We start from the raw sequence: 55833 nt of genomic DNA on the forward strand, positions 1-55833 counted from the left end.
ATAACTTTGGCGGAACTTTTATAACTAAATGAACATGGTCTACCTGAACATTTAACTCTACTACTTTGCACCCAAGTTGCTCACTGTAAACGTGAATACAGCGGTAAACGTCCTTACCTACTTTGTTTTTGAGAATCCTAAAACGGTACTTTGGAGTCCAAACTATATGATATTGACATCGCCAATACACATGCGATGCTTGCTCGTATCTACTCATGCTTTTTGTCCTTTGACTTCGCTAAAAATCAAAAGAGCAATTAGCATGGGTAGCCTTTACAGGCCAAGCCTAAATTGATGATAACCACCTACTGAAGTAGGTGGTTTAGGGGCTGAAAACAAAAAGACCGGCATCTGCCGGTCTTCTTCTAAGAGCTTATTTGGATGGCAGCTCTTTGACATGCAGATCCATCTGAGGATATGGAATACCAATACCGTTTTCGTCCAGAGACTGTTTAATCTGCTCCATCAGTTCGAAGTAGACACCCCAGTAATCAGCAGACTTCACCCAAGGGCGAACCACGTAATTAACCGAAGAGTCAGCTAGTGTGTGCAGACCCACTGTATAGCCAGGCTCTTTCAGCACTTTCTCGTGATTATCGAGAATGCTTGTCAGTATTTGCTTGGTATGACGGATATCAGCATCGTAAGAAACCCCGATCACCAGATCGATACGGCGCTTGTCCATGGCAGAGTAGTTGGTAATGCTACCGTTCATGATAGTGGAGTTAGGCACTATGATGACCTTGTTATCCGGCGTTTTCAGACGGGTAGAGAAGATGGTGATTTCATCTACAGTACCGGCAACACCTGCGGCTTCAACATAGTCACCCACACGGCAAGGGCGGAACAGTACCATCAAGACACCGGCGGCGAAGTTGGACAGTGAGCCCTGCAGTGCCAAGCCCACGGCCAAACCGGCAGCACCGAGAACCGCAACCAGAGAGGCTGTCTGAATACCTAGCTGCCCCAAGGTAGCGATAACGGTAAATACAAACACCACAGCCCAAGCCATATTGGCAACAAAGGAAACCACTGTCTGATCTATCTTGCGCTTGCCCAACATTTTGGCCGTGACTTTCTTGGCCACATTGGACAAATACTTACCGACAAAGAAAATGACAATGGCAAGCAGTATCTTGATGCCATAGGCCGCGATTAACTCGGGCGCTTGTTTGAACAGCCCTTCGAGATTTTCCATTAAAATACTCCCTTAAAAACCTTATTTAACTTACTTTTTTAAATCGACCACAAACTCAACCCTGCGGTTAAGGCTGCGACCCGAGACACTGGTATTATCGGCGGCAGGCTGCTTGCTACCATATCCGTGAGTACTGAATTGCGCCCCCGGAAAACCATAATCCTCAATCAGCACCATTTTGGCACTTTCGGCCCTGGCTTCGGACAAAGGTTGATTTATGGCATCTGAACCGCTGATGTCGGCATGTCCTTCAATATGCAAGTTTACCTTATATTGATGAAGAAATGCTTTCATTCTGGCAAGTTGCGGCCACTGAGCCAGGGGGATCTGCGCCGAACCCAAGTCGAAATACAGCCTTACTGGATTGGCTGTACCGCAATTTTGGGGATAGACGTCACCTGATGTTGTAGGTAAACAGATATCTGTCAGGGAGGGGGCTTTGTCCAAGACACAACCATTGGCGCTCACGGGTGCCTGTGCCGGGGTATCGGGACAGGCATCTTTTGCATCAGGGACACCGTCACCGTCAGAATCTTCCCAGGCAAACACAACGCTGCTCAGCAACAGCAGAGGGATCCCCCCTGCCAAGCCCAAATAACGATTCACCCAGGCCTCCCTAACTATCAATCCTTCAACTGTATAGATGAGTTTCAGGCAGAACACAATTCACCGCCGGTTCACTTTGCTTTAGTGCGCCAAGTCACAAGTCACCGGCTAACACATTGTATAATCGTCTTTAATTTTAGCCAAGATAAACCAGTATCTGCGGTAGTAAGTTGCTACAGCAGCTGAAATCTTTTGCATATAGTTACCTTTTTATAAAACACCTTGATGGGCCGATAGACTTGAGCCACAAGCAGTAATAGAGCCCGTTAAACAAAAGGTTGTAGCAAAAGAAGCTCCCAGAATACCGGCTTCGATAAAAAAAGCGTTGAACAAACTGGTTTCCAGCGCCAAGGCAATAGCGGGAACCGTCACCCAAATGAGTCGGCCTTCCCCCAAGGGTATGCAATAACCTGAGTCCAATACCACGCGCATCACGGTTATTGCCGTAAAACCGCTTAACCCCCGGGTTGTACAAGTAGTTCCACTCAATGGCATAAGACTTAAGAAAACACTCACGCCTGTCACTGTGTCCACAGAACTGCCCTTGGTCCAAGAGGCAATGTGTAAGGGGGAAATTGCTGGCCGTAAAACTGGATTTTGAACTAGACGGCTGGCAGGCCAATGTGTATGTACTCCAGTCATCGGTCAGCCAGATATCCAGAGTCAATGTCAGAATGCGGCAACTGCTGCGCGAACGGCTTAAAAAACAATAAAGCGGCTTTGCGCCGCTTTATTCCGATACTGGATTTCCTAAATGGACCTAGTGGAACTCAGAGGTTATTTTTCCACCTTGGGCGGGAAGTTGCTCATTACACTGGCTACCGCCTCGTTAACCTTGGCAATTCGCTTTTGCGGAGTATCGCTGTCGCGAATGGTGTCAGCCACCGAGCCACGCCAGATGAGCTTGCCGGACTTGGCGTCGACCAGATCCACAATCAAGGTACCAACTTCATATTCGCGTACTGTGGTTTGGGTCTGCATATTGCCACCCCAGCCCCAACCTGGCCCCCAATATGGATTGTAGCCATAGTTGGTGTTGAAAGTGTCGACATTGATTTTCTTGTCTACCTTGGTCAGATAGTTAACCAGAATATCGGCGTTTTCCTTGGTAGCAATCTGCAAGCCCTTTTGTGCCAACTGCCGATCCAAGGCATCACGTACTCGCTGATCCATCAAACCATCCAGATGATAGCTGGTGTCTTCGGATTGCTTTTCCACCCAGGCATAACTCTTGTACTGGCTGAAGTTCACACCCGGGTCATAATCCCAGCCAGTATTCAGTGTACTGCAAGCACTTAACATCAGTGCCATTGCGGCTGTTATCAGATACTTCATCGAAATTTCCTCGTTTACCCAGGCCTGGAAATGGCCACAAAAACCCATGAAATCAGCTTACATTTCAATCTTCTGCTCTACAACTGAATTTAACAAAATTTAGTTTACCGATTCAGCTTGACTTCAGCATGACACTTAATGATAATGATTATCATGTAGATTAATCCTTGGGTGACTCATGCTTTGGTATCTCGCATTCTTTATTATTGCCAGTGGCGTTTTGCTGACTCGAAACTCTCTGCTGCAACAAACCCAGCAACTAGCCGGAATAGGCAGCATCAATCAAGCCAGGCGTTTGCTTATCCTGCCGCTGCTCATTCTCGGTTGGCTCGGTGCCAGATTGGTCGAGCAACAGATTTCACCTTTTGATCTGGCCGCTTTCGGCTTCGTGCTGACGACACTGACACTACTACTGCCCAAACTTAGAATGCTGATGCTGCCCTGCGCCTTTTTATCTGTGATGGCAGTGCTTGGCGGAATACTACTTTCCTGACACCTTCTTGTGATTGCCGGCGTCCAAGCCGGTTGCTGATCTTGTTCCCTGCGCAATTTCAGTTTTTTACCAGCCACCTTAACGGTGGCTTTTTTTTGATTTCAGCGGCTTGGAGCAAGCCATTGGGCGCTTAGACTAAATCTGCTAGACTGCGCCCATAAACCATAGATCAGCATCAACAATGAAAACAGATCCTAATGTCAGTTTGGTATACAGTACCGACAAAGGCCGTATCAGCCAGCCCAAGGAAGAAACCGCCATCCCAGCATCCGATGGTATAGTGCGGATCCATAAAGACAGCAAGGGCCGCAAAGGCAAAGGTGTTTCAGTGATCAAAGGGCTGGGACTGGATGCCAAGGCGCTGAAAGAACTGGCGCAAAAACTCAAGAAGCAATGCGGTTGCGGTGGCACGGTAAAAGCGTTCGACATCGAGATTCAAACCGACAATCGAGAGCAACTCCAGGGCCTGCTGGAGAAGCTGGGCTACAAGGTGAAGCTGGCCGGCGGCTGACAGGCAACAAGTACCAGGAGCAGTATGATGGACAGTTTGCAAAATCATTTTCTTATCGCCATGCCTTCGCTCGATGATACCTTCTTCGAGCGTTCACTCATCTATGTGTGCGAGCATGACAACAAGGGTGCCATGGGCCTCATGGTCAACCGCCCCATAGGTATTGAAGTTGACGAGTTGCTGCTGCAGATGGAGTTGGCAGAAGAGGTATCCCTCAAGCCATCAGTAGACAACAGTGTACTGGTGGGCGGCCCGGTCAACCCGGAGCGGGGCTTTGTACTGCACAGCAGTCAACCCTATTGGGCCAACAGCAATGCCATCAATGACGAGATAATGCTGACCAATTCACGGGATATTCTGACCTCCCTTGGCACCTCAAAGGCGCCGGAGCATTTTCTGGTGGCACTGGGATACGCGGGTTGGAGCCGCCACCAGCTGGAACAGGAGCTGGCAGAAAACAGCTGGCTGACCATTCCCGCCACACCCGAGATACTGTTCAATACTCCCCATGAGCATCGCTGGCTCAAGGCCACCCAATCACTGGGATTCGATATCTGGCAAATGTCCAGCCAGATGGGACACGCTTGATTACAGAGGCAAAATGACTGCAAAAACCGTACTGGGCTTCGATTTCGGCACCAAGAGCATAGGCATAGCCATAGGTCAGCAGTTGACCGGCAGTGCCAGCCCACTGACATCCATCAAGGCAGTGGATGGTATTCCCGATTGGCAGCAGATAGCGGCTTTAATCGAAGAATGGCAGCCGGATCTGGTGGTGGTGGGGCTGCCACTCAATATGGATGGCACGGAGCAGGAGATGACCCAGAGAGCCCGTAAGTTTGCCAACCGTATTGCCGGGCGTTTCGGTGTCAAGGTGGCCACTCAGGATGAGCGCCTGACCACGGCCGATGCCAAGGCCAGATTATTTGAACTCGGTGGCTTCAAGGCGCTGACCAAGGGCCAGATCGATGCCGTCTCTGCTGTGCTGATCATCGAAAGCTATTTCGAGAACCAGTACTGAAATCTCAGGCGGCTTAAAGACTCCCGGAGAATTTAAGCCGCAGCTGGCCCAATCTTATTTCTGCTTCCCCAGGAATGAGTCTCATCTGTTCGGCCCCAGACCCTGCCCCCAAGCTATCAGGACCTTTTGCCGGCCAACTGTCTGAGCCCCTGCAACAAAGCCTCCATATCCTCACCATCGGTATAGATATGCGGCGAAAAGCGAAAACCGAACCTTGGGCGCAAGTCCGTCTTGATCCCCACTCGATTGAACACTTGCTGCGCCGCCTGCCTATCGGCGAAATCGACTACCACAGTGCCACTGCGCTCACCGCTGATATTGGGCGTCACCACCTTGAGTTCATGACTCAAGGCACAATCCAGGATCCCCTGCCCCAGGCGCTGATTGTGTTGATAGATTTGACTATCGCCGAAAGCGCGCAGCTGCTGCAGTGACGCCGCTGCCAACATGTAAGGCAATACGGAAGGCGTGCCCCCCCAAAACCTTTTTGCTCCCTTGGCGTAGCGAAAATCATGGATATCGAACTCAAACGGCGCCTCATGGGAGAACCATCCCAGATCCACAGGCTCCAGCGTCTGGGCCAACCTATCGCTGAGCCATAAAAAGGCCGCCCCCGGGCCAGCGCAACACCATTTAACGCAGGACCCCAAGACAGCATCAGCCTGCCACTGCCCCAAATCTATCGGTATGACTCCAAGAGACTGGGCAATATCCACCACAGTCATTACTCCTAAGCTTCGGGCCAGAGCGCAAATTTCACTCACTGACTGTAACTGACCGGTTTCGGAAATGGCATGGGTAATAAAGGCCAGCGCCACATCCTCTCCCAAAGCCTGTTGCCACTGACTCAAAGACACCAGCCCTGCTTGCGGCTCAAGCAACTGCAGGCGGTAGCCCTTCTTCTCGGCCTGTTGCAGTACAAACCCCATGGAGGGGAAATCCAGTTCAGTGGCCAAGATCCGCTGACCGGGCTTGGCATTCGGCAGGGCGCCGACCAGCTTGGATAAAGCCGAAGAGAGATTCAGCTGCGGGCAAAAGCCACTGGCGGGAACTCGGGTCAAAGCCGCAAGTTGCTGCAAAAACTGCTCAACCCCCTCGAGCCACACAGGCCAGGCGTCACCGCCTTGATGCTTCCAGGCGCCGAGAAACTCGCCGGCCGCAGCTTCGCAATCTTTTGGCATGGCGCCCACAGAATGGGACAAAAAATAGTGCCCTTCGGGCAGATGAAAACGCGATTTCAACGACATTCCATGCTCCTCAGTCGGCAATCGAGTCGCGTTTGACACCGTAAACACCGCCCCAGATATCTGTCATCTGACCACGAATTTGCCATAGTTTAGGGAAAAACTGCATCTTCATACCTGAGTTGAGGATTTCGGTGCTGCGCCCCTTCAGCGACATGCTGTCTATGCCTATGCTTCTGTGAATGAGTTTGATGTGGTGGTAACGGAAGTGCTGAAACAGCTGGTCGTACTCTATCATGGCCTCGGCCACCATATAGCTTTCATCATGACGGTATTCACTGTTGTATATCTGCTCGACCGTCAGCCCCTTTTGCTCAAGATAGACTCGCTCAAAGGTGAGCCACAGCGGCTTATAAAGCTGCAACAAGGTTCTGAATCCCGGTGATTCCTGACCGCTGCCGTTGCCCAGCTGCAGCCGAATTGCCTGATAATCCTTGATGGACATGGTATCAAGAATACTCAGTTGCTCGATAAGAAACCCCATCGCCTTATGTACCCGGGCAAACAGGGTCAACACCTTAAAGGTCTCCCCTGCGGCCATACGCTCATCAATCTCCAGCAGGGTGTAACAGATGAGCTTCATCCACAACTCCTCCGACTGATGCACTATTTGAAACTGCAGCTCATCGGCGTTACACAGCTGCTCATAGGGCTTCTGACAGCTGAGCAATTTGGGAGTATTGAGGTACTTTTCATAATCCAGTCGACCCTCTCCGGCCATGCTGGCATATATCTGCTCGCGATCCATGATGCCTTATCCTCATTCTTCTATTGTTAACCATAAATTAACATTCAACTTGCCAAGCTAAGGCATAGCGTGGCAGGCAACAAGGGCAGCGAAGCGATCCGCAAAGAAAGGTAGTGTCAAATATTGTTGGCAGGGCTGCCGGATTGCAGCCCTGAATAGGGGGGGAAGAGCGCTTACAGATAGGGACGAACCAGCTCCGCCATCATCTCTATATGGCTCGGTCTGTCGTTGAGCGCCGCTATATAGCGGAATGACTTACCACCGGCCTGCTCGAAGAACTCACGGTTCTGCCCGGCAATCTCCTCCAGAGTTTCCAGGCAGTCGGCGCTGAATGCCGGACAGGCAACGGCCACATCTGTGATCCCCTGCTTTGGCAGAGCCATCATGGTTTCATCCGTGTAAGGGCCCAGCCATTTGGCCTTGCCGAAACGGGACTGGAAGCTGCTGATCACATCATCCTCTGCCAGCCCAAGACGCTCGGCCAACAATCTTGAGGTCTTGATACAAAAGCAGTAGTAAGGGTCGCCCAGCTTGAGATTCCGCTCCGGCATACCATGATACGACAGCACCAATTTCTGCGGTTTGCCGTGTTGGGCAAAGTCTGCTTCGATGGACTCGGCCAGCGCCCCGATAAACAGCGGATTATCGTGGTAGGTATGGATAAAATGCAGCGACGGCAGGTAACGCCATTGAGTCAACTCTTTGGCTATGGCATCAAACGCAGAGCCCGTGGTAGGGCCGGCATATTGAGGATAGAGCGGCAGTACAACCAGTTTATCAACCCCTTGGTTGTGCAGGCGTTTGAGCACATCGCCCACCGCCGGGTTGCCATAACGCATCGCCAAGGCAACTTCGGCTTCAACACCTTCGGCCTTGAGCTTTTCTGCCAAGGCCCGGGTCTGGCGCTCACTGATATCCATCAGTGGTGAGCCCTTATCAGTCCACACCTCACGGTAAAGGGCCGCCGATTTGGCCGGCCTGACCCTGAGAATAATGCCGTGGAGAATAAGCTTCCACAGCGCCTTGGGGATCTCCACCACCCTGGGATCGGAGAGAAATTCGGCCAGATAACGCCGCACCGCCGCGGGTGTCGGTGCGTCCGGCGTCCCCAGATTCAACAGCAATATCCCGGTTTTACCACGCCCGGCGTGGCCCTTGTCTTTATCAAGACCGATAAACTTAGCCAAAATCACCTCAGATAGAAAACGAATAAGTCAGATATTAAAGCACAGATTCAATCGCTTTGATCAATTCATCGCTATCGGGTTTGACTCTGGAGTTAAAGCTCTGCACCTGTTTACCGTCGCCACTGACCAGGTACTTGTAGAAGTTCCACTTGGGCGCCCCGGCCTGTTGCCCCAGATAAGCAAATACCGGATTCACATCGCTGCCGCGAACCGCAGAGGTGGCCACCATGGTGAAGGTCACGCCATAGTTGATGTAACACACCTTGGCGGTATCTTTCTCTTGGTTTTCTTCCTGGAAGAAGTCATCGGATGGGAAACCTATCACCACCAGCCCACGCTCGCGGTAGTCCTTATGCAGGGCTTCAAGCGCCTTGAATTGAGGCGTAAAACCACAATTGCTGGCGGTATTGACCAGAAGCACAGGTTTACCTTGGGTGAGTTCACACAGGTCGACAGACTCCTGGGAATGGAGCTTTCTCAACTTGATATTGAGGTAATCGGGGCACTGACCGGCAACAGCCACCGTGGGTGCCAAAACCCATGCTGTAAAAGCCAAACCAGTCAAAGCCAGTCCCTTCAATGTCGGCAAGATTAAATTCAATCTTACCAGGGGCTTGAATGTCTTCAGCATAACACCTCCATTTGTTTGATCTCTTGTTTGCACTCTACAGCAGTTTAGCTTCAGCTGTTAAAAATAGAAGCCGACATTGATATTCAGCCTCGAATGCCAGCTGCTGTCACCTTCGGCAATACCTATGCCCGGGCCGTTGACAAACCACATGTTTTTACCGGCAATCCAGTCGACATAAGAGTAAAACTTACCGGCACTGATGGCGCACCCAGTGACATTTTGCACCGAGTCATCCAACCCGGTACCAGAGGCAAATACCTGGCTGTAGTCGTTGTAACAGTTGAGCTGAGTAATAGGGCCCCAATCAACATCTATACTGCGCGACAAATTAAATGTAACCACATCGGCCTCGGCCGCTATCTCAAACGGATAGGCAAAAGCCGACAGCGCCAGACGCTCGCCGGGCATGTCATAGTCATAATGCAGATACTGCACCTGAGTCTGCCAGGCATGCCAATCCATTTGCCAATGGGCGGCTACCGCCAGACCATCAGTGTCTTCACCGGCAACAGCGCCAGCCATGGGCTTGTAGTCCAAACGGCTGTATTGCACAGAGGCACCCAGTTTATGGGCAAACTCGCCATACTTCAGGCTGCGCTCTAGCCTGGCGTTAAACTGCCCGGCTTCTTCATAGGGAGCATTTTCTGTGGTAGCAACATCGAAGGAATAACGCTTGAAGCGACTGCCGTCGCCATATTCATCATTGGCAAACCAGGCGAGATCGTAACGCCAACCGTCCTTGCTGTAGTGCCAGTGAATACCGGCATCATAGTCATCCTCAAAGCCGAGATAATAAGTCGCACCAAACCAGAAGGAATGAGCTGCATAGGGCAGCAAACCGAAAGGCACCTGGGTGACCCCGAGGCGAATGTCCGAATTTTCTGAAAAACGATAGCCAAAGAAGGCATGCTGGATCACATCCTGATCCTGATACCAACGATACTGAGCCGATGCAAACAGTTCTCCATTGTCGTATTTGACATCGGCACGAAACAGCTCGAACTCTAACTTGGCATCGTCATCATAGTCTTTCCAGCCATAGTTGACTCGTACCGCCCCGCCGATATCCAGCTCGTCGGAAACCGGCACGGCCGCGGCCGGCAGAGTGAAACAACCGGCCAGCGCCAGACCCAAAGCTGAAAATAAAGTGGTTTGCCGCAATTGCATTCCCCTTCCATCCTTTTCACAAAACAGGCGCAACACAATAACAAAAACACAGTTGTTTTTCGAACAATCCACTCAATATCAACACAAAAGGCGTCAGAGTGACGCCTTTTCATCCAAGTAGAGTAGTTAAAATCCTACTGAAAACGGTATCAACCTATTAATCCATATCCAGGGTGACCCCCTCCATGAAACCTGAATTACCTGTGTCGTTGCTGTGGAGTTTAATCATAAGTCGCAGGTCGTTCGGCGAATCAGCATGATGCAGTGCATCGGCGTAGCTGATCTCCCCTTCACAGTAGAGCTTGAACAGCGCCTGATCGAAGGTTTGCATCCCCTGCTCGTTGGACTTGGCCATGGTCTCCTTAAGCACGTGCAGCTCGTTCTTTTGAATAAGACTGGCCACCCTGGGAGTATTAATCAGCACTTCGATGGCGGCGCGCCGACCGCTGCCGTCCACCTTGGGCACCAGCTGCTGGGCCACAATACCACGCAAGTTAAGCGACAGGTCAAACAAGAGCTGTTGGTGCTTACTCTCAGGCACCAGGTGCATGATGCGATCCAGCGCCTGGTTGGCGTTATTGGCGTGCAGGGTTGCCATACACAAGTGGCCGGTTTCGGCGAACGACAGGGCAAACTCCATGGTTTCCTGGGTACGGATCTCACCGATAAGGATAACGTCCGGCGCCTGGCGCAATGAGCTCTTGAGCGCCGCATCAAACGACTCGGTATCTATACCCACTTCCCGCTGGGTGATAATGCTCTTGCCGTGTTGGTGAACAAATTCCACCGGATCTTCGATAGTAAGTATGTGTCCCCTGGCATTGGCATTACGGTAACCGATAAGTGCCGCCAGTGAGGTGGACTTACCCGTACCTGTTCCCCCTACCATAATCACCAACCCACGCTTGCTCATCACCAAGTCTTTGAGGATGGGCGGCAGATACAGCTGCTCCACAGTAGGGATCTTGGTTTCGATGCGCCGCATCACGCAGCCCGCCGACTCCCGTTGCCAGAAGGCACTGACCCGGAAACGCCCCAGCTCCTTGGCGCCCACGGCAAAGTTACATTCACGGGTCTCGTGAAACTCTTTTTTCTGCTCCGGCGTCATCAAAGATTCGACAAACTCCAGCGACTGCGCCGGGGTAAAGGCGTTTTCCGCCAAGGGTCTGAGTTCACCGTCCACCTTGGCACTGGGAGGAAAGGCGGCGGTAACAAAGAGATCCGAGGCCTTGCGCTCCACCATAGCCTTGAGAAAAGGTCTGACGTCCATGGGGACTCCTTAGAAATTCGCTTGTTTGTTGGAGCTCTTGGCCATGGCATCCTCCCGACTGATCAAGCCGCGATTCACCAGGTTCTGCAGGCTCTGCTCCAAGGTTTGCATGCCATGAGCCATACCGGTTTGGATAGCAGAATACATCTGTGCCACCTTGTCCTCACGGATAAGGTTTCGGATAGCCGGGGTACCCATCATGATCTCATGGGCCGCCACCCGGCCGCCGCCAACCTTCTTGATTAGGGTCTGGGAGATAACCGCCTGCAACGACTCAGACAACATGGTACGCACCATGTCCTTCTCGCCTGCGGGGAATACGTCAACCACACGGTCAATGGTCTTGGCCGCCGAGGTGGTGTGCAAAGTACCGAACACCAAGTGGCCGGTTTCTGCTGCTGTCATCGCCAGGCGTATGGTTTCCAAATCCCGCATCTCACCGACCAGAATGACATCCGGGTCTTCACGCAGAGCGCTTCTGAGGGCGGCGTTAAAACTGTGGGTATGGCGGTGCACTTCCCGCTGGTTGATAAGGCATTGCTTGTTTTGGTGCACAAATTCGATAGGGTCTTCAATGGTGAGAATATGATCGTGGCGGTTCTCATTGACGTAATCTATCATCGCCGCCAGGGTAGTACTCTTACCCGAACCTGTGGGGCCGGTTACCAGCACCAGGCCGCGAGGATATGAAGCGATTTTCTTGAAGATTTCCGGCGCGCCCAGTTGTTCCAAAGTCAAAATATCGCTGGGAATAGTACGAAAAACCGCGGCGGCGCCGCGGGACTGATTGAAGGCATTGACACGAAAACGCGCAAGATTGGGAACTTCAAAGGAAAAGTCGATTTCCAGAAACTCTTCATAATCCTTACGCTGCTTGTCATTCATTATGTCGTAGACAAGTCTGTGAACCCCTTGGTGATCAAGCGCAGGGACATTAATCTTTCTGACCTCACCGTCGACGCGTATCATGGGAGGCACACCGGCCGATAAGTGCAGATCCGAAGCGTTATGCTTTACACTAAAGGCCAATAATTCAGTGATTTCCATAGTTTGGGATATCCGTTCAACCAAAAAGTTTACATCATGACAACAATAGCAGACAGACTGGCACTAGCCCAGCGCAGGATAGCTCAAGCGGCGCAAATTTCGTCCCGAAATGCAAGCGAGATCAAGCTGCTGGCTGTCAGCAAGACCAAACCGGTCGCCGACATTGAACAAGCTTATGCCGCCGGGCAACGTTGCTTTGGCGAAAACTATGTCCAGGAGGGGCAACAGAAAGCCATGGAATTGGCACAGCGCTGTCCCGATATAGAATGGCACTTTATCGGCCCGCTGCAATCCAATAAATCAAGAATTGTCGCCGAGCACTTCCATTGGATGCACACCCTGGAGCGGGAAAAGATCGCCCGCCGCCTGTCGGAGCAGCGCCCTGAAGGCATGCCTCCACTGGAAATCTGCATTCAAATCAATGTTTCGGGTGAGAGTTCCAAAGCAGGAATAGCAACACAGAGCGAAATGTTTGAGCTGGCGAGCCTGGTGGACTCATTGCCCAACCTCAAACTCAGGGGACTGATGACAATTCCCAGTGCCGGTGAAGGACCAAGGCTTGAGGCGGAGCTGTCGCACATGCAGCAACTGTTTGCCGAACTGAAGCTCAAGTTTCCACAGGTGGATACCCTGTCCATGGGTATGAGTCAGGATCTTGAACTCGCCATCGCCAAGGGCTCTACTATGGTCAGAGTCGGCAGCGCTATTTTCGGCGAGCGTAACTACGGCTGATAAACCAGCCAATAAGATCTGAGATTGGCCGCTGAGACCTTGTTTTTGATAGTATTGGCCCAAATACTAATATCTCCCGCACGGTCAAAGCCGATGCGGGATACACTCCAATCACAAGTGACAGGGGACAGCATGGCTCAAAAGAAAATCTGTTTTATCGGCGCCGGCAATATGAGCCGCAGTATCATCAGCGGGCTGGTGGGCAGCGGTTATCCGGCTGAATTGATCCAAGCCAGCAACCCAAGCACAGCTAAACTCGATGCCCTCAAGCGCGATTTCGGCATCCTCACCACCACAGACAACCAAACCGCCTGTGACTGGGCCGATATCATAGTGCTGTCGGTCAAACCGCAACTGATGCAGCAGGTGTGTGAGCAACTGGCAACACTGCCGCTGGCCGACAAGCTGTTTATTACCATAGCGGCAGGGATCCCGGCCGCCAGATACAATGACTACTTCGGCCAACAGATTAAGCTTATCCGCACTATGCCCAACACCCCAACCCAACTTGGCTGTGGCATGACAGGCCTTTATGCCGCAAGTGGGGTTGAGCAGGCGGATAAAGATCTTTGTCAGCAGATTATGGCCAGTGGCGGCGAGACCCTGTGGGTAGACAAAGAAGCGGATCTCAATTTGGTGATCGCCTTGGCGGGCAGCTCTCCGGCCTATTTTTTCCTGTTTATGGAAGGCATGATGGATGCGGCCAAAGAGTTGGGGCTGGATGAATCCAAGGCCAGGTTACTGGTGCAGCAGGCGGCGCTGGGTGCCTCACAGATGGTGATTCAAAATCCTCAGCTGAGCGCCGGGCAACTGCGGCAGAATGTCACCTCCAAGGGCGGTACCACCCATGAAGCGGTGGAAACCTTCCAACGGGGTGATCTCAAGGGACTGATCAAGCAAGCAATGAACAACTGTATTGCCAGGGCTGAAGCCATGGCCAAAGAATTCTAAACGACCCAAGGGCGAAACTTTTCATGAATGACGCATTGATTTACCTGATTACAGTCGTATTCGACCTCTATTTTATGGTAGTCATACTGAGGATCTGGCTGCAGCTGGTGCGGGCAGATTTTTATAACCCCTTCAGCCAGTTTATCGTCAAGGCCACCCACCCCATTGTAGCGCCCATGCGGCGGATACTGCCCTCCATAGGCAGTCTGGATACGGCCTCTGTGGTGCTGGCACTGCTGGTGGTGGTGGTCAAAATACTCTTGCTGACCCTGATGGCGGGCCAGGAGTTCAACCTGGTTGCCACCTTGATGTTTGCGCTGGTGTCCTTGTTTAAAAAGGCTGGGGTATTGCTGTTCTGGATCCTGATCATCCGCGCCATCCTCAGTTGGGTCAGCCAGGGCCGCAATCCGATTGAGTATGTGATGATGCAGTTGACCGAGCCACTGCTGGCGCCCATTCGCCGCTTCCTGCCCCCCATGGGCGGGCTGGACTTGTCGCTGCTGGTGCTGATGGTGTTGATGAATTTCATTAACATACTGCTGGCCAAGACGATTCCTTTCTGGGCCATTGCCTGATGAAAGCTGTTAGCTGGGAGCAGCAGGACCTGTTGCTCAATCTCTATATCCAGCCCAAGGCCAGCCGGGATCAACTGGTTGGCCTGCATGGTGAAGAGTTCAAGGTGGCCATTACCGCGCCACCTGTGGACGGCAAGGCCAACGCCCACCTGACCAAGTATCTGTCCAAGGCCTTCAAGGTGCCCAAGGGGCAGATAGCCATAGTCAAGGGAGAACTGGGCCGCCACAAGCAGGTGCGTATTGAAGCGCCCAAGATATTACCCGCAGAAATCGAGGCCTTACTCTGATGCCATGGCAGCAGACAAGGGACTATAATCAACTCAACACACTTAACCTCAGGTAAAGCATTATGTTGCGCAAATTTTTGACCCTGCTTTTGTGTCTCGGCTCTCTGACCGGTGTCGCTCAGGCCGAACAGAAACAGACCGTCGGCCATTTCGATATCCACTATATGGCGCTGGGCAGCACCTTTTTGACGCCATCCATCGCCAAGAACTATGGCATAGAACGCAGCCGTTACACGGGCATAATCAATATCGCCGTACTGGATACCAGTGAAGAGGGCAATCCGGCAGTACCGGTCGAGATATCCGGCCTGGCCAACAATCTTATCGATGCCAGAATGCAGTTGAAGTTCCGTGAAATTCGCGAGGGTGATGCCATCTACTATATTGCCGAGGTGCCCTATCGTGACGATCAGGAGATTAACTTTCAAATCCTGATCAAACACGGCAACGAGCTCAACACCACTCTGGCCTTTAAACAGAAATTCTACGTCGATTGAGCAGTACATTCCGTCAATAGAGCGCCGCCGAATAAGCGGCGTTTTTTTATGGCCGCCCCGAGTGGCTATTGACCGCCGACTTAGAGAAACGACAGCAGCCATTAGGGCTCAAACCTTCCACGGCTCTACTTGTTTTCGCGCCTTTTCATTGTCGCTGAGTGAGTAAACTCTTTTGCAAAATGGTACTATTGCCGGCATTGCGAAATAAGGAAAATCCAAGATGAAACAGATAGTGCTTGCCAGTGGCAACAAGGGAAAACTCAAAGAATTCGCCGAGATGTTCAGCGCCTTCAATATTGAGGTGTTGCCACAAAACCAATTCGACGTGCCTGAAGTGGCAGAAACCGGCACCACTTTTGTTGAAAATGCCATTATCAAGGCGCGCCATGCCGCCGAAATCACCGGTTTGCCCGCTATCGCCGATGACTCAGGCCTCGAAGTTGATGCTCTGGACGGCGCTCCCGGCATCTATTCTGCCCGTTACAGTGGCGCCAACGCCACGGCCGAAGGCAACTACAACAAGCTGCTTGGCGCCATAGAGGCAACGTCTGCCCCCCGTACCGCCCGTTTCCAGTGTGTACTTGTGTATATGCGTCATGCCAAGGATCCGACTCCCATTATCTGCCAGGCCGCTTGGGAAGGTGAAATAGGTTTTGAACCCAAGGGCAACAACGGCCATGGTTATGATCCCGTATTCATTCCCTGTGGCTACCAGCAAACTGCCGCCGAGCTCAGCAGTGATGAAAAGAACCATCTCAGTCACAGAGGCAAGGCGCTGAAATTGCTGCTTGAAGCCTTCAAACAACAGGGGATCCTCGGCTAATGCTGACGCTGCCACCGCTGAGTCTCTATATTCATATTCCCTGGTGTGTGCAGAAATGCCCTTACTGTGATTTCAACTCTCACGGAAAACAGGGTGAGCTGCCGCAGCAGGAATATGTCGATGCCCTGCTTGGCGATCTCGACGCCGACCTGCACTATGTTCAAGGCCGGCAACTGCACAGCATTTTTATCGGTGGCGGCACCCCCTCCCTGTTCGATGCTGCCCAGATAGGCAGGCTGCTGCAAGGCGTGAATCGGCGCATTCCCTTTACCGATGACATAGAGATCACCATGGAGGCCAACCCAGGCACTCTGGAACATGATGACTTCAGCGCTTACCGCGCAGCAGGTGTCACTCGCCTCTCCATAGGTGTGCAAAGCTTTGCCAAAGACAAGCTCAACCTGCTGGGGCGAATTCATGGCAAGGATGAAGCAGTCAACGCCGCCAAAGGCGTTGCTGCAGCCGGATACCAGAGCTTTAACCTGGATCTGATGCACGGTCTACCGAACCAGAGCTTTGAAGAGGCCATGGCCGATATCGACACGGCGGCGGCGCTCAATCCTCCGCACCTGTCCTGGTATCAGCTCACCATAGAGCCAAACACCCTGTTTCATTCACGCCCGCCGCAGCTGCCGGACGATGAAGCGCTTTGGCACATCTATGAACAGGGCCAGCAAAGACTCGCAGCCCTTGGCTATCAGCAGTATGAAATATCCGCCTACGCCAAACCCGGTTTTCAGTGCCGCCATAACCTCAACTATTGGGAATTCGGTGATTATCTGGGAATTGGTTGCGGCGCCCACGGCAAGCTGACGCTACCGGAGCAGGACCGCATAGTACGCACGGTAAAGATAAAACATCCAAAGGGCTATTTGGCCACAAAGGATTATCTATTTGAGGTAAGTGATGTACTGCCCAAAGACAGGGCGCTGGAGTACCTGATGAACAGGCTGCGACTGATGAGCCCCATCCCCTGGAGCGAATTTGAAGCGCGCACCGGCGTTGCGGCCAACACCCTGGATAAAGGCATGCAGCAGGCCGCCGAGCGCGGGCTGGTAGAAATCACTCCCGGCTACTGGACGCTCACCAACAAGGGACATATGTTCGTCAACGATCTGCTGTCGCAGTTTTGTTAGCTCCATCTCTTCTTAGCCTCCTCTTGCTGCTGCCAAAGCGAAAGCAGCAAGAGGAAATATTTTCTAACATTTACGCCAATACTTAATTACTCAACTTCATTAGGATTAACTTCTTTAGACGCAAATGAGCCATAGCAGTCGCGGTTTCTGTGCGTCTTTCCTGACTCGGGCCATCGTCATCCGGCCTGCCATTGCCAAGCAAAAAGGAAGTTGTCCATGCCTATAACCATAAGAAAAAGTCTGTTGACGCTGGCCCTTGGCGCCGTTTTAAGCAGCAGTTATCCCCTTCTCGCCCAAGCCTCCGTCTCAGGGCAGAGTAACCAAGCATCAAACCTGGCTCCTGAGGTCATCAAAGCCGAATCCGCCAAAGCCAACGCCCTGTTTGAAGCCATCTTCAACGAGGATGTCGCCGCCAGCCCGGTGCGGCAGACCTTTCTTGGTATCAAAACAGATTACGGCAAGTGGGACTCGCTGGGAGATGCGGCCGATGATGCCGCGCTTGCTCGCGCCAAGCAGCAGCTTGAGCGTCTGTCACTACTGGATCCGACAAAGTTGGACCCACAGAGCAAGTTGAGCCTGGAGCTGTTGACCGCCAAACTGCAACGCCAGATCCGCGATGATAAGTTCCGCCACTACAACTACCCGGTCAACCAGATGTACGGCATTCACTCGTTGGTGCCTTCATTGTTGATAAACCAACACTCGATAGCCAACGAAGCCGATGCCCACGCCTATATCAGCCGTATAGCCGGGGTTCCTGAGCTGTTCGAGCAGCTGATCACCGCCCTCGAGGTTCGCGCCGAGGAAGGCATAATCGCCCCCAAGTTCGTATTCCCCCACGTACTTTCAGACAGTCGCAATATTATTCATGGCGCGCCGTTTGATGGTGAGCCGGACAGCGCTATCTGGGCCGACTTCAAGGGCAAGTTGGCAAAACTCAAGCTGAATGAAGACACCCAAGATAAACTGCTGGATCAAGCCGCCATCGCCCTCAAAGAACAATTGAGGCCAGCTTACCAAAAGCTGATTGCCTATCTCGAAACCCTGGAAAAACGGGCCGACAGCAGAGATGGAGTCTGGAAATTCCCGAGCGGCAGCGCCTTCTACAACAATGCCCTGGCCAATACCACCACCACAGAGATGAGCGCCGATAGCATTCATCAATTAGGACTGGACGAGGTCGCCAGGATCCACGGCGAAATGCGCGCCATCATGGACAACGTTGGCTTCAAGGGCGATCTCAAAGCCTTCTTCGAGTTTATGCGCCAGAATGAGGGCTTCTACTTCCCGGACAATGACGCCGGCCGCCGGGCCTACCTGAGAGAGGCCACCGCCCTTATCGATAACATGAACTCTCGCCTGGATGAAGTATTCAAGGTAAAGCCCAAAGCGCCTTTGATAGTCAAACAGGTGGAAGCCTTCAGGGAGAAGTCTGCCGGCAAGGCTTTCTACAACCAGCCCTCGGCCGATGGCAGTCGCCCGGGAACTTACTATGCCAACCTCTATGACATAATGGCTATGCCCAAATACCAAATGGAGGCACTGGCCTACCATGAAGGGATCCCCGGGCATCACATGCAGATAGCCATAGCCCAGGAACTGGAAGGACTTCCCAGCTTTCGTCGCTTCGGCTCTTACACGGCTTATATCGAGGGCTGGGGCCTTTACAGTGAGTACTTCCCCAAGGAGATGGGGCTTTACAGCGATCCCTACTCAGACTTTGGCAGATTAGCGATGGAGCTATGGCGCTCCTGCCGTTTGGTGGTAGATACCGGGATCCATGCCAAGAAATGGACTCGAGATCAAGCCATAGCCTATTACATGGATAACACTCCCAATGCCGAATCTGACGCAGTAAAAATGGTTGAGCGGCACATAGTTATGCCCTCGCAGGCAACCGCTTACAAGGTGGGGATGAACAAGATACTTGCGCTTAGAGCCTACGCCAAGGAGGCGCTGGGTGAGCGTTTCGACATTCGCGCCTTCCACACTCTGGTCTTGAAAAACGGCCCCTTGCCGCTGAATGTACTGGAGCAGGAGGTAAAAGACTGGGTAGCCGCGCAAAGCCAGGCTTGAAACTGAATCAACTGCCGCTCCCATGAGCGGCTTTTTATGCGCTTGATTCCGTCCTGAAAACAGACATAAAAATACCCCGGCCACCTGGGCCGGGGTAAACCAAAATCAGGATGATGGTTTTAAGGCCGACATTGTTTTAGTTCGAAAACCTGGGTCGGCATTGATAAGGGCTTAACACTCTGTGTTGAACCAAGCAGTCTACAGCAGGAGGGGTCAGTCCCGCGGCACACCCGTATGTTGGTTCCACCCGAATCAACTGCAACCATTGTATTGATTTCAGAACAGACTGCAACTGGGTTATTAAAAATCTTTAAAGCCCATCAAATAATAAAGCGGTTGAATAAACCAATAAAATCCTAACATCCATATGATATATAAACAAAAAACACCCAAGCGGAACTTGAGTGTTTTTCATTGTTCTATTATAAGAACGATATTTCTTTATTTTTCCTGGCGTTGGGCAAACAGATCTGCATATTTTTTGTCCCAATAAGGTGGCGTACCTATATGATCCTTGATGAACTCGATAAAGGCACTCACCTTGGGGGCCAAGTGTTTACGTCTGGGATAAACCGCCTGCAGCGGCAGATGATGGGTCAGTTGCCAATCGGGAAGCAGGGGAACCAGAGTACCTTTTTCTATTTCATCTTCCAGCAGATAGCTGGCGAGATAAACCACCCCAAGCCCACTGACAGCGGCAGACTTGAGCGCCGGCGCATTGTCGACTCTGAAATTACCCGAAACCCCTATCTCACAGTAGTCATCGCCCTTCTTGAATTGCCAAACGCTGTGCTCATGCCATTCACCGTGGTAAACCAAACAGTTGTGCTCCACCAGCTGCTCCGGACGGGCCGGCATACCGTGAGCTGCAACATACCCGGGGGATGCCACCAGCAGGAACTGACACTTCATCAGCGGGCGAGCCACCATTCCCAGAGGCAGTTGCTCTGACATGGTCAGCAGCAGATCCAGGCCTTCACTGACCACATCAACCTTATGGTCCAACAGGCTCACCTGCAGCTCGAGATCCGGATGACGGGTCATAAACTCGGGCAGTGCCGGAATAATATGCATGGTGCCGAATGACTGGGAGATACCTACCTTGAGCACGCCTCGGGTGGCATCATTGAGGTTGTGCACACTGGCCACCGCCTGATCCGCATCCCGGAGCAGTTCTTCCCCCTGCACATACAGCAGATTACCGGCTTCGGTGAGGCTTAAGCTACGGGTCGTTCGCTGGATCAACTGGATCCCGAGTTTATGTTCAAGATCGGCAACCTGGGTACTGACCTTGGATTTGGATATTCCAAGCCTACGCGCCGCCGCACTGAAGCTGCCGGCACGGGCGACATGAGTGAAAATAGCGATAGGTTCTAACAGTTCTAACATGAAAGTCGCCTTAAGCCGTTTACAACACTGGTAAAAGCTTTCCTGGAAAAGCGACGGGCCTCACCGTCAAGACCCCAAAATGGGGTGTGGGCTGCCGGGTTTTGGAAAGCGCACTGGGTAGAGTCACTGAGTCCTGACTTGGGTGTCAGTTTTATTATTTTTGCGAAGTATACCAATTCTTTGTTATTGACTCTAACCCAAGGATAGCCTTGAGCCAAAAAAACCGCCGCAGTGATGACATAATCGACAGACAATCAATAAAAAACCCCTGTATCAAGGGAGGGGAAGATACAGGGGGAATCACCAGCTTAAATCTTATTGCTGCAGTTCAACCTTGCCGGACAGTACCTGGAATTCGCCCAGCTCAGGGATCTGCTTGCGTAACTTGTCTTCCAGCACCAGCAAACGTTGGAAGTTGTCGCAAAGCGCGTCGGCTCTCTGCTCCATCTCCTGGGCACGAGACTCCATTTGCACTTCAATATCCTTGCCCATCTTTTCCATCTTCTGGCTGAAGGCATTGATCTTCTCATCAAAGGTTTCGCCCTCACCTGACATCATGGCGCTGCCCATGGCCATCATCAAACTGCCTAGCGACTGCTGCACCAGTTGCTCTATCTCTTTGGAAAACTCATCACCAAAGGCGTTTTCCAACGACTCTTCAGTGGCCCCGAGGAAGTACTGGTCACCATTGCGATGAGCCACTTCATAGACTCTCTGTTGCAGACTGCCCATAGTTTCATCCAACTTGGCAGCGGCGGCATCCCCCAAGAGTGGTGTCAGGGCCATGCTCACGGCCTCGCTCGCCATGGTGACGGCATCTTCCACCAAAGAGATGACTTCGGGTAACTGCTGAGCCATGGCATCCGAGTACTCGTTGACAAGCTTGCTCTGCTCGGCATTCAAGACCACTTCTTCACCTTCCACATAGAGGCGGCCCGGCTCAATTCGATAGTGTTCTTTCCCTTGATTACTGACACTCAGCTTCTTGGGTTCCAGTGAGATGTCGTAGTTGAGCGACATCTCGCATTGCTCATCTCTTGGCTCAAAGTTGATCGCCATAGCAGGCGCCGCCGCAAACAGTGCACACACCAAAGATATTCCACCAATCGCTTGTTTCATTCTGTCTTCCCTCTCGTTTTAATCTGCCGAGTAAACTTGATTACCGCTTATGGCTCAGAATAAAGCAGACTTTGTGCCAAAGTTATAATTAACTGATATTAAAAGAATTAATATCAAGAAAGGCAGCAAAATATGAAAATCCACCATCTACGAGTGGCAAATTTTGCCAACTTGTAGCCGTTATGATGAATAAGACACAAGAAACCAAAGAAAGGTTTAACAGGGAATACTCAGGATGGCCTAGACTATTCCCTTTCTTCACTGCATTCGGGATTAAAAGCCATAATAGCCGCTGCGCCAGCAGCTTAAATTCGTGGAGCAAGTGCATCCATGCACAAGGGCCAGGTCGCCCCTTCGAACCAATTGGCAACAATGCCAGCGACGGCTCCAAAGGGGAGTCGGTGCAATTCTGTGAGAGCTAACTTGTTTGAAGCGACCTATATGCCCGCAGACATACACCTCATTTTCAGGCACAAGCGGAACTGTGACCTTCCGAGCCAGGGATGGCGAGGCAGAGCTTACAGGGATGTACTTGCAGCGAGTCACAGGATCGCCTGTGCGAAAGCGCACCGCAGGTGATGGGCTGCAACTTAGATTACAGCTAACACCAAGTTTATTGGTGAGATTTGGTTCAAAGCCATGATAGCCCCTGTGCCAGCGGCCTAAAGTCGTGGAGCTTCGAGCGGGGTCGGTGTAATTCTGTGAGAATGGAGTAGCTTGAAACATCTGAAGTGTCCGCAGACATACACCTCATTTTCAGGCACAGGCGGAACTGTGACCTTCCGAGCCAGGGATGGCGAGGCAGAGCTTACAGGGATGTACTCGCAGCGAGTCACAGGATCGCCTGTGCGAAAGCGCACCGCAGGTGATGGGCTGCAACTTAGATTACAGCTAACACCAAGTTTATTGGTGAGATTTGGTTCAAAGCCATGATAGCCCCTGTGCCAGCGGCCTAAAGTCGTGGAGCAAATGCATCCATGTACAACGGCCAGTTCGCCATCCCTGGCTCTCGCTCGTAGCCAGTCGCTACGCTACACTCGCCAAACCACACCGGGCAAGGGGCTTTGCTTGTCCAAAGCCCCTTGCATCCCCAAGGACACCCCGACGTAGCCGAAATTCCCGCTGGCTTATGAAACAAATTGGCTACACTCAGGACTCGCCAAATGCATCCATACATAACGGCCAGCTCGCCTTCCTTGGCTCGCGCTCATGAACTTGTCGCTTCGCAACATTCGCCTTGCTCGACCTTCGAGCCTCGACATCCCTGTCTCGGCGCAACAACACCCGCGGCGGCTCCGAAGGGGAGTCGGTGCAATTCTGTAAGAGCTAACTTGTTTGAAGCGACCTATATGCCCGCAGACATACACCTCATTTTCAGGCACAGGCGGAACTGTGACCTTCCGAGCCAGGGATGGCGAGGCAGAGCTTACAGGGACGTACTTGCAGCGAGTCACAGGATCGCCTGTGCGAAAGCGCACCGCAGGTGATGGGCTACAACTTAGATTACAGCTAACACCAGGTTTATTGGTGAGATTTAGTTCAAAGCCATGATAGCCGCTGTACCAGCGGCCTAAAGTCGTGGAGCAAGTGCATCCATGCACAACTGCCAGTTCGCCATCCCTGGCTCTCGCTCGTAAGCATGTCGCTATGCGACACTCACCGCCCCACACCCGACCAAGAAGGGATCAACAGCAATCCCCTCTTGGATCTCCCTTGCCGCCCCACACGGTGTCGAAAGCCCCTCGGCCTAATGGCGCAAATAACTACCGCTTCAGACGCTCCGAGTCACATCCATGTGACTCTGACCCAGCTCAACATCCTGTCTCGCGCTCGTTAGCTCGTCGCTAGGCGACACTCGCCCCTGATTCGACTGTCGCTGCTTCGGCATCCAAATCCTTCCATGGATAAAGGCCAGCTCGCCTTCCTTGGCTCGCGCTCATAAGCACACTCGCCACCGGCGAGCATTCGCCCTCAGCCACGTTATTTGCGCCAACGGCTTTCGGCGACACCGAGGGGAATTTGGTGCAATTCTGCAATCATAGCGTTGCTTGAAATTGCTTATATACCCACAGATATACGCCTATTTCCCAGGCACAGGTGGAACTGTCACCTTCCGAGCCAGGGATGGCGAGGCCGTTCTCGGACGTCCTGTCCTTCACTGCATTCAGGCTTCCTGCCTATCCGTACCGCAGGTGATGGGCTACATAGTGGCCGGAAAACCGGCAAGCGCCTAATGTGCAACTTTAGGCTGAAAACTATGGTATGGCGTAAAAACAAAGGCAGCGGAATGCTGCCTTTGGGATCAGAAGATTGAGCGGCCAACGGCCAGCCTGAGTTGCTCCAGCGCTGCCGTTCCGGCGAGTGAGTTGCCGCTGCGGTCAAGCTCAGGCGACCAGACACAGATGGACATGTCACCGGGGATCACCGCGATTATGCCACCACCGACTCCACTCTTGCCCGGCATGCCGACCCGGTAGGCAAACTCACCGGCGCCATCATAAAGCCCGGATGTAGCCAAAAGTGCATTGAGTCTGCGGCTCTGCAGCGGTGATATCAGCGCTTTGCCATCCAATGCCTTACCGCCTTGGACCAGATACATCATAGCCCGGGAAAGATCGGCGCAGCTCATTTTCAAGGCGCAGTAATGGAAATAGCTTCGCAGCACAGTATCCACATCATTGTTGAAGTTACCGAAGGACTTCATCAGATAGGCAATGGCAGCATTGCGGGCACTGTGCTGATACTCGGAATCGGCCACCACCTTGTCGTAGCAGATATGCGGATTACCCGCCAAACGGCGAACCACTTCCAGCATTCTGTGCTTGGGCGCTCCGAGGCGACTCTGCAGCAAGTCGGCGATGACCAGTGCCCCGGCATTGATAAAGGGATTACGGGGAATGCCGCGCTCCAACTCCACCTGCACTAAAGAATTAAATGAGTGACCCGACGGCTCTTTGCCTACCCGGCTCCAGATTTCGCTTTCTTCATAGAGTGTCAGCGCCAATGTCAGGCTGAACACTTTGGAAATACTTTGAATGGAAAAAGGCTCTAAATAATCCCCTGCCCCCACTGTGGTGCCGTCGGCCATGGTAACGGCAATCCCCAGCTTGTTGGCATTGACCCGGGCAAGGGCCGGAATATAATCCGCCACCTTACCCTGGCCAATCAGAGGGCGAACCCTGTCGAGCACCTGCTCAAGCAAGGCCTCGTCCGGGATTAGCTCCACCAAATGTCGTACAGCTCAGTGACTTCCAACTCGCTGATTGGCTGAGCTTCCCAGAATGCCTTGACTGCGCTTCTGTCATCTTCGGTGCACTTGCCAATTCTTTGGGTGGCAATAATGCCTTCCCACTCTCTGTGGCCACCACCGTGGAAGCCCAAGCCTCTAGGTTCTATAACTTCATCAATAAAACGGTCGACCAGGGCATCTATCTGTTCCTCCGACACAGAGTCGGCAAAGCGCCAACTAACGTCAAATCCCAACTCCTGGAATTCATCAACACGCAACTTCTTGCGCAAACGACGACTGCGAATAGCCATACTGCTTCTCCCTCAGGTGTAATTACTCTGTACGTTCGAACATCAGATCCCAAACACCGTGACCCAGGCGCTGGCCGCGGGCCTCGAACTTGGTCAACGGACGATAATCCGGCCGTGGCACTACAGTGCCATCGCTGGAAAGGTTGCGATAGCCGGGGGCGGCATTCATCACTTCCAGCATGTGTTCGCTGTAGTTTTCCCAATCGGTAGCCATGTGGAACACACCACCAATTTTCAGTTTACGGCGCACCAACTCGGCAAAGGCCGGCTGCACTATGCGGCGCTTGTGGTGGCGTTTCTTGTGCCATGGGTCGGGAAAAAACAGCTGCAGCCGCGCCAGAGAATTATCGGCAATGGCATGCTCCAGCACTTCCATGGCATCGTGATGGAATACTCTCAGGTTAGTGACTCCGGCTTCGCCGGCATCGGCAAGACAGGCGCCCACACCAGGCTTATGCACTTCGATACCGATAAAGTTAAGCTCGGGGGCTTCCTTGGCCATGGTCACCAGAGAGGCGCCCATACCAAAACCTATCTCCAGCACTGTATCTGCCTCACGGGCAAAGACGGCGTTCAAATCCAGAGGCTCGGGGGAATAATCCAGCCCCATGCTGCCCCAATGCGCTTCCAAGGCCTGGGCCTGGCCCTTGGTGAGGCGCCCCTCACGCAGCACAAAGCTTCTTACTTTGCGCAGATACTTGCCTTCTTCGTTAAACTCGGCCGTTGTGACTTCGCTCATTTTTGCCCCTAGAGAGGTGTGAAAAAGAAGGGCATTATCCAAAGTTCACCATACAGTGCAAGCCCTGATGCTGAAAAAGTATACCAACAATCCACAAGAACGAAATAAGTCAATCATTTGGGGGGATCAATCTCCTTGTTTCGCCCCTTGGCTACGGCTACACTGCGCCGATGAACAAAACAGCCTCTTTCGCAGAACGTATCGTAAAATGGTACGACTTGAATGGTCGCAAGACTCTGCCATGGCAACAGCAAAAGACCCCATACAAAGTATGGATTTCTGAAATCATGTTGCAGCAGACCCAGGTCGCGACCGTTATCCCCTACTTCCAAAAATTCATTACCCGTTTCCCCGATGTTGTCAGCCTGGCCAATGCCGACATAGACGAAGTGCTGCATCTGTGGACAGGTCTGGGCTATTACGCCCGCGCCCGTAACCTGCACAAGGCCGCCATCAAGGTGCGTGATGAGTTCCAAGGCGAGTTTCCAACCGACTTTGACTCGGTACTGGCACTGCCGGGCATTGGACGCTCAACCGCAGGTGCTGTGCTGTCGCTGTCTTTGGGGCAACATCACCCCATATTGGATGGCAATGTCAAACGGGTACTCGCCCGCCACGGCGCCATAGAAGGTTGGCCCGGGCAAAAGGATGTGGAAAACCAACTCTGGCAGCTGACCGAAGCGCTCACGCCCAAGGCCGAGATCCAAAAATACAACCAGGCGATGATGGATATAGGTGCCACCATATGCACCCGCTCCCGCCCCGCCTGTGACCAGTGCCCGGTCGCCCGCGACTGCAAGGCGCAGCTAATGGGTCGCCAGGGCGACTTCCCCGGCAAAAAGCCGAAGAAGGCGATTCCGGCCAAAGAAGCCTGGCTACTGGTGCTGGAACACGATGGCGAGATCTTGCTGCAGCAAAGGCCCCCCGCCGGGATCTGGGGCGGCCTCTGGTGTTTCCCCGAGTTTGGCAACAGACAAAACCTGCAGCAAGCCGCCAAAGCCTTGGGGCTTGCAGAGCACAGCATCACTGAGCTACCCGGTTTTCGTCACACCTTCAGCCACTTTCACCTGGACGCTCAGCCTATGTTGCTGCGGCTAAAGAGCAAAGTAGCCACAGACATGCTGCTGGACCAAGGTCACAGCGCCCAGAGTAAAGACAGGGTAATGGAACCCAAACCCTGTCTCTGGTATAACTTAAACCAACCTTCCCGGGTGGGACTGGCCGCTGCAACAGAGCGGGTATTGGCCAGCCTGGAACCGAGTCTGACCAAGGAGTAAACATGGCACGCACAGTTAACTGCGTCTATCTCAAGAAAGAAGCCGATGGCCTGGATTTCCAACTGTATCCCGGCGAACTCGGCAAGCGCATTTTCGACAACATCAGCAAAGAGGCCTGGGGCCTGTGGCAGAAAAAACAGACCATGCTGATCAACGAAAAGAAACTGAACATGATGAATGTCGATGATCGCAAACTGCTGGAAGAGCAGATGGTCGCCTTCCTGTTCGAAGGTCAGGAAGTACAGATTGAAGGTTATGTGCCACCGGCAGAAGATGAATAAGCCGCTGTAATTTAGCGCGCCACCCAAAGTAAGAAATGGTTGCGCCGATATGAAAAAAAGCAAAGGCCCTCATTAAGAGGGCCTTTCGTTTAGTCATCCTTAGACAAAGTGTAGTGGCAGTTTGTACATCGGTAGTCTCCCCGAAAAATAACCGCAACCAAAAGTAGAATTTTCTCGTACATTAGACGCAAGAGATTCGACATGAAAAATCGCGATACACGGATAGTCAAATTATCGCCATTCTCAAGCAAGCTGATGCAGCAACAGCCCGAAGATTTTAAACCGGGGGATGAAGCCTTATGTCACTCACTACAGCGATAGACCACACCTGAACAAGCTCAAGTGTGGCCGGCAAGCTTATAAGAAGCTATTTACTCTGCCGCCTGCCCAGCAGGATAAAGCCCGCAGCCAACAGGGAAGAGATAAGGATATACACGGCTATGGTGGCCGAGGTCCCGGGCGGGATCAGCTTTATCAGCACACTGACCATAAGGCTTAAGTACAGGCTTTCCAGCGCATAATAAAGCGCCGTTGCCAAACCCGCCGAAGCGGAGAAGGCGTGCAGAGCGCCGTTGGCCGAGACGGCACAAGTCAAGGCAATATTGACTCCAATCAGGTACATGGGAAGCATAAAGCCCAGCAGGGTAACGCCAAAGAGCCACTCGCACAGATAGAGGATAAGCCCGCTGACAAATAGCCCCGCCAGCCCTCGAAACACTGTGCCGCTGATTCCCCAACGCCCAACCAAAGGCTTGACGAACCTGGTGGTCAGTATCATCACAACCGCCACCGAGCCGAACCAGAGGCTGAACTCGACTTTACTCAGGCGCAAGGTATCCATCAGCACCGAGGGCGAGGTGGAAAAGTAGGCGAAGAAGGTCCCCATAGCCGTTGCATAAGCCAAGGTATAACCAATAAAAGTCTTGGACCCCAGGATGATGAATAAGCTATTGAAACGAAACGGCTGGGTTTTGGCCGGCCGGGTTTCTGGCCATTTAAACACTGTGTGCACGGCAACCACGGCAGCGAATATTCCCAGGAAGTAAAATATGCCCTGCCAATGCCACTGCTTTTCTATCAAGGCGCCCAGAAACGGTGCCACTGCCGGTACACAAGCCAACACTGAACCCATGATGGCGTAAACGACTACGCCTTCTTCCCTTTCGGCAAATACATCTCTGACCGTGGCAAACGCCGCAACCAATAGTGCAGACGCGCTCAGCGATTGTAACAATCTCAGTCCCAGGAAGTAATCAAAGTTCGGACTTAAGGGAATAGCCAGGCTGGACAATGAGTACAAGACAGCGCCAATAACGACTATCGGCCTTCTGCCAAGCTTGTCCGAGAGGGGGCCAAACAGCAATTGCCCAAGGCCTAGGAGTGCCATATACATGGTCAGCGTCAGCTGAACCTGCTCCCTTCCTACCTTGAAACTTGTGCCGATTTCATTCACTGCCGGAAGGTATAAGTCCATCCCCAGTGAAGCAAGCAGATCAAAAGGTACCAGAAGTACCAAAGAGTATAAGAATGAGTAATTCCAGATATTGTTTCTATTCATTTTTGCGTCCAATTATTGCTAAGAATCTATTCAAGCGATAATTGGACTGCCTTCACTGCTCTCTTCATAATCTAACCTCTATTTTGCGGCGCCTTCGCGCCCGCATGACTATAGCGCCATGTTTGAACTCTGCCAAAGAGCAGCAAACCGGCCGGCGCATATTGGCACAAATAATCTTGGTCTGCCACAGCCAAATAGCGAACGCCATGTCAGCTGTTTTCAGGCCGGGCGCACCTCTATCGATAGCGCTTCCTCGGCCGTTGGCGCCTCAAAATAGGCACTCACCTGCCGAAAGACGGTTTCATTGTCGAAGGCTGCCCGCTCCGGGCATTGAACTCTTCTGAGTGCCAGACGCTCGAGACACAACTCATCATCTGCCTCTAAATAGACCAGCAGATGCTGCGCTCCGGCCGCCTCGGCCAGGGCCTTGAATCCATGACGCTGCACTGCGGTATTAGCCGGGAAGTCCAGCACCACATCGACACCGCAACCGAGTAAGGCCTGAATATGTGCGCTCATAACAGGTTTGAGCCGGGCCGAAAACTTGAGATAGTCGCCAAAGTTTTGGATCTCTTGCGAGAAAAGAGCGGCAAGCCACTGATCTTCACTGATACAGACGGCGTGCCGCTCAGAAGCCAACTCTTGCGACAGAGTCGACTTGCCCGCGCCCATCTTGCCGCAGAAAAAGATCAAGGTACCCACTTGATTCATGCCTGTGTCTCCCTTTGAAACTGATAACGATTCTTTACCAATTGCCCCAACAGCAACTGTGATGACACCAGCTTCAAGTTCACAGAACCAGGCAAGGTATCAAATAGCCGGATCCCGCCCCCCAGCAACACAGGCACTGTGGTAATGGTCAGCTCATCGACCAGAGCGGCGGCAATAAAGGAGCGAATAAGAGCGCCGCCATCGAGATAGATGTTGTGGTACCCCTTTGCATGCAAGGTGCCGAGCATTTCAGTTGCCGAGCCGCAAATTAACTCGGCTTTGCCGGCAAAACCCTCCGGTAATTGCTTGAGACTATTGCTGGCAACAAATACAGGTTTATCGTAGGGCCAGGCATCGAAGGCGGCCACCACCTCAAAAGTGTTGCGCCCCATGAGCAGAGCATCGACCGAAGCCATAAACTCGGCAAATCCCAGATCGCTGCCCTCCGGGTTATCTATTGCCGCCAACCAATCAAGCTCACCATTGGGTCCGGCAATAAAACCATCCAGACTCTGGGCCATATACACCCTATTTTTCATCTAACTACTCCTTTAGCTCCGAACTCAATAACAGAAAGCCCTGTCGATTATTTTCCCTAAGACTCAAAACTGAGCCGATATGGCCTGTCGATTGCCTCCCGCAGATCCGCCAGAGAAAATACCCGCTGCAACTCGGCAAACTTTTCGCCGCCAAAATAGACCTGCACCACGGGCAGACTGAAGATACTCATCTGGGCAGATAGCTGCTGGCCAGGACCCTGACAATCGATATAGGCCGCCTGCAATAGTGGATACTCGTCGGCCAACATGGCGCTTATTCTGGGCTTCAATGCCTGACACACGCCGCAATGCTCGCCGCCGAACAGCAACAATACCGCGGGTTGGCTTTCGAGCAGTTGTTTAAGCTGCTCAAGGGTTTCGATATTCAACATGGTTTCAACTCACAACTCACCGGCGGCTCAGGTATCCGGGCCTGATTGTTTTTATTGGCGCTCATTGTGCCATATCGGCGCTGACTTTCGGTGACTTTCGGTGACTTTCGCTGCCAGTTTACAAGCCAAAGAAAAAGGCGCCGACGGCGCCTTCTGTAAAAACTATTGTGGGTTACTGTTTAACCCCTTCAACCACCAGGTCGAGTTTGACGTGAGTGGAAGCCGGGCCCAGATCGGTAGTAATCTTGTAATCCTTGAGGGCAAACTCGGTAGAGCCGACAAACCCGGCGCGGTAACCACCCCAAGGGTCCTGCCCTTCACCGATAGCCTTGGCATCTATGGTCAGCGGCTTGGTCACCCCATTGAGGGTAAAGTCACCGGTAATCGCCAATTCGCCATTGCCTTTGTCCTCCACCTTGGTGGACTTGAAGCTGGCCTTGGGATACTTGCCGGCATTGATGAAGTCGGCCGAACGCAGGTGCTTGTCCCGCTCGGCATGGTTTGAATCCAGGCTTTGGGTGTTGATGGTCACATTCACCTTGGCATCTGCCGGGTTGGCCTTGTCAAAGCTGAAGCTGCCTTCAAATTCGTTAAAACGCCCGACCACAAAGCTGTAGCCAAGATGGTTGACTCTAAAGTTGATAGAGGCATGGGCGCCCTGGGTATCAATCACATAGTCGGCGGCATTCACGGCGCAAGGCAATAACAGGGCGCTGCCTAGCAAACCGGCAAACAGGGTCTTTTTCATTTTGCTATCCTCTCTTGAGTTTAATCATCCTGACGAGTGTCTGATCTTTGTCGATAAAATGGTGTTTCAGCGCCGCCAAGGCATGCAGCACCACCAGAGCTATCAAGCTATAGGCGGCGTATTTATGTATCGCCCCGGCGATATCGGCCTGATTGTTAAACAGCTCACCGACACCCGGCAGCTCAAACCAGTCAAATACCGCGATACCCCGGCCATCGGCGGTGGAGATCAATATGCCGCTCAACATAATCAGCAGCAGCAACAGGTAGAGTCCCCAATGCGCCAAACGGGCCGCCTTCTGCAGTAAAGGCTTGTCCGGTATCGCCTGTGGCGACGGGCTCAGTAGTTTCCACAACAATCTGACCAAGGTAAGCGCCAACAGCAAAATGCCGATACTCTTGTGCAGATGTGGCCCCTTCTGATACCAGGCACTGTAATAGGTCAAATCAACCATCCAGTAGCCGAGCCCAAACAGGCCTATCACGGCAATAGCCGATAACCAGTGGTTCAAAATGCTGACAAGGCCGTAGCCCTGACGAGTGTTGGCAAGCATTTTCTATCCTTAAGCTATGTCTTAAGCACATCATATGGAAACTAAATGAAAACTAAAATCATTAAATATTGGCTATTTATTTCGAAATTTTAGAAAGAAGGACAAAAGGTGGGCTTAAAGAGCCACAGTGCTGCGGGTAACACGGCAGATTGAGGCAAAGATAGTTTGATGCAATGGGCGGCCTGCTGGCTTTTCAAGCGATATCAGTTTGATTTCAGCTCAAAAAGCCCAATTCTGAGCATTAACTGAGCGAACACAGGATTTATGCCGAAAAAGCACTTGCAGGAAAAAATTCAGAACTATATTATACGCGCACTCCGAACGACACGGGCCTCAACCCCCGGTTCGAAGTAGATGACTGACACTCAGTTCAGTTGCCCGAATAGCTCAGTTGGTAGAGCAGCGGATTGAAAATCCGCGTGTCCCTGGTTCGATTCCGGGTTCGGGCACCACAATTTAGCCGGCATAGCTCAGTTGGTAGAGCAACTGACTTGTAATCAGTAGGTCCCGAGTTCGACTCTTGGTGCCGGCACCATGAAACAGCAAAAACGCCACTCACCGAGTGGCGTTTTTGTTTCTGTAACTGTCTACCGGCCCAACTCCTTGTCTCTAATCATTAATCTTCCCCATGTCGTAGTCATATATAGCTTAGAGCCATAGCAGAACCTGGTATTAAAGGCCTGTTCAAACAAACATCATTCGGAGTGCTTGTTTGAACAGGCCTGACGGTGAAGATTGACTCTGGATGCAGAGGCTATCCGCCCCATTGAAAGTCCATTTTCAGGTTCATCGCCAGTTTAAAACCAGGTCAGATTGCCGGTACCCTAAACCTCTGCCCTTGAATTTCCAGCACCACGTCTCTTGGACGGATCTCAACAACCTTTAATATTCCTTTGATACTATCGCCCTCCTGCAATTCGGCACCGTCTACATTCAACCAACGCTTGGAAGGCTCAGAAGCGTATACATGGGCACTGATATCAAATTCAGGCACTTGCAGTTGCAGTCCGGCAGGCAAGCCACCATAGGGAGGCACCTCTTCCTCAGTTTTGGGAATGGGGTCCAATTCAGGAGGCGATACAGGTTTTTCCGCCGAGTGTCGGTGCTCAACATCGGCTAATGCAGCCTGAAACTGAGCCACCAATTCATCCTGGCGGCGACTCTCGGCACTGGATAGTCCCACATCCTCAGCCGCATCATTGACCTGGCGCTTGAGTGACTCGAGCACTTCAAGTCCGCGGCGGTTGGGATTGGCTCCCAGGATAATCGGCTCCTCATCCGCTGCCTGTATCGCTTGCCGCTGATTTGCAAAAGATGAACTGCCAGACTGAACTTGCTCAAACTGCAGCTCTTTGGCCGCTTCAGCCACACTGGCAGCCAGCGTATCATTATGATTAAGCTCAGTACTCGCTAAAGCCTGACTCTGATTGGCTTCGCCCCTTTGGTTTAGATTTGTGCTACTCACAGCTTGGGCATTTTGAGGCTGTGTGGTCTGCGGTTGTATAGTTTGCGATTGGGTTAGTCGAGATTGAACCACTTGAGCCTGAGGTATAGGTTGAGCCAGAGGCAAAGCAACTTTTCCGGCTAAACGCACCTCAGCAGCACTCTCGGCCGCTTGGTTTGGTTGCTTGTCTCTTTGAGGATTATCTTGTTTCCTGGCTTGCTGCTGGGCGCCCTGTGGCGAGGCTTGCGCCTCAACTGAAGATGTCTCGGGAGCCTGAATCTTTTTGCTGTTATCCAACATGTGCCAACCCCAAGCCAGCCCCCCTCCTGCCAGCACAGCGACTACCAATACTGCCAGCGGCTTGAAATAGGCTCTGCCAGATGAAGGCTGACGATATTGCGCTCTGGGGGTCAACACAGGATCCAACTGCTCTCCCATTTCCTGCTGTTTGGCCCGGGTCACCGCATCAAGAAGAATAGACATCAGCTCTCTCCCCCCGCATACAATCTGGGCCCTTGATGGCTCAGATACAGGTTGAGCTGAACCAAAGTCTGGCTACCGGCAATACCGTCCGGCTTCAAACCATGACGACGTTGAAACTGTTGCAACGACTGCTCCAGCTCGCTGTCAAAATAGCTCATTAATCTGGCTTGGCGCCCATCTACCTGCGCCAGAGTATTTTCCAGCCACTGCACTTGAGCCAAGCCGGCACTGGGGCCTATCGCCTTGAGCGGATCTTTGGGGGCATCCCAGATAATTTCAAAAGTGCCGCTGAAATGACGGTTGAACCAATCAACACTGACCCAAAGTTGCTGTTCATTGAGTTGTAGCAGTAACTGTTCACCATCTTTAGTAACCAAAGTGCCGTAGAAAGGCTGCTGTTGTTCATCTTCCAGATAGACCACAGCCGGATAATTGAGCCGTAGCAAGGAGTTGAGATTACCCTGCTGCTGATAACAGGCAAGCCCCTGCTGCTCAGCGGCCTGACAAGCGCTGATGCCTGAATATGGCACCTTGTCCCAAAGCGCAAACAGCGCCGCGAAGGCAGTATCTATATTGCGGCTCTGATCTATGGCCTGCGTCAGGATCCGTTGTGCCCGGTTGACAGCGGGCTTATCTGCGCCAGCTGGATTGACAGAAGGATGGTTAACAGCAGCTGGATTACCGGAAACCTGAGTCTGCTTGGCATCTGTCCCTGAATGAAGTTGGCGTCCGGACTGATCTTGGGCCACAGCCTTCTCCGGCTGCGCCAGGAAATAGTAACCACCGGCAAATGCCAAAAGCAGCATAGCGGCAGCAGAAGCCGGTAACCAATAATTACGCTGTTTGATTTTCTCTCCCAGCACCTCTTCGGCGGCAGAGGCCACCATCTTGGCATCAATAGGCGTTCGCGACTGACCATAACCCGCCATCAGTGCTCGCTCACACAAGAGGTTGATAAGCCTTGGAATACCACCACTGAATTTATGCAGCGCCCGAATCGCGCCGCGATTGAACAGGGGTTCGCTACGTCCGGCAACCTGCAACCTGTGCTGCACATAGAAACCCACTTCCTCTTCAGTGAGCGGCAACAGATGGTACCGGGCGGTTATACGTTGCGCCAGTTGCCGCAACTCCTGACGCTTGAGCAGTTGCTGCAACTCGGGCTGACCTATGAGGATCACCTGCAACAATTTACGGGTATCAGTTTCCAGATTGGTAAGCAAGCGCAGTTGCTCAAGCACTTCGGCCCGCAGATGTTGGGCCTCATCAATGATCAATACTGTGTTACGTCCGGCCTGATGGTTAGCCAGCAGAAAACCACTGATATGATCGGTCAACTGCTTAAGGGTAGGTGCCTCACCATAAGGAATTTTCAACTCATCACAAAGTGTGGCCAGCAGCTCAAGCTCGGTTAGAGATGGATTGAGGATAAAGGCAGTATCCGTGTTATCCGGTAGTTGCCGCAACAAACAACGGGAAACCGTGGTTTTCCCTGTGCCCACTTCGCCCGTCAGCAGCACAAAGCCCCCCGTCTCTCCCAGGCCATAGGTCAAATGCGCCAAGGCTTCCCTGTGTCTGTCACTGAGAAACAGGTAACTGGGATTGGGTGCAATTGAAAACGGGTTATCGTTCAGTCCATAAAAGGCCTTGTACATAGGCACTACCATCCTTCTTTGTTAGAGACAGCTCAGTTTAAGGCAAGGTCATAAATTGTAAAACCCCGGCCGCCATTTATGTGATGCACGGGAAAGTCCCCAGCGGCCCGCTCTCATGGTATCCTGAGGCCATTACCAAAGCAGTCGATTATAAGGAATTCACAAGCGTGCAGATTTATCTGGTTGGCGGAGCGGTACGCGATAAGCTATTGGGCTTGCCTGTCAAAGACAGGGATCATCTGGTCGTCGGAGCGACTCCGGAGCAGATGGTCTCACTGGGATACCGGCAGGTGGGCAAGGACTTCCCTGTGTTTCTGCACCCCAAAACCCAAGAGGAATATGCCCTGGCAAGAACCGAGCGCAAGACAGGCTTGGGATACGGCGGTTTTTCCTGTTATGCGGCGCCCGACGTCACTCTGGAAGAAGATCTATTGCGGCGGGACTTGACTATTAATGCCATAGCCCAAAGTGAGGATGGCGAACTGCACGACCCCTACAACGGCCGAAAGGATATCGAAACCAGGGTGCTAAGGCATGTCTCCCCCGCTTTCGTTGAAGACCCGCTACGGGTACTCAGAGTGGCCAGATTTGCCGCCCGCTTTGCGCCTCAAGGTTTCAGTATCGCCCCAGAAACCCTGGCTCTGATGCAGGAAATTGCCGCTGGCCCCGAGCTTGGCGCACTAACGCCGGAGCGGGTATGGCAGGAACTGGATAAGGTGCTCGGCTGCGAGCAGCCCCAGGTGTTCTTTGAAGTTCTACGTCAGGCCAAGGCTTTACAAGCACTGATGCCGGAAATCGACGCCCTGTTCGGCGTACCGCAACCGGCCAAATGGCATCCTGAAATCGATAGCGGCATTCACACACTTATGGTTTTGGAGCAAGCCGCTAGACTGACCCAGGACAAAGCGGTGCGTTTTGCCGCGCTGGTACACGATCTTGGTAAGGCTTTGACCCCGGCCGACATGCTGCCCAAACATCACGGTCACGGCCAGAAAGGTCTGGCACCTATCCGCAATCTGTGTGAGCGGCTCAGAGTGCCTTCTGAGTATCGAGATCTGGCGTTGCTGGTCAGCGATCAGCATCAAAATATTCATAATTTGATGGAGCTCAGACCGGAAACCATAGTGAAAATCTTCGATAAAGCCGATTTCTGGCGCAAGCCAGAGCGCCTGGAGCAACTGGCGCTGGCCTGTGAGGCCGATGCCAAAGGCCGCACCGGGCTTGAACAAGCCCCCTACCCTCAGGCGCAGGCGTTGAGGCAGCTTTTTGCGGTGGCAGCAGCGATAGATGTCAAACCCATAGTAGCAGCAGGGCACAAGGGCCCGGCCATCAGGGTAGAACTTGCTCAGCAGCGGATTGCTGCAGTACGTCAAGAAAAGCAACTGTTACTGAATTCCGCCGTTTCCTGAGAGAAAGGCAAGATATTGACAGTGATAATTTCAGTTATGTTAAAAAAATAGCGAAAAAACTGGCTATTTTCCCAAAGACTTGGCAATTCAATGAGTATTCGATAAGGTAAAGTGGCCTGTGCGTGAATATTCGTAGCAAAATAAATTGACTATGACATAATTAGGCGGTGTCGGCTGTTTTGCAGTCGAGCCATTAAAAATCCAACCTATCTAAAGGGATTTCTTCATGAACAAAAAAGTACTGATGATTGCTGGCGTAGCAATGACTGCTCTGCTGGGTGGCTGTGCCAACACCACTGCTCTGGAAGAAAGCGTTGCTAACCTGGGCAACAAAGTTGATCAATTATCAGCCGAAGTTAGCTCTCTGAAAGCAGAGCAAGGCAAACTGTCTGCTGACGTTAAAGATGCCAAAGCTGCTGCTATGGACGCTCAGTCTGAAGCTAAGCGTGCTAACGACCGCTTGGACAACGTTGCTTCTCGTTACAAGAAGTAATTCAGTCCCGGATCGGCAACACCAAGGTGTTGCCGATTTGCTTTTCGCTGAAGCCTACAATGGCTTCCAGTCAGTCCTGATCAAGATTCCAGCTAACCTTCACTTTTCAGCCTAAATCCAAGGCTCAAACTCAGTTTCGTTTAATCACCAACAAACGGTAATCCAGCTCCAATCCCTTGATGGCCCGTCCGGCAATCGAGCGCTTCTGCTTTTCACCGGCACGCCAAGCATAAGGGGTGGTTTCCAGAAGCGTCAACGCCTGTTCGCCACTGACATCCAGCGAAAAACTCAAGCTCTCGGTTTCCAGCACTGTCAACTCTGCCGGCAGGCTGATACTGAACTCCCGCAGCTTAAGGTCAGCATTCAATTGTTCACGCAACTGCCATAAGTGCCTGGGCCCGGGTGCCAACATCATAAGATGTGCCCCCGGCTTCATCACCCTGGGGATCTCCTTGCCCTTGAGCTGACCATCGAGCAGAGTCACCAGTGAAAACTGCGCATCTGCGAAGGGCAAACGTTTGGCAACACTGAGAAAAACCTGCGCCTCAGGCAATGCCTTGGCTGCAGCGAAGGCAGCATTTTGCGCATCACAGATTAATAGGCGTTGCAGCTCTTCCGGCAGTTGCAGCATCTGCTGCAAAGCGCCGTCTCCGGCGTTGGGGTCAAGTACAGCTTCACAGTTTTCAGCAAGTCTGGTCAGCTTGAGATTGAGCGCCTGATGCAAAGGCGCCATCAACTCAGACTGCAACAAAAAACGCCGGGCCCGCAACGCCTGGCGCGACAAGGCATGTACCGCCGCGCTCTTGGGCTTGGCCAGCAGCCAATAGCCGTCTTCCTGGCGATCGAAGTGATGTTTGTTGGCGCAGTAAAAACCTCTGGATGCCAGATGTTGCCTGAGTTCACTCTGGCAAACAGGGCACTGAAATTGCACTGAATTCATCTTAAGGCCTCACAGAAAAATAAAGCCGCACAGAAGTGCGCCGAGCGCCAAACGATAGATCACGAAAGGCAGCATGCCCATCTTGCTGATGATCTTCAAAAACAGGTGAATACAGGTGAAGGCCGCGACAAAAGAAAGCACCACACCCAAAATCAAGGCTTGCCAGTCAATCACATGCCCGCCTTCGAGCAGATCTTTGCCCATCAGCAGCGCCGCGCCCAGGATCACTGGAATCGACATCAAAAAAGAAAAACGCGCCGCCGCCTCGCGATTAAGCCCCAGCATCAGGGCCGCAGTCATGGTGATCCCCGAGCGACTGGTGCCGGGAATAAGTGCCAATGCCTGGGCAAAACCTATCATCAATGCCTTGCGCCAACCGGTTTGATACTCAGTAAGTTCAAGCCGAGCCATCTTATCTGACCACCAGAGCAGCAAACCGAATATCACAGTAGTAATGGCGATAACACCCGGCCCCCGCAGATAAGTTTCAACCAAATCTTTGGCCATAAAACCAAAGATGACTGCAGGTATGGTAGCCAGAATAATCCACCAGGCGAGTTTACTCTCGGCGCTGTGATTGCCCTTGAATATGCTGCCAAACCAAGCATTCAGCATAGCTATGATTTCAGCACGGAAGTAGAGTACCACAGCGAGTAGTGAGCCTATGTGCACTGCCACATCGAATGCCAGCCCCTGATCTTCCCAGCCGAGTAACTGAGAGGGTAAAATAAGGTGCGCCGAGCTGGAAATAGGCAAAAATTCAGTCAGGCCCTGGATCAGGGCAAGGATAATGACCTGTAATGTGTCCATAATTGTCCTTAAAAAATCAGGCCGACAGGCCCCAATCGAAAGCGATAGGCCAGAGCTTCTGACTGGCCTTATCATATTCCTGCCACAACTGCTGGTAGCTGAGTTGTGCCAGAGGATGCTTGGTTTGCGGTGCCAGTTCAGCCAGTGGCCAAAGCACAAAAGCGTTGGTCAGGATCTCGGCTCTGGGTAAAACAATGGGCTGCTGACAGACCTTGTCATCGTAGAGCAGTAGATCCAAGTCAAGAGTCCGCGGAGCAAACTTTTTGGCACCCGGGAGCCGACCATGGCGCAGCTCTATCTGCTTGAAACAGGCCACCACTTCGGCAATACCGAGTGACGTATGAGCGCCCACCACCATATTGAGAAAGTTGCTGCCCTTGAATCCCACTGATTCACTCTCGTAAACCGATGACAACAGCAGCTCGCCAAAAGCAGCGTGCAGCTCGTGGATAGCTGCACGCAGATAACGTTCCGGGTCGATATTGCTGCCCAGACTGATGTAGATATGTGCCATATTGCCGTTAGATACCACGCTCGATTTCAACACCGACCGCTTTGGCCGAAGGAATAGCGCCGGGCTTCATCACCCGCACCTTGACCCAAGGCACTGCAAATTCACTCATCAGGCAATGGGCTATCATTTCGGCGACGGTTTCAATCAGCTCAATAGGCTTTGCGGTAATCAAGTCGGTAAGACGCTTGCTGACGGTTTCATAGCAGAGCGCCTGGCTGTAATCATCGCTGTCTGCAGCGGCTCTGTTATCCCAAGCCATATCCAGATCAATAAGCAGTGTCTGATGTATCTGTTTTTCCCACTCGTAGATCCCAATAACCGTCTCTATCTGTAATTCCCGTATCAGCACTCTGTCCATAAAATCCCCCCTTAGCAACTGCCGGGCCTGAGGTCAGATAAGCTAACGTCAATAAAACCGCTATAATCCGACGCGTTCCGGAGATATTCACGGCAGCCCCTTTCTACCTGGCCCAATCTTAAGTAGGATAAGGCATTGAAGGACAAGATGAACCCGAAATTTCCAACCACCATTAAGTGGTCAAGATTTTCACCTTGGGTTATCCGGGCAAGGGCTGCATTTTTCAATGTGCGCGATAATACCTTAAGACGAGTAAGGAAACCAATTTGAGTACCATGGTACTGACCCCAATGATGATTGTGGCCGCTTACCTGCTCGGCTCTATCTCCAGCGCCGTGCTGGTGTGCCGCCTCAAGGGTCTGCCGGATCCCAGAGGCAAAGGCTCCGGCAACCCAGGCGCGACTAATGTGCTGCGTATCGGTGGCACCTGGGCCGCCGCCATGGTGTTTTTCTTTGATATGCTCAAAGGGGCTCTGCCCGCTTATACCGCTTATCTGATGGGGATAGATGCCGTCTGGCTTGGGGTGATAGCCATTGCCGCCTGCCTTGGACACATATACCCGATTTTCTTCGGTTTCAAGGGCGGCAAAGGCGTAGCCACAGCGCTCGGTGCCATGGCGCCTATAGGTGAAGGCTTGGCGCTGTGTTTGATGGGTACCTGGTTAGTGGTGGTTTTACTGACCCGTTATTCCTCGCTGGCGGCCCTGGTTACCGCCCTGCTGGCACCTTTATATACCTGGTGGCTGGATGACAGATTTACCCTGCCGGTGGCCATGCTATCGACACTGATCATTATCCGCCACAAGGATAATATTCGCCGCCTGCTCAAGGGGGAAGAATCCAAAATGTCGCGCTCCAGGCGCACTAAATAGAAGCAATTGCACGGTTGTAACGACTGTCACAAAAACAGCAAAGGCGCCATTGGCGCCTTTTACTTTTCAGGTTACAGAGGATGAGTTAGCTAGGCTCCTTCAGGAAATCGCCTCCAGGGTATCCAGCGGCCAACGCGGCTGCCCTTTCACCGCCAACGTCTCACGCTCGCCGGCCTTGAGGCGCTGCAAGCCTGCGTAGGCTATCATGGCGCCGTTATCTGTGCAGAACTCGCCTCTGGGATAGAAAACCTTGCCGCCACGACTTTGCATCAACTCGGCCAGTGAGCTTCTCAGACGGGTATTGGCACTGACACCACCGGCAATAACCAAGCGCTTAAAGCCGGTTTGCTCCAATGCGCGGCGGCACTTGATAACCATGGTATCGACCACGGCTTCTTCGAATGCCCTGGCGATATTGGCACGGGTCTGCTCATCATCCGGTTCGGCGGCTATGGTATTGGCTGCGTAGGTTTTCAGTCCCGAGAAACTAAAATCCAAACCCGGTCTGTCGGTCATCGGCCGGGGAAACTTATAACCGGACTTTTCCCCTTTGGCGGCGAGTTTAGCCAATCTTGGGCCTCCAGGATAATCCAGCCCCATCAGTTTAGCTGTCTTGTCGAAGGCTTCACCGGCCGCATCATCTATGGATTCACCCAAGACTTCATAGCTGCCTATGCCTTCTACTTTCACCAGCATGGAGTGACCACCGGAAACCAAGAGCGCCACAAAGGGAAACTCAGGTGCATCCTCTTCCAACATGGGCGCCAGCAGATGCCCTTCCATATGGTGGACACCAACAGCGGGTTTATTCCAGGCAAATGCCAGGGAGCGACCAACGCAAGCCCCCACCAAAAGCGCACCTATAAGGCCCGGCCCCTTGGTGTAAGCAATACCGTCGAGATCTTCGATACGGGTATCGGCCTTGGCCAGTGCTTCACGGATCAGTGGCACTATTTTACGCACATGATCCCTTGATGCCAGCTCAGGCACCACACCACCGTAGTCGGCATGCAACTTGACCTGACTGTAAAGTGCATGGGATAACAGCCCCTGCTCTTCGTCGTAAACCGCTATTCCTGTCTCATCACAGGATGTCTCAATACCTAAAACCCGCATCTATGAAATCTTTCCACCTGAAAAGGGGCGCCAATTCTACCCCTAACCAGGAGATTTCTCCAGTTGTAGGCTAAAGTGAATTTACTTTAGGGACTTTACATTCAGTGCCTGTCGGTTTAAAATTCCGCACCATTTTAAATCCACTTGGGTCAAGTGATTGACTCAATACAAACTTACACCTAAGGGGTGATGGCGTATGCCAATTATTAAAGTACGTGAAAACGAACCATTCGACGTAGCTCTGCGTCGTTTCAAGCGCTCTTGTGAAAAAGCCGGTATCCTGGCCGACGTGCGTGCTCGTGAATTCTACGAGAAGCCAACTACTGCTCGTAAGCGTGCAAAAGCTGCTGCAGTTAAGCGTCTGGCCAAGAAGCTTTCTCGCGAAAACGCACGTCGCGTACGTTTATACTAATTCCTTATGAGCCTGATAGATAAGCTGAAAGACCAGATGAAACAAGCCTTGGTGGCCAAAGAGAAGGTCCGCCTGGGTACGATTCGTATGGCATTAGCTGCCATCAAACAGATTGAAGTGGATACCCGCGAAACTCTGAATGATGAGCAGATAATAGCTGTCTTGACCAAAATGGTGAAACAACGCCGTGATGCCATTGCCCAATATGAGGCAGCGGGTCGTCCGGAGTTGGCAGAAGTCGAAGCAGCAGAGATTCAAGTTATTGAAACTTTCCTGCCACAGCCTCTGAGCGAAAGCGAAATCGCTGCGCTGATTGATGCGGCTATCCAAGATAGCGGCGCCAGCACTATGGCGGATATGGGCAAAGTAATGGGAGCGTTGAAATCCAAAGTTCAGGGTCGTGCAGACATGGGTGCAATTAGTGCCCAGATCCGTGCCAAACTGCAATAAGCGGGTTTCCACGTATGAACAAGCCGTGCATCTGCGCGGCTTGTTTGTTTACATCGGTCAAGGGTGCATGACTCAGTCTGATGGCTATACCTCGTGATTTTATCAATGAGCTGATTGCTCGCACAGACATAGTTGATCTAATCGATCACAAAGTACCCCTTAAAAAAGCGGGTAAGAATTATTCTGCCTGTTGCCCTTTCCACAGCGAAAAATCACCCTCTTTCACCGTTAGCAGAGATAAACAGTTTTACCATTGCTTCGGCTGTGGTGCCCATGGCAATGCCATCGACTTCATCATGGAGTATGACCGTCTCGAGTTTCTCGATGCCATTGAGGAGCTGGCAAGCCAACTGGGGCTGGAAGTACCGCGGGAGAATAACCCCAATCGTCGTCGTGACGAAGGGCTCAGCCGCGATCTCTATCAGTTGATGGAAGAGGCTAACAGGTATTACCAAAGCCAGCTCAGACAACACCAGGACAAACAGAAGGTGTTGGACTATCTGGCCTTTCGTGGATTATCAGACCAGGTGGTCGAGCGCTTCGGCATAGGCTTTGCCCCCGACGGCTGGGATGGCTTGCTGAGTCGCTACCGCTCACAACAGGAGTCGCAGGACAAACTGTTGACTGCGGGGATGATTATCAGCAACGACAACGGTAAGCGTTATGACCGCTTCCGTGACAGACTGATGTTCCCGATCCGCGATAGACGCGGCCGGGTGATTGCCTTTGGTGGCCGGGTATTGGGAGATGGTACCCCCAAGTACTTGAATTCTCCGGAAACGCCCATATTTCATAAGGGTAACGAGCTTTACGGTCTTTATGAACTGAAGCAGGCTCACAGAGAACCCCGACAAGTGCTGATTGTCGAAGGTTATATGGACGTGGTGGCGCTGGCTCAATTTGGGGTCGATTATGCAGTAGCCTCCCTGGGGACTTCGACCACAGCCGAACAATTTCAGTTGTTGCTGCGCAGCGCCAAAGAAGTGGTTTGCTGTTATGACGGTGACAACGCCGGAAAAGAAGCAGCCTGGCGCGCACTGGAAACCGCCCTGCCACTGCTTAAGCCCGGCGATACAGTGCGCTTTATGTTTTTGCCCCAGGGGGAAGATCCCGACTCCATGGTGCGTAAGACAGGCAAAGAAGCCTTCGAGGCATTGATAGATGAAGCGCAAACACTGACAGGGTTTCTGTTCGATACCCTGACCACTAAATACGGGACAGACAAGGGCAACTTGGCGAAACAGGCCATAGCTCTGATTGAAAAGATTCAAGATACTGTGCTGCAAAATCTATTGCTCGAAGACCTGTCACACAGGCTCGGCATGAACAGCGCAGATGATCTGAAGAAGAAGCTGGGATTCAAGAGCCCCCAAGGGGTGGCTTCTGCCCGGCATAAAGCGCTTAAGGGCCGGGGTACCCCGCTGCGACTCGCCGTCGCCTTGCTGGTACAACACCCACAGTTGGGGCTGAATTTGATCCCCCAACCGGCTCTTAAGCATTTGCAGATGGCCGGCATAGACTTGCTGGTCGAATTACTGGATTTGACTCGCGCCCAGAAGATGAACAGCGCACAACTACTTGAGCAATTCAGGGATACGGACGAATTTTCCGCCCTGAGAAAACTAGCCCAATGGGAGCATCAAGTGGCGGATGAAAACCTGGAGCAAGAGTTCAAAAAATCCCTGGTATGGCTGAACAATCAATACATTGAGCAACGTTACCAGGAATTAAGTCTGAAACAGACCCATACTAAAGAAGAGAAAATACAGCTTAAGAAGCTAATCGCAGCGATGAAAAGCTGCCAATAAGCTCTCTCAATTTATGGGTCCGGTCGCCGGACTAGCACAGGGATGCGCACATGGCTATAATTGACGATTTGTGCGGCAAGAGCCCAAGGCCGCTGCCCATCGTTGTAACAGTTACCCAACTTGGATGATATCTATGGATCAAACTCCGCAGTCGCAACTTAAACTGTTGCTCGCCAAAGGCAAAGAGCAAGGTTACCTAACCTATGCAGAAGTGAATGACCACTTGCCTGCAGATATGGTCGATTCTGACCAGATCGAAGATATTATCCAGATGATAAATGACATGGGTATCCGAGTGTTTGAAGAAGCACCGGATGTCGATGACATTATGATGTCGGAAGACAGCACGGATGAAGATGCCGCCGAAGAAGCCGCAGCAGCTCTGGCCTCAGTCGAGAGCGAGCTGGGCCGCACCACAGACCCAGTGCGTATGTATATGCGTGAAATGGGCACAGTGGAACTGCTGACCCGCGAAGGCGAAATTCAGATCGCCAAGCGTATCGAAGAAGGCATCAACACGGTACAGAGCTCAGTCGCCGAGTACCCACAGGCAATCGCCATGATCCTCGAACAGTTTGATCAGTTCGAGGCCGAAGAGATCCGCCTGTCCGACATTATCTCTGGATTTGTCAATCCCGATGAAGACAATGTAGGCCCAAGCGCCACCCATATTGGCTCAGAGTTATCCGATGAAGACCTGGATGATGAAGATGATATGGACGACGATGACGAAGATGACGACAGCGATTCCGAAGATGAAGGCTCAAAAGGCCCGGATCCGGAAGAAGCCCGTGAGCGTTTCGGCCAACTACGTGCCGTCTATGAAAACTCACTGAAGCTCATCGAACTCAAGGGACGCGATCACCCCGAGTCAGTCGCGGCTCTGTTCCACATCGGCGAAATTTTTAAAGAATTCCGTCTGGTGCCCAAGCAGTTTGACCGTCTGGTCAAGAGCATGCGCAGCATGATGGACAAAGTGCGGGTTCAGGAACGCCTGATCCTCAAGCTTTGTGTTGAACAGGCCAAAATGCCGAAGAAGAACTTTGTTAAGCTCTTCACCGGCAACGAAACCGACATCAGCTGGTTCAACGCTGAGATGAACTCCGGCAAGCCATACGCCGAAGGCCTGAAAATGGTCGAGGAAGACGTGCTGCGTTGCCGCGCCAAGCTGGAAGCCATCGAAGCCGAAACGGGTCTGTCTATCGCCTCAATCAAAGACATCAACCGCCGCATGAGCATAGGTGAAGCCAAGGCTCGCCGTGCCAAGAAGGAAATGGTTGAAGCCAACTTACGTCTGGTTATTTCTATCGCCAAGAAATACACCAACCGTGGCCTGCAGTTCCTGGATCTGATCCAGGAAGGCAACATAGGTCTGATGAAGGCAGTAGACAAGTTTGAATACCGTCGTGGCTATAAGTTTTCTACCTATGCTACCTGGTGGATCCGTCAGGCCATTACCCGCTCCATCGCGGACCAGGCCCGTACCATACGTATCCCGGTACACATGATAGAGACTATCAACAAGCTCAACCGTATCTCGCGGCAGATGCTGCAGGAAATGGGACGCGAGCCTTCTCCGGAAGAACTTGCCGAGCGGATGATGATGCCGGAAGACAAAATCCGCAAAGTGCTGAAAATCGCCAAAGAGCCTATCTCCATGGAGACCCCTATCGGGGACGACGAAGATTCGCATCTGGGGGATTTCATCGAGGATACAACCCTCGAGCTGCCACTGGACAGCGCCACCAGCGAAAGCCTCAAGAGCGCCACTCATGAGGTGCTGGCTGGCCTGACAGCCCGTGAAGCCAAGGTTCTCAGAATGCGTTTTGGTATCGACATGAACACTGACCACACCCTGGAAGAAGTGGGCAAGCAATTCGACGTTACCCGTGAACGTATTCGTCAGATTGAGGCCAAGGCACTGCGTAAGCTGCGTCACCCGAGCCGCTCGGAAATCCTCAAGTCCTTCCTGGACGAGTAAACAAGCTTTTGTACAAAAACCCCGCATCGCGGGGTTTTTTATTGCCTTTAAGACTCAAGTCTGATTAACAGATAACCACTTGAAAGCAATAGCATCAATAATGCGCAAAACACGGGTGACAAGCGCAATTAAACTTCGTATACTCTCTCCCGCTTCTGGTGATGACGATTGCCTTAAGCCGGCCCCTTAGCTCAGTTGGTTAGAGCACACGACTCATAATCGTTAGGTCCACGGTTCAAGTCCGTGAGGGGCCACCAAATTTTTCAAAGGCTTAGCTCATTAATTTGACTAAGCCTTTGTGCTTTCTGGGACACTGGGTGCTGTAATGGGTGCTGTAGTGTTCAAACTCGCATTAGAAAAGATCTTGTTGCCTTCCCCAAGCCTCCCCAATAATGTATCGGTCAAAGAGTATGTATGTAACCGCTTTTGAAGTGGTGGCGATTCCTAAACAGTACATCTAAGGACTAACATGAAAATTATAGGGATATTTGCAGCGTTAATAACGCTATCAGCTTGCACCTACACATCTAACATGAACGTAGGAACCAATTTCAGTTCCGAGCAGGTGGCAAAGATAGAAAAGGGCAAAACGGCAGAAGCAGATTTAGTTAACCTCTTTGGTCAGCCACAAGTAAAAGCTGTCATCAACGAAACAGACGTAAAGTGGATTTACAGTTACACAGAGGGAAGCGCATCAGCCCAAGCGTTTACCATGAAAACCACATCCGACTTCACGACTCACACACTTGATATTTTGCTTAGAAATGGTGTGGTAGTGAACTTCGCAGAAACCCACGCGCCAACGAATATGACTATCAACACTCAAAGCTCAATAAAGTAGTCGAGTGACTGTATGGACATATTGGACTATTACGACTTAAAGGAATGGTGGAACACGGCGCTAACGCCTGCACAACGCGCTCAGATAGCCATAGACTATCAGCCGATGGGTTACCCTTCAGGTACGCCATTTCTCTACTCGCCAATCGGAAAATCCTATGGTGAAACGGGTAAATGTTGCTTACTGGATGTCTTAGCGTGTGTGGCAAAGGATGACGCGAAAGACATCATCTGGAACAAAACCGAGCAAGCGGTAAAAGAGGCTCTCAGCCAACCAAGAAAGAACTACAAAGACATTCATCTGGCGCTAACGGGCTTAATTAAATACCACTACCGCCTTCGAGAAAATCCATTGCACTACGACAAAGCAAAAGAGCTTTGTTTGCTGCAAATATCCATATCCAAGCAAGCTGCCAACGCATTTAGCAAGCCCCCAAAGCCCAAAGGCATCAGCCTGAAAAAACTTGAGGCCATGCTAGGCCATAAGCTGGTGGGCTATGACATCCCGCAAATAATGCCCTCTCATATTGGCTTTAAACAACTGGCGATCATTCTTGAAAAAGAGGGGGATCTTGAAGGTGCGCTAAAACTGACACAGAAGGCTTTAACGCAAGGATGGACTAATGATTCAGACAAACGTATCGACAAACTAACCGCTAAGCTCGACAAACGTAAATAGTCCTTTTTATAGAGTAAGAAAACTCGGGTTAAAGGTGTCCGAAAACTCCCTTAGTGATGTCAGAAAACGTGCGGCTAATGATGTCGGAAAAGTCCGCCAGCTATCCTTATCAGCTGATGTCAACCGTGCCTGTTGTAGCTATGTAGTAACCATCATACAACGGCTAACAACATGAATTTACTAGGCTAAATTAAGTGAGTTGTAATGTTGTAGGTGTTGTGGCTGTCGCTATAGACCGACTCCCGACTCCGCCATCTGTTCAATTATCAAATTTACTCTGCCCCCCGCCACCAAGTACAACACTACAACAAAAAAACCTTTCTGGCTTAGAGCCCACATCAGAAAAGGCTTTCAGGCAGTTGTAGCCCTGTTGTAAGCAGTGCAACACATACAACAAAGCCCCGTTTTACGGGGGCTATGACTTCTAAGTATTATTTATCAAGGTGAGCGATAGCGCGGCGGCATGCCAGCGTTACAGAGCAAACTGCCCTCATTGATGCAAGTCGCAATGGCGGCGCGAATGGCGTCCGATTTATTGCCCGTCATCGTTTTGAATGGTGCCACTCGGCTGCGGCTTTGGATAATTTCCCGTTCGGTCTTGGAGCCACCTTGCTCAAACATCCTAAGTATTGCCTCACACTCGGCAGACTTACCTATCATCCCCTTTTCTTCCAGAATCTGGCGCACATTAGCGGCTAAGGCTGCGGCCATATCAATGGCGACCATCACCACTGAATAAGGAATAAAACCACCCACAGCTTTATCCGTCATCAGGCAATCGGCAATGTGCAGGGTAGCGGCGAGTTTCATCACTTGAATATCTATTTTGCCGAAAATGCCCCGCAGTACCCCGTGAGAATAAAGCTCCCCATCGGCTAATAGCGGTTCAATTTCCTGCTGCTTATCCGCTATGGCTTGCCAGCCTTGCGGCTCTATCTCCAGCGAAATTAAGCGTTCCAGTAATGGATAGTGATTATTGCTAACCATCCAGTCACTGATATTTTCAACCGCTTTGGCGTAACTGGCTTTTAGCTCTCGGTCTACAAAACTAGGTTTGGCTTTACCAAAGCGCCGCTTGCCTAATAATGTTGGCTCACTCAGCATCAAAAAACGCTCAGCAATTCCCGTATCGCCGCTCTTTGCCAGAATGGTATCAATGCTGCCAGCCTGTGCCAGTAAGGTAATAGCCCCGTGAACTATGCCCTGATATCCTTGGCGGGTCACACGGCTAGAGCTATGCCATTCACCATTAAAGCCTTTGAGTATTAAATCGCTATCAGCTTTACGGTCCGACGTTAGGCCAAGCAATACATCACTTAACCCTTGCTCAGCACTTGCCAATGAGAAATAGCCCTCATTAACCTTGGCATGATCTGACTCTAAGGCTTCTGGTGTTGTATTTGAGCCCAATATCCGAATCGGCCTTGCGGGTTCCTCCTCAGTAGCGGCTGCTGAGCGAATATCATTTAGCGCCTTAATCGCTTTTAAACATGGCGTGGTTGCTGTGCGTAACACTGAGCTTTTGGCCGCTGCTGGTGGCTGCTCAGCGACAACATAAAGCCCCATCGGTAGCCGCTCCTGATTCGGATATTGCACGCAATATTTTAACCCTGCATAGCCTGAGAAAATGCCCATCACGGTTAACATGGCGGTGTTTGTTGGAAACTGATAAGCCCTCGCAACATCCGCGGCAAAGGTCACTAGCGAATTACCTTTACCAATAGCTGCCAAATCGAGCTTTTCCGCTGATTTCGTACTGGGTAAGTTACTCGCTTGCATTGGCTTAATCGGTGTTAAGTTATTTAACTGCTGCCGCCCTTGCGGGTCGGCAAAATCTACCCCTTTCTTTGGCTTATTCATGCGCACACCTCTGGCATTAAGTAACTGCCATTAACGGCGATAGCGGCTTGCCTTGCGTAGCGCTCACCCGCCCCGCTGGGGTCATTATCGGCCAGCATAATGATGTTGGCTTGCGGTCTTGAACGCCGGACAATTCGCGAAACCTCCACCAAGCCACCAGCATTAAAGGCACAGATAACCCGACCTTTTGGCCTGTCCTCGGCTACCGCTGCACAGGTGGCAAAGCCCTCGCCAATGTAAATAGTCGCGGCTGCTTCTATCTGGCTGCAAAGCGGGAACATGCCGCCTTTGATTTGCCCACCAGCAAGAAAAGTTTTCTGGCCGTCTGAATCGATAAACTGCAAGCTGCTGATCTTCGCACCGTTAAGCACAGGAATAACCAAGGTGTCCGACTTAAAGGATTGGCGATTAGGTAAGGTTACTGGCCTGTTTAGCTGCAAACTGCCAAACGGCAACACCCCTTTGACTTCTAAGTATTGATTCGCTGCCGTTGCTTCAGTGCAGCAATGGCGGGCTATGTCATAGGCTAATTGTGCGGCCTTCTCGCGGGTTTTCAGCTGCTCCAGCTCGCGTTGTACCTGTTGCTGTGCAGCGCGTTGCTGGTGGCGTTTTATATGCTCAGCATCCATGCCCTGCCCCATATCAAGCCCCACAAGGGGTGCGACCATCGCGGCCGCCTGATAAGGTTTCACGCCAAAGGCATTGCACACCAACGCCAGCCCGTCACCGCTATTTGGCTCGCACTGATTACAAAACCACGTACCGCGCCCGTCTTTGTCATCAAAGCGAAAACGGTCTTTGCCACCACACACAGGGCAAGCCTGGTGTTTGTTGCCATTCACTGAGATACCAAGGCCATTAAGCACGTTCAGCCAGTGGCCGTTAGTTGCGGTGTTGATTGCTGAGAAAATGTCGTTAGTCATTGACGACCTCCTCAGCGTATGGGCAGAAGTAATACTGCACCCTGCGACTGCCATCACCTAGACTGCGGGAACTAATTTGCAGGCCGCAATACAGCCTTAGCAACGGGTTTGCACGTTGCAAAAAGCTTGGCAAATACGGTATTTCGAAAGACGCCATTTCTGCGTCTTTACGCACGGTAGGGCAATGTTCCTTAAGGTAGTAAAGCCCTGTGGTTAACTTGGCTGGGAAGCAATTAGCCGCTAATGCTTGCTCAACAGTTAATAAACCATTGCGCAGAGACTGTGGTAATAGCGAACTAGTAGGACTATCATTAGCCGAGCTATTATTGATAGCTGTATTAGGTAAAGAGGCTGCGTTCAATCCGCCAAGATCCGCGCAGCTTTTTTTATTTCCTTTTCCCATTGGTGAACTATTCATGCTCACCTCCAGCCAAGCCTTGCAGCCAAAGATCGTATTGCTCTTCAGTCCAGCCAATAGCAACACCATTTCGCATCAGCGGTTTGGGAAATGACTTATCCTTTTGCCACCAACGCCACAGGGTTCGCCTGTCGCGTCCAGTAAGCTCAGACATTTCTTTGTACTTGATAATTCTAGAGTTAGGCATAGTGCCTCCTTATGTCATAACAAGTCTTAATTGATCTTGTTATGAACCATTAAAAGGCTTCATTTCACAGATAACGGGGGTGGTGTGAAAATTTATGCTTTATTTCTTTGAGACCATAGCTCGCTAATAACAGTGCTAAAGCGCCCCCAAGACTTTGCCTTTACTTCTTCCTCAAACCAAATTGATACACCAACACTATATTCATCAACCTTACGCTTTTCCTTGAGGATTATTGCTATCTCATGTGGTCTAGGTTTGTATGAGTTTTCAATCCTTTTGACAAGTTCAGGGTCTGCCAAAACTTCCGCTATTTCTTGCTGCATAACAGACTTAGGCTTTTGAGACTTCCCTCCTCCTCTTTGAGATTGTACTCGTTGTTCACGAGCCTTTTTCGACTCTCTGACTTCAAACCTCAACAATTCATCCAGAGGCCGCACTATTTTACTAATAACAGAATTTTGCTCGTCCTCTAGCTCAACCAGATCAGCACCTTGGTTCAGTGCATCGTGGATTTTGTTTTCAAATACGCAGATACACGCTGCTATCCATACGGGAAACCAGTCATCCATATGCCCATTTGGTGGCGTTCTGTTAAATAACGCCTGATAGACCTCATAATCAGCATTTTCAAGCTGATAATTTACTTTTCTTTCAATGACATTTTTTAAAAATGGTTTAACCCCTGCTTTGGGTTTCCTTCCCTCTCGATTCTCGCTTAGCACATTGATTAGTTGCGGAACATTCCAAAACAGCTCACAAACCGTCTTAGCTTCATCCATTAGCCGTTCATAAATCTCTATTGGTACATGATTCATCATGAAGCCATGAGCACTAAAATTTGCACTGTCGAGTATTCTCATAAGCTCAGCGTGCTTTTGGCTCTTTTGACCAATCTGTTGCCACAGCCCATCATTCAAAGAAATGAAACACTTTGAGTCCCTTATCTCGAATGTTGTCTCTTTGCAGCTACCATTCATCCCTGTTTTCCTGTTATTACGATTACATTATCTCGTGCGACTTCGTTTAACTTCGCTTCCCACGCCTCAAGTGCTCGGCGCTTTTCGGGCAAGTAGCTGTAACGGTCATAGTGTTTGCTTGATACATCATTGAGCGCATGGTTTTGTAGGCGGTCACGCAAGTCTTTTGAAATGCCCAGCGCCCCCATCAGGGTTTTACAGGTGCGGCGCAAATCCCTTGCCACAAATGCTTTAAAGTCGGGTTTAGCCTCCCGATAACGGCTAATGCCTTGGGATAGCGAATCCATGCGGATATGCTCGCCAATATTGAAGCGGTGCGGGAAGATGAACGGGTTCAACGGGTCGCGTTGCTGGTGGAGTTGCTCCAGTAGCGTTAGGGCTGTGTCAGTTAACGGTAACAAGTGGGGGCGCTTGTTTTTAGAGACATCGGCAATAATCTCTAACGTCTTTTCGTTCCAATTGATGGCATCCCAACGGCTTGAGGCCAGTTCATAGGGGCGTTGTCCGCCTGTGTAAATGCAAAGCTGAATGAGCTTAGCCACATGAAAGCCCATGCGAAAACCTTCGCGGCTCTCCATATCGGCCATGAGTAAACGCACCTCATCAAAATTTAGGTAGTTTTCGCCCACTCGCTCAGCCGATGTTTGCTTGGGGATTGCGGCAACTGGATTGAATTGGATACCAAACAACACATTGCTGCCGATATGGGCGGGATCGTTATCGTGCTTCAGGCCATAGTTAAATGCTGCCATCAGGTAGGAACGGACACGATTACTTTGGGTTGCCGAACCTCGGCGGATCATGCCGCCCAACACCAGCTTAATATCATCGGTTGTCACATCTTTGGCTTTGGTGGCTGGTGGGATTAAGGGCAACACCTCTTTGACCAGCGCCGCCATGACAGCTTTATGGGTGCGCTTACCATCTGCCGCCATTTGCTGAGTGTAACCACTGAACAATTGCTCAATGCTGCCCTTTTTGGCTTCTTGTTGCTGCTTGGCTTCTTGCTCGGCTTTGTCTTTGGCTTGTTCAACCTTGGGATCAATGCCGTCTTTAATCATCCCCGCAAGCGGGACGATTTTCTCTCTGGCTTCGGCCAATGAGATAGACGGGTAGCGACCTAATGCAATGTATTGGCGTTTGCCGTCCATCTGATACTTGAACGCAAACTCTTTGGCTCCAGTGGTAGACACCCTCACCACTAACCGACCTGCCCCGCGCTCTCTGGTGGAGTCGGTAAGCTCATATTTACTGTCTTTGGGTTTAGCGCCTCGGATCTCACGCTCTGTTAGCGTTGTGCCTGCCATGATTCCGCCTCGTGCCTTTGGGTGCTGTAGTGGGTGCTGTAGTGTTGTGACTCACTAAGATAATACGCCACAGAACGGGACAATTGGAAGAATAACAGGTTATTGATTAAGCTATTGTTTTTGTCTCATTAGATTAATTTATGGTCTCATAATGTTTCAGCAAAATCATGACTCATAATCGTTAGGTCCCCAGTTCGAGTCTGGGAGGGGCCACCATATTTTTCGAAGGCTTAGCTAACTCAATTTAGCTAAGCCTTTGTTGTTTCTGGGTATGTTTATTTTCTATCACTCAGTTGTGCGAACAAGCCCCATGTGTGCTCTGCATTGGCTTACGGGCCTGGATACAAGACGTGGTTCGCAGCAAATAGCCCTAGTCCTTTGCAAGAAGCACAACACAGCAGGCATTTAGAACGAAGATAAATAATCTGGAGGAAGAAGTCAGCGGAATTTCAACTCAGTATGTTGCTCACCAAGGTTTCTCTGTACTGCTGGAATCTGCCCTTGCCACAAATGTCGCTTCACTTAGAGGGACGACTGGATGCTCACATCGAGCTATGACAGGCTGACACAGAATATTGCCCCCTCCACTGCACTTACTGAATACAACAAAGTCATTATTATTAAACCAAATACCAAGCACCCATCGTTTTCAACAATTTCTTACTCGAGTATCACTTTTAATCAACCACAACAACTTCGCCAGTGATTAACTCTTTATTCACTCAGCTACCCTATGTCTCATAAATTTCCGCCTCCATTGTTAAGCTAAGCAAATTACCACCTTTCGCTTCAATATAACCACCATCAAGGTAATAGCAGAACAATTCTGAGTCACGCATTAGATCGATAAAAACTGGATTGCCATTATCAGTTCCGATCGTAATGCAAGATCTGCATTGTTCAATGGTTAAAGGAGAACTACCGGAAACTTCCAATTGAGTTTTGATGAAGGCATAAAGCTGATTAAAGGTGTTGACAGTGTTTTTATCTATCGTGATTTCATCAATAAGCTCACTCTCCGGGAACAAATAGAACTCACTCCCTCTGTAACAGACAGCTTCAGCCGTATCAATACTATTGAGCCATTCCGCATAATAACTTGGCAATATCACAATTACTCCCCTTCAAAAAACAACATCTAAGCAATGCAAACAATTTTAACGAACAAAATAATGACGCATTGCGATTCAAACTTAATGCCATAGCCAGTTCTTAAACATTTAATCTACTCTCCGGCGAAACTTGATCACTTATCAATTCAACAAGAGATTTAGCAACAAATTTGGCCTCGTCCCAGCCTAAATCACCACAATTAGCGATGTAATAGCCAGAAATTTCTCGCTGTTCAATTTTTGCTACGCAAATATTACCATTTCCATCCATACAAATAGGTATTGAGTTAGGCATATATTTCTTTAACTCGTATATATCCTCACCGAGTATTTCTATGATTGAGAAAAATTGCAGCTCTTTAAAACCAAAAAAGATGTCCGCCCCATTACTGTTCTGCCACCAA

62 protein-coding genes and 4 tRNA genes (1 of these 66 only partly in view) are annotated in these 55833 nt (G+C 51.3%); 28 read left to right on the forward strand and 38 right to left on the reverse strand.

Annotated features, from left to right (window positions below; all coding sequences use genetic code 11):
* From tnpA to AYI96_RS12895, 4 genes are all read right to left on the reverse strand, one after another.
* A partial coding sequence (gene tnpA / locus AYI96_RS12880) for an IS200/IS605 family transposase (RefSeq protein WP_144361725.1) occupies positions 1-217 on the reverse strand: 217 nt, incomplete at its 3' end.
* 156 nt (positions 218-373) lie between these two features.
* Positions 374-1198, reverse strand: coding sequence for a mechanosensitive ion channel family protein (locus tag AYI96_RS12885; protein ID WP_025009451.1), 825 nt, complete (start codon positions 1196-1198; stop codon positions 374-376).
* Positions 1199-1228: 30 nt separating this feature from the next.
* Positions 1229-1804: an OmpA family protein gene (locus tag AYI96_RS12890; RefSeq protein ID WP_071477000.1), complete on the reverse strand. Its 576-nt coding sequence runs from the start codon at positions 1802-1804 to the stop codon at positions 1229-1231.
* Between the two features lie 210 nt (positions 1805-2014).
* Positions 2015-2338: a hypothetical protein gene (locus AYI96_RS12895; RefSeq protein ID WP_143078446.1), complete on the reverse strand. Its 324-nt coding sequence runs from the start codon at positions 2336-2338 to the stop codon at positions 2015-2017.
* A gap of 41 nt (positions 2339-2379) precedes the next feature.
* On the opposite strand from AYI96_RS12895, the gene AYI96_RS20335 reads away from it, so the two are divergent.
* Entirely contained in the window at positions 2380-2517 is a 138-nt protein-coding gene (locus tag AYI96_RS20335; protein WP_157822968.1) for a hypothetical protein, read from the forward strand.
* A 64-nt stretch (positions 2518-2581) separates the two neighbouring features.
* Here the strand turns inward: AYI96_RS20335 and AYI96_RS12900 are convergent, their stop codons facing one another.
* Positions 2582-3139, reverse strand: coding sequence for a DUF4136 domain-containing protein (locus AYI96_RS12900; protein WP_025009455.1), 558 nt, complete (start codon positions 3137-3139; stop codon positions 2582-2584).
* Positions 3140-3317: 178 nt separating this feature from the next.
* Between AYI96_RS12900 and AYI96_RS12905 the strand changes: the two genes are divergently transcribed.
* From AYI96_RS12905 to ruvX, 4 genes are all read left to right on the forward strand, one after another.
* The gene (locus AYI96_RS12905) at positions 3318-3632 is read left to right on the forward strand and encodes a hypothetical protein (RefSeq protein ID WP_052248172.1); all 315 of its coding nucleotides are present in this window, start codon (positions 3318-3320) and stop codon (positions 3630-3632) included.
* 181 nt (positions 3633-3813) lie between these two features.
* A complete protein-coding gene (yciH, locus tag AYI96_RS12910; protein ID WP_144361726.1) occupies positions 3814-4143 on the forward strand; it encodes a stress response translation initiation inhibitor YciH in 330 nt (109 codons plus the stop codon).
* 27 nt (positions 4144-4170) lie between these two features.
* Positions 4171-4731 (forward strand): YqgE/AlgH family protein, encoded by a 561-nt coding sequence (locus AYI96_RS12915; protein ID WP_144361794.1) that lies wholly within the window; start codon positions 4171-4173, stop codon positions 4729-4731.
* Between the two features lie 13 nt (positions 4732-4744).
* Complete coding sequence (ruvX, locus tag AYI96_RS12920; RefSeq protein WP_025009458.1) at positions 4745-5164, forward strand: Holliday junction resolvase RuvX; 420 nt, start codon at positions 4745-4747, stop codon at positions 5162-5164.
* Between the two features lie 116 nt (positions 5165-5280).
* On the opposite strand, the gene AYI96_RS12925 is transcribed toward ruvX, so the two are convergent.
* The 7 genes from AYI96_RS12925 to AYI96_RS12955 all read right to left on the reverse strand — a co-directional run bounded on the left by AYI96_RS12925 (position 5281) and on the right by AYI96_RS12955 (position 12458).
* Positions 5281-6411 carry an aminotransferase class V-fold PLP-dependent enzyme gene (locus tag AYI96_RS12925; RefSeq protein ID WP_039034900.1) on the reverse strand — a complete coding sequence of 377 codons (1131 nt, stop codon included), beginning with the start codon at positions 6409-6411 and terminating at the stop codon, positions 5281-5283.
* Positions 6412-6421: 10 nt separating this feature from the next.
* Positions 6422-7156 (reverse strand): tryptophan 2,3-dioxygenase family protein, encoded by a 735-nt coding sequence (locus AYI96_RS12930; RefSeq protein WP_071237900.1) that lies wholly within the window; start codon positions 7154-7156, stop codon positions 6422-6424.
* A gap of 173 nt (positions 7157-7329) precedes the next feature.
* The gene (gene hemH / locus AYI96_RS12935) at positions 7330-8343 is read right to left on the reverse strand and encodes a ferrochelatase (protein ID WP_039034902.1); all 1014 of its coding nucleotides are present in this window, start codon (positions 8341-8343) and stop codon (positions 7330-7332) included.
* Between the two features lie 34 nt (positions 8344-8377).
* The gene (locus tag AYI96_RS12940; RefSeq protein WP_144361727.1) at positions 8378-8974 is read right to left on the reverse strand and encodes a glutathione peroxidase; all 597 of its coding nucleotides are present in this window, start codon (positions 8972-8974) and stop codon (positions 8378-8380) included.
* 57 nt (positions 8975-9031) lie between these two features.
* Positions 9032-10141, reverse strand: a complete 1110-nt coding sequence (locus tag AYI96_RS12945; protein ID WP_039034903.1) for a hypothetical protein — start codon at positions 10139-10141, stop codon at positions 9032-9034.
* Between the two features lie 157 nt (positions 10142-10298).
* Entirely contained in the window at positions 10299-11411 is a 1113-nt protein-coding gene (locus AYI96_RS12950) for a PilT/PilU family type 4a pilus ATPase (RefSeq protein ID WP_144361728.1), read from the reverse strand.
* Positions 11412-11420: 9 nt separating this feature from the next.
* Complete coding sequence (locus AYI96_RS12955; protein ID WP_025009461.1) at positions 11421-12458, reverse strand: type IV pilus twitching motility protein PilT; 1038 nt, start codon at positions 12456-12458, stop codon at positions 11421-11423.
* 36 nt (positions 12459-12494) lie between these two features.
* Between AYI96_RS12955 and AYI96_RS12960 the strand changes: the two genes are divergently transcribed.
* The 8 genes from AYI96_RS12960 (at position 12495) to AYI96_RS12995 (ending at position 19535) form a co-directional block, all read left to right on the forward strand.
* Positions 12495-13190, forward strand: coding sequence for a YggS family pyridoxal phosphate-dependent enzyme (locus AYI96_RS12960; protein WP_144361729.1), 696 nt, complete (start codon positions 12495-12497; stop codon positions 13188-13190).
* A gap of 132 nt (positions 13191-13322) precedes the next feature.
* Complete coding sequence (gene proC / locus AYI96_RS12965) at positions 13323-14141, forward strand: pyrroline-5-carboxylate reductase (RefSeq protein ID WP_144361730.1); 819 nt, start codon at positions 13323-13325, stop codon at positions 14139-14141.
* Positions 14142-14164: 23 nt separating this feature from the next.
* Positions 14165-14716 (forward strand): YggT family protein, encoded by a 552-nt coding sequence (locus tag AYI96_RS12970; RefSeq protein ID WP_039034907.1) that lies wholly within the window; start codon positions 14165-14167, stop codon positions 14714-14716.
* Entirely contained in the window at positions 14716-15003 is a 288-nt protein-coding gene (gene yggU / locus AYI96_RS12975) for a DUF167 family protein YggU (RefSeq protein WP_037467122.1), read from the forward strand. The genes AYI96_RS12970 and yggU overlap by 1 nt, the downstream gene beginning before the upstream one ends.
* A 62-nt stretch (positions 15004-15065) precedes the next feature.
* Positions 15066-15500: a DUF4426 domain-containing protein gene (locus tag AYI96_RS12980; RefSeq protein ID WP_071476997.1), complete on the forward strand. Its 435-nt coding sequence runs from the start codon at positions 15066-15068 to the stop codon at positions 15498-15500.
* A 220-nt stretch (positions 15501-15720) separates the two neighbouring features.
* On the forward strand, positions 15721-16323 hold the full coding sequence (rdgB, locus tag AYI96_RS12985; RefSeq protein WP_071476996.1) for an RdgB/HAM1 family non-canonical purine NTP pyrophosphatase: 603 nt from the start codon (positions 15721-15723) through the stop codon (positions 16321-16323).
* Complete coding sequence (gene hemW, locus AYI96_RS12990) at positions 16323-17459, forward strand: radical SAM family heme chaperone HemW (RefSeq protein ID WP_144361731.1); 1137 nt, start codon at positions 16323-16325, stop codon at positions 17457-17459. The genes rdgB and hemW overlap by 1 nt, the downstream gene beginning before the upstream one ends.
* A 216-nt stretch (positions 17460-17675) precedes the next feature.
* On the forward strand, positions 17676-19535 hold the full coding sequence (locus tag AYI96_RS12995) for a DUF885 domain-containing protein (protein WP_144361732.1): 1860 nt from the start codon (positions 17676-17678) through the stop codon (positions 19533-19535).
* Between the two features lie 441 nt (positions 19536-19976).
* Here the strand turns inward: AYI96_RS12995 and AYI96_RS13000 are convergent, their stop codons facing one another.
* The 5 genes from AYI96_RS13000 to trmB form a co-directional block, all read right to left on the reverse strand.
* Positions 19977-20924, reverse strand: a complete 948-nt coding sequence (locus AYI96_RS13000; protein ID WP_039034912.1) for a LysR family transcriptional regulator — start codon at positions 20922-20924, stop codon at positions 19977-19979.
* Positions 20925-21239: 315 nt separating this feature from the next.
* Positions 21240-22043 (reverse strand): YggN family protein, encoded by an 804-nt coding sequence (locus tag AYI96_RS13005; RefSeq protein WP_101094725.1) that lies wholly within the window; start codon positions 22041-22043, stop codon positions 21240-21242.
* Positions 22044-24345: 2302 nt separating this feature from the next.
* Entirely contained in the window at positions 24346-25260 is a 915-nt protein-coding gene (glsB, locus tag AYI96_RS13010; protein WP_039034940.1) for a glutaminase B, read from the reverse strand.
* Positions 25260-25583: a YggL family protein gene (locus tag AYI96_RS13015; protein WP_144361733.1), complete on the reverse strand. Its 324-nt coding sequence runs from the start codon at positions 25581-25583 to the stop codon at positions 25260-25262. The genes glsB and AYI96_RS13015 overlap by 1 nt, the downstream gene beginning before the upstream one ends.
* A gap of 22 nt (positions 25584-25605) precedes the next feature.
* Positions 25606-26322 carry a tRNA (guanosine(46)-N7)-methyltransferase TrmB gene (gene trmB, locus AYI96_RS13020; RefSeq protein WP_039034913.1) on the reverse strand — a complete coding sequence of 239 codons (717 nt, stop codon included), beginning with the start codon at positions 26320-26322 and terminating at the stop codon, positions 25606-25608.
* A gap of 170 nt (positions 26323-26492) precedes the next feature.
* Between trmB and mutY the strand changes: the two genes are divergently transcribed.
* Together mutY and AYI96_RS13030 are read left to right on the forward strand one after the other, a co-directional pair.
* The gene (mutY, locus tag AYI96_RS13025) at positions 26493-27599 is read left to right on the forward strand and encodes an A/G-specific adenine glycosylase (protein WP_144361734.1); all 1107 of its coding nucleotides are present in this window, start codon (positions 26493-26495) and stop codon (positions 27597-27599) included.
* A 2-nt stretch (positions 27600-27601) separates the two neighbouring features.
* A complete protein-coding gene (locus AYI96_RS13030) occupies positions 27602-27880 on the forward strand; it encodes an oxidative damage protection protein (RefSeq protein ID WP_039034915.1) in 279 nt (92 codons plus the stop codon).
* A gap of 367 nt (positions 27881-28247) precedes the next feature.
* Here the strand turns inward: AYI96_RS13030 and AYI96_RS13035 are convergent, their stop codons facing one another.
* The 6 genes from AYI96_RS13035 to AYI96_RS13060 form a co-directional block, all read right to left on the reverse strand.
* The gene (locus tag AYI96_RS13035; RefSeq protein ID WP_144361735.1) at positions 28248-29438 is read right to left on the reverse strand and encodes a multidrug effflux MFS transporter; all 1191 of its coding nucleotides are present in this window, start codon (positions 29436-29438) and stop codon (positions 28248-28250) included.
* A gap of 219 nt (positions 29439-29657) precedes the next feature.
* A complete protein-coding gene (locus AYI96_RS13040) occupies positions 29658-30149 on the reverse strand; it encodes an AAA family ATPase (protein ID WP_144361736.1) in 492 nt (163 codons plus the stop codon).
* On the reverse strand, positions 30146-30688 hold the full coding sequence (locus tag AYI96_RS13045) for a dihydrofolate reductase family protein (protein WP_044733973.1): 543 nt from the start codon (positions 30686-30688) through the stop codon (positions 30146-30148). Before AYI96_RS13045 ends, AYI96_RS13040 begins: the two co-directional genes overlap by 4 nt.
* A gap of 56 nt (positions 30689-30744) precedes the next feature.
* Entirely contained in the window at positions 30745-31080 is a 336-nt protein-coding gene (locus AYI96_RS13050; RefSeq protein WP_144361737.1) for a thioredoxin family protein, read from the reverse strand.
* Between the two features lie 172 nt (positions 31081-31252).
* Positions 31253-31828: a YceI family protein gene (locus tag AYI96_RS13055; RefSeq protein ID WP_028779012.1), complete on the reverse strand. Its 576-nt coding sequence runs from the start codon at positions 31826-31828 to the stop codon at positions 31253-31255.
* A 4-nt stretch (positions 31829-31832) separates the two neighbouring features.
* On the reverse strand, positions 31833-32381 hold the full coding sequence (locus AYI96_RS13060; RefSeq protein WP_071476904.1) for a cytochrome b: 549 nt from the start codon (positions 32379-32381) through the stop codon (positions 31833-31835).
* Between the two features lie 376 nt (positions 32382-32757).
* On the opposite strand from AYI96_RS13060, the gene AYI96_RS13065 reads away from it, so the two are divergent.
* Together AYI96_RS13065 and AYI96_RS13070 are read left to right on the forward strand one after the other, a co-directional pair.
* Positions 32758-32833 (forward strand) — tRNA-Phe (locus AYI96_RS13065).
* Positions 32834-32840: 7 nt separating this feature from the next.
* Positions 32841-32916: transfer RNA gene (locus AYI96_RS13070), tRNA-Thr, on the forward strand.
* Positions 32917-33189: 273 nt separating this feature from the next.
* Here AYI96_RS13070 and AYI96_RS13075 read toward each other — a convergent pair.
* Together AYI96_RS13075 and AYI96_RS13080 are read right to left on the reverse strand one after the other, a co-directional pair.
* Positions 33190-34308, reverse strand: coding sequence for a general secretion pathway protein GspB (locus AYI96_RS13075; RefSeq protein ID WP_144361738.1), 1119 nt, complete (start codon positions 34306-34308; stop codon positions 33190-33192).
* A complete protein-coding gene (locus AYI96_RS13080) occupies positions 34308-35963 on the reverse strand; it encodes an ExeA family protein (RefSeq protein ID WP_144361739.1) in 1656 nt (551 codons plus the stop codon). Before AYI96_RS13080 ends, AYI96_RS13075 begins: the two co-directional genes overlap by 1 nt.
* Positions 35964-36130: 167 nt before the next feature.
* Between AYI96_RS13080 and AYI96_RS13085 the strand changes: the two genes are divergently transcribed.
* Both AYI96_RS13085 and AYI96_RS13090 read left to right on the forward strand, forming a co-directional pair.
* Positions 36131-37372 carry a multifunctional CCA addition/repair protein gene (locus AYI96_RS13085; RefSeq protein WP_071476907.1) on the forward strand — a complete coding sequence of 414 codons (1242 nt, stop codon included), beginning with the start codon at positions 36131-36133 and terminating at the stop codon, positions 37370-37372.
* A 226-nt stretch (positions 37373-37598) separates the two neighbouring features.
* Positions 37599-37865, forward strand: coding sequence for an Lpp/OprI family alanine-zipper lipoprotein (locus tag AYI96_RS13090; RefSeq protein WP_025010519.1), 267 nt, complete (start codon positions 37599-37601; stop codon positions 37863-37865).
* A gap of 130 nt (positions 37866-37995) precedes the next feature.
* Here the strand turns inward: AYI96_RS13090 and AYI96_RS13095 are convergent, their stop codons facing one another.
* The 4 genes from AYI96_RS13095 to folB are packed head-to-tail and all read right to left on the reverse strand — an operon-like array spanning position 37996 to position 40487.
* The gene (locus tag AYI96_RS13095) at positions 37996-38805 is read right to left on the reverse strand and encodes a putative RNA methyltransferase (protein WP_039034921.1); all 810 of its coding nucleotides are present in this window, start codon (positions 38803-38805) and stop codon (positions 37996-37998) included.
* Between the two features lie 9 nt (positions 38806-38814).
* The gene (locus AYI96_RS13100) at positions 38815-39615 is read right to left on the reverse strand and encodes an undecaprenyl-diphosphate phosphatase (RefSeq protein WP_101094735.1); all 801 of its coding nucleotides are present in this window, start codon (positions 39613-39615) and stop codon (positions 38815-38817) included.
* 16 nt (positions 39616-39631) lie between these two features.
* The gene (gene folK, locus AYI96_RS13105) at positions 39632-40129 is read right to left on the reverse strand and encodes a 2-amino-4-hydroxy-6-hydroxymethyldihydropteridine diphosphokinase (protein ID WP_039034923.1); all 498 of its coding nucleotides are present in this window, start codon (positions 40127-40129) and stop codon (positions 39632-39634) included.
* A gap of 7 nt (positions 40130-40136) precedes the next feature.
* Positions 40137-40487 (reverse strand): dihydroneopterin aldolase, encoded by a 351-nt coding sequence (gene folB, locus AYI96_RS13110; protein WP_039034924.1) that lies wholly within the window; start codon positions 40485-40487, stop codon positions 40137-40139.
* A gap of 275 nt (positions 40488-40762) precedes the next feature.
* Between folB and plsY the strand changes: the two genes are divergently transcribed.
* The gene (gene plsY / locus AYI96_RS13115; RefSeq protein WP_373297541.1) at positions 40763-41359 is read left to right on the forward strand and encodes a glycerol-3-phosphate 1-O-acyltransferase PlsY; all 597 of its coding nucleotides are present in this window, start codon (positions 40763-40765) and stop codon (positions 41357-41359) included.
* 99 nt (positions 41360-41458) lie between these two features.
* On the opposite strand, the gene tsaD is transcribed toward plsY, so the two are convergent.
* Entirely contained in the window at positions 41459-42475 is a 1017-nt protein-coding gene (gene tsaD / locus AYI96_RS13120) for a tRNA (adenosine(37)-N6)-threonylcarbamoyltransferase complex transferase subunit TsaD (RefSeq protein ID WP_039034926.1), read from the reverse strand.
* A gap of 196 nt (positions 42476-42671) precedes the next feature.
* On the opposite strand from tsaD, the gene rpsU reads away from it, so the two are divergent.
* From rpsU to AYI96_RS13155, 7 genes are all read left to right on the forward strand, one after another.
* Positions 42672-42887 (forward strand): 30S ribosomal protein S21, encoded by a 216-nt coding sequence (rpsU, locus tag AYI96_RS13125; RefSeq protein WP_006080725.1) that lies wholly within the window; start codon positions 42672-42674, stop codon positions 42885-42887.
* Between the two features lie 6 nt (positions 42888-42893).
* The gene (locus tag AYI96_RS13130) at positions 42894-43337 is read left to right on the forward strand and encodes a GatB/YqeY domain-containing protein (protein ID WP_039034927.1); all 444 of its coding nucleotides are present in this window, start codon (positions 42894-42896) and stop codon (positions 43335-43337) included.
* Positions 43338-43417: 80 nt separating this feature from the next.
* Positions 43418-45145 carry a DNA primase gene (dnaG, locus tag AYI96_RS13135; RefSeq protein ID WP_039034928.1) on the forward strand — a complete coding sequence of 576 codons (1728 nt, stop codon included), beginning with the start codon at positions 43418-43420 and terminating at the stop codon, positions 45143-45145.
* A gap of 133 nt (positions 45146-45278) precedes the next feature.
* Positions 45279-47126 (forward strand): RNA polymerase sigma factor RpoD, encoded by a 1848-nt coding sequence (gene rpoD / locus AYI96_RS13140; RefSeq protein WP_101094736.1) that lies wholly within the window; start codon positions 45279-45281, stop codon positions 47124-47126.
* A gap of 180 nt (positions 47127-47306) precedes the next feature.
* Positions 47307-47383, forward strand: a tRNA-Ile gene (locus tag AYI96_RS13145).
* 212 nt (positions 47384-47595) lie between these two features.
* Positions 47596-47967: a hypothetical protein gene (locus AYI96_RS13150; RefSeq protein WP_144361740.1), complete on the forward strand. Its 372-nt coding sequence runs from the start codon at positions 47596-47598 to the stop codon at positions 47965-47967.
* Positions 47968-47979: 12 nt separating this feature from the next.
* On the forward strand, positions 47980-48645 hold the full coding sequence (locus AYI96_RS13155; protein ID WP_144361741.1) for a hypothetical protein: 666 nt from the start codon (positions 47980-47982) through the stop codon (positions 48643-48645).
* A gap of 438 nt (positions 48646-49083) precedes the next feature.
* Here AYI96_RS13155 and AYI96_RS13160 read toward each other — a convergent pair whose 3' ends face one another.
* From AYI96_RS13160 to AYI96_RS13185, 6 genes are all read right to left on the reverse strand, one after another.
* Entirely contained in the window at positions 49084-50505 is a 1422-nt protein-coding gene (locus AYI96_RS13160) for a DUF3987 domain-containing protein (RefSeq protein WP_144361742.1), read from the reverse strand.
* Positions 50502-51428 carry a primase-helicase zinc-binding domain-containing protein gene (locus tag AYI96_RS13165; protein ID WP_186300064.1) on the reverse strand — a complete coding sequence of 309 codons (927 nt, stop codon included), beginning with the start codon at positions 51426-51428 and terminating at the stop codon, positions 50502-50504. The genes AYI96_RS13160 and AYI96_RS13165 overlap by 4 nt, the downstream gene beginning before the upstream one ends.
* A complete protein-coding gene (locus AYI96_RS13170) occupies positions 51421-51846 on the reverse strand; it encodes a hypothetical protein (protein ID WP_144361744.1) in 426 nt (141 codons plus the stop codon). The genes AYI96_RS13165 and AYI96_RS13170 overlap by 8 nt, the downstream gene beginning before the upstream one ends.
* Positions 51839-52033 carry a helix-turn-helix transcriptional regulator gene (locus AYI96_RS13175; RefSeq protein WP_144361745.1) on the reverse strand — a complete coding sequence of 65 codons (195 nt, stop codon included), beginning with the start codon at positions 52031-52033 and terminating at the stop codon, positions 51839-51841. Before AYI96_RS13175 ends, AYI96_RS13170 begins: the two co-directional genes overlap by 8 nt.
* Positions 52034-52125: 92 nt before the next feature.
* Entirely contained in the window at positions 52126-53010 is an 885-nt protein-coding gene (locus tag AYI96_RS13180) for a hypothetical protein (RefSeq protein WP_144361746.1), read from the reverse strand.
* Positions 53007-54317, reverse strand: a complete 1311-nt coding sequence (locus tag AYI96_RS13185; RefSeq protein WP_144361747.1) for a tyrosine-type recombinase/integrase — start codon at positions 54315-54317, stop codon at positions 53007-53009. The genes AYI96_RS13180 and AYI96_RS13185 overlap by 4 nt, the downstream gene beginning before the upstream one ends.
* A 122-nt stretch (positions 54318-54439) precedes the next feature.
* On the opposite strand from AYI96_RS13185, the gene AYI96_RS13190 reads away from it, so the two are divergent.
* Positions 54440-54533 (forward strand) — tRNA-Met (locus AYI96_RS13190).
* 515 nt (positions 54534-55048) lie between these two features.
* Here AYI96_RS13190 and AYI96_RS13195 read toward each other — a convergent pair.
* Together AYI96_RS13195 and AYI96_RS13200 are read right to left on the reverse strand one after the other, a co-directional pair.
* Positions 55049-55429 carry a hypothetical protein gene (locus tag AYI96_RS13195; RefSeq protein WP_071476912.1) on the reverse strand — a complete coding sequence of 127 codons (381 nt, stop codon included), beginning with the start codon at positions 55427-55429 and terminating at the stop codon, positions 55049-55051.
* Between the two features lie 100 nt (positions 55430-55529).
* Positions 55530-55833 carry the 3' portion of an SMI1/KNR4 family protein gene (locus AYI96_RS13200; RefSeq protein ID WP_039034267.1) on the reverse strand. 95 nt of this gene lie beyond the right edge of the window, so only the last 304 of its 399 coding nucleotides appear in the window; its start codon lies off the right edge, out of view; it ends in the stop codon at positions 55530-55532.

The organism is Shewanella sp. MSW (assembly GCF_007636515.1).
Classification (GTDB): domain Bacteria; phylum Pseudomonadota; class Gammaproteobacteria; order Enterobacterales; family Shewanellaceae; genus Shewanella; species Shewanella indica.

Bases quoted from the DNA above. Each gene is read 5' to 3' on its own strand.
- AYI96_RS13155 (WP_144361741.1), top strand. From the start codon at position 47,980: ATGGACATATTGGACTATTACGACTTAAAGGAATGGTGGAACACGGCG.
- AYI96_RS13040 (WP_144361736.1), bottom strand. From the start codon at position 30,149: ATGAATCAAGTGGGTACCTTGATCTTTTTCTGCGGCAAGATGGGCGCG.
- AYI96_RS13050 (WP_144361737.1), bottom strand. From the start codon at position 31,080: ATGTTGAATATCGAAACCCTTGAGCAGCTTAAACAACTGCTCGAAAGC.
- trmB (WP_039034913.1), bottom strand. From the start codon at position 26,322: ATGAGCGAAGTCACAACGGCCGAGTTTAACGAAGAAGGCAAGTATCTG.
- AYI96_RS13080 (WP_144361739.1), bottom strand. From the start codon at position 35,963: ATGTACAAGGCCTTTTATGGACTGAACGATAACCCGTTTTCAATTGCA.
- AYI96_RS13150 (WP_144361740.1), top strand. From the start codon at position 47,596: ATGAAAATTATAGGGATATTTGCAGCGTTAATAACGCTATCAGCTTGC.
- rdgB (WP_071476996.1), top strand. From the start codon at position 15,721: ATGAAACAGATAGTGCTTGCCAGTGGCAACAAGGGAAAACTCAAAGAA.
- proC (WP_144361730.1), top strand. From the start codon at position 13,323: ATGGCTCAAAAGAAAATCTGTTTTATCGGCGCCGGCAATATGAGCCGC.
- AYI96_RS13055 (WP_028779012.1), bottom strand. From the start codon at position 31,828: ATGAAAAAGACCCTGTTTGCCGGTTTGCTAGGCAGCGCCCTGTTATTG.
- AYI96_RS12960 (WP_144361729.1), top strand. From the start codon at position 12,495: ATGACAACAATAGCAGACAGACTGGCACTAGCCCAGCGCAGGATAGCT.
- AYI96_RS13030 (WP_039034915.1), top strand. From the start codon at position 27,602: ATGGCACGCACAGTTAACTGCGTCTATCTCAAGAAAGAAGCCGATGGC.
- folB (WP_039034924.1), bottom strand. From the start codon at position 40,487: ATGGACAGAGTGCTGATACGGGAATTACAGATAGAGACGGTTATTGGG.
- AYI96_RS12945 (WP_039034903.1), bottom strand. From the start codon at position 10,141: ATGCAATTGCGGCAAACCACTTTATTTTCAGCTTTGGGTCTGGCGCTG.
- AYI96_RS13170 (WP_144361744.1), bottom strand. From the start codon at position 51,846: ATGAATAGTTCACCAATGGGAAAAGGAAATAAAAAAAGCTGCGCGGAT.
- AYI96_RS13005 (WP_101094725.1), bottom strand. From the start codon at position 22,043: ATGAAACAAGCGATTGGTGGAATATCTTTGGTGTGTGCACTGTTTGCG.
- AYI96_RS12940 (WP_144361727.1), bottom strand. From the start codon at position 8,974: ATGCTGAAGACATTCAAGCCCCTGGTAAGATTGAATTTAATCTTGCCG.
- AYI96_RS13075 (WP_144361738.1), bottom strand. From the start codon at position 34,308: ATGTCTATTCTTCTTGATGCGGTGACCCGGGCCAAACAGCAGGAAATG.
- ruvX (WP_025009458.1), top strand. From the start codon at position 4,745: ATGACTGCAAAAACCGTACTGGGCTTCGATTTCGGCACCAAGAGCATA.
- rpsU (WP_006080725.1), top strand. From the start codon at position 42,672: ATGCCAATTATTAAAGTACGTGAAAACGAACCATTCGACGTAGCTCTG.
- AYI96_RS13185 (WP_144361747.1), bottom strand. From the start codon at position 54,317: ATGGCAGGCACAACGCTAACAGAGCGTGAGATCCGAGGCGCTAAACCC.
- yciH (WP_144361726.1), top strand. From the start codon at position 3,814: ATGAAAACAGATCCTAATGTCAGTTTGGTATACAGTACCGACAAAGGC.
- dnaG (WP_039034928.1), top strand. From the start codon at position 43,418: ATGGCTATACCTCGTGATTTTATCAATGAGCTGATTGCTCGCACAGAC.
- AYI96_RS13090 (WP_025010519.1), top strand. From the start codon at position 37,599: ATGAACAAAAAAGTACTGATGATTGCTGGCGTAGCAATGACTGCTCTG.
- AYI96_RS12995 (WP_144361732.1), top strand. From the start codon at position 17,676: ATGCCTATAACCATAAGAAAAAGTCTGTTGACGCTGGCCCTTGGCGCC.
- AYI96_RS12925 (WP_039034900.1), bottom strand. From the start codon at position 6,411: ATGTCGTTGAAATCGCGTTTTCATCTGCCCGAAGGGCACTATTTTTTG.
- rpoD (WP_101094736.1), top strand. From the start codon at position 45,279: ATGGATCAAACTCCGCAGTCGCAACTTAAACTGTTGCTCGCCAAAGGC.
- AYI96_RS13160 (WP_144361742.1), bottom strand. From the start codon at position 50,505: ATGAATAAGCCAAAGAAAGGGGTAGATTTTGCCGACCCGCAAGGGCGG.
- yggU (WP_037467122.1), top strand. From the start codon at position 14,716: ATGAAAGCTGTTAGCTGGGAGCAGCAGGACCTGTTGCTCAATCTCTAT.
- AYI96_RS12950 (WP_144361728.1), bottom strand. From the start codon at position 11,411: ATGGACGTCAGACCTTTTCTCAAGGCTATGGTGGAGCGCAAGGCCTCG.
- mutY (WP_144361734.1), top strand. From the start codon at position 26,493: ATGAACAAAACAGCCTCTTTCGCAGAACGTATCGTAAAATGGTACGAC.
- AYI96_RS13100 (WP_101094735.1), bottom strand. From the start codon at position 39,615: ATGGACACATTACAGGTCATTATCCTTGCCCTGATCCAGGGCCTGACT.
- AYI96_RS12930 (WP_071237900.1), bottom strand. From the start codon at position 7,156: ATGGATCGCGAGCAGATATATGCCAGCATGGCCGGAGAGGGTCGACTG.
- AYI96_RS12970 (WP_039034907.1), top strand. From the start codon at position 14,165: ATGAATGACGCATTGATTTACCTGATTACAGTCGTATTCGACCTCTAT.
- AYI96_RS13000 (WP_039034912.1), bottom strand. From the start codon at position 20,924: ATGTTAGAACTGTTAGAACCTATCGCTATTTTCACTCATGTCGCCCGT.
- AYI96_RS12905 (WP_052248172.1), top strand. From the start codon at position 3,318: ATGCTTTGGTATCTCGCATTCTTTATTATTGCCAGTGGCGTTTTGCTG.
- AYI96_RS13045 (WP_044733973.1), bottom strand. From the start codon at position 30,688: ATGAAAAATAGGGTGTATATGGCCCAGAGTCTGGATGGTTTTATTGCC.
- AYI96_RS13015 (WP_144361733.1), bottom strand. From the start codon at position 25,583: ATGGCTATTCGCAGTCGTCGTTTGCGCAAGAAGTTGCGTGTTGATGAA.
- hemW (WP_144361731.1), top strand. From the start codon at position 16,323: ATGCTGACGCTGCCACCGCTGAGTCTCTATATTCATATTCCCTGGTGT.
- tsaD (WP_039034926.1), bottom strand. From the start codon at position 42,475: ATGCGGGTTTTAGGTATTGAGACATCCTGTGATGAGACAGGAATAGCG.
- plsY (WP_373297541.1), top strand. From the start codon at position 40,763: ATGGTACTGACCCCAATGATGATTGTGGCCGCTTACCTGCTCGGCTCT.
- AYI96_RS13095 (WP_039034921.1), bottom strand. From the start codon at position 38,805: ATGAATTCAGTGCAATTTCAGTGCCCTGTTTGCCAGAGTGAACTCAGG.
- AYI96_RS13165 (WP_186300064.1), bottom strand. From the start codon at position 51,428: ATGACTAACGACATTTTCTCAGCAATCAACACCGCAACTAACGGCCAC.
- AYI96_RS12885 (WP_025009451.1), bottom strand. From the start codon at position 1,198: ATGGAAAATCTCGAAGGGCTGTTCAAACAAGCGCCCGAGTTAATCGCG.
- AYI96_RS13130 (WP_039034927.1), top strand. From the start codon at position 42,894: ATGAGCCTGATAGATAAGCTGAAAGACCAGATGAAACAAGCCTTGGTG.
- AYI96_RS12900 (WP_025009455.1), bottom strand. From the start codon at position 3,139: ATGAAGTATCTGATAACAGCCGCAATGGCACTGATGTTAAGTGCTTGC.
- AYI96_RS13035 (WP_144361735.1), bottom strand. From the start codon at position 29,438: ATGAATAGAAACAATATCTGGAATTACTCATTCTTATACTCTTTGGTA.
- AYI96_RS12955 (WP_025009461.1), bottom strand. From the start codon at position 12,458: ATGGAAATCACTGAATTATTGGCCTTTAGTGTAAAGCATAACGCTTCG.
- AYI96_RS12915 (WP_144361794.1), top strand. From the start codon at position 4,171: ATGGACAGTTTGCAAAATCATTTTCTTATCGCCATGCCTTCGCTCGAT.
- AYI96_RS13180 (WP_144361746.1), bottom strand. From the start codon at position 53,010: ATGAATGGTAGCTGCAAAGAGACAACATTCGAGATAAGGGACTCAAAG.
- AYI96_RS13060 (WP_071476904.1), bottom strand. From the start codon at position 32,381: ATGCTTGCCAACACTCGTCAGGGCTACGGCCTTGTCAGCATTTTGAAC.
- AYI96_RS12980 (WP_071476997.1), top strand. From the start codon at position 15,066: ATGTTGCGCAAATTTTTGACCCTGCTTTTGTGTCTCGGCTCTCTGACC.
- folK (WP_039034923.1), bottom strand. From the start codon at position 40,129: ATGGCACATATCTACATCAGTCTGGGCAGCAATATCGACCCGGAACGT.
- AYI96_RS13175 (WP_144361745.1), bottom strand. From the start codon at position 52,033: ATGCCTAACTCTAGAATTATCAAGTACAAAGAAATGTCTGAGCTTACT.